Raw genomic sequence first — 57671 nt, 5'->3', positions numbered from 1 at the left:
TTTCTACGTAGTTTCTTTTCATCAACATGCCGGTAGTACGACGGCACACCACGGAGTCATAAAATGACCACCAGAAAGCACAATCGTAAGACCCCTCATCGTTTTCCCGAGCGTTGCCGTAATGTCAGGGCATTCGCTCGGGCGATCCTCTCCCGTCGCAGTTCATACGCCATCAGCACCAATCAAATGCGCCTTGCCTTCTCTAAGGCTATAGGTATGACTGCGTAGGGGTTCCCATGTTCGACATAAACAACTTGCCGGAATTATCGGCGGGCGGGGATACGCTCGTCTCCTATACCCGCGATAAGAATGGTCGCGTCATTGCAGCGCATTGTGAGAACGCACCCGAGTCGCTGTTCGTTCGTCGTCCGGGTAAGTCGCGTCTACACACACAATTAAAGCGACTCGAATCTTTGTTCACTTTCGGCGCAGAGGTACAGGCATGACAGGTTTACTGACCCGCGTAACGATGGGCCTCGCGTCGGAGTGCATCCGCATTCAGGCACATCGCATTCAGGTACTAGAGCAGGAGCTAGAGCAAGCACTTGAGCAGGCTGACGAGTACTTGGAACAACTGAAATACGCAATGGCGGCAAACAAGCGTAAGCGCGCACAGCTACGCCTTCTACAGGACAAACAGGAATGGGAGAAAGTGTATGACGTTCAAGAAGGGTGATCGAGTCCGGGCGAAGAAAAATCGAGCCATGAGTGACGTAAGTATGATCTTCGACGTTGATCCGAACAAGGTGTATGTCGTGACCGATGTTGAACTCACATCAATCGGACTTGAGGGCGAGGGGCGGCGGTTCTGTACTGATCGCTTTGAGCTAGTTGAGCCAGCGGCCAGCGAGAGCGTCATTGGCTACAAGTATCAATACCTGAGTCAGTTGACTGGTGAATGGAGGCTCGATCCCGGCCTATACAGCACCGAGGAGGAAGCTCGAAAAGACATGCTGAACAGTTACGGCGACAACTATAAGTTCCGTATCGTTCGCTTGGTTTTAACTCCACAAGTTTTTGAATCGCAACCCAGGACACTAAAGGCCATCTGATGAACCTGACTTCACTCATTACCCGGATCACCCGTAAGGTTTACAGCGTAGCGGTGAGCCTTCACATTCACGGCCTGCGTGCTGCCGTGGCCGGTGCGAACCTCCGCGTCAAGCGTGCCCACAAGGACATGAACCTGACCCGCGCCCTCGCTGATTCTGCCGTGGCAGAGTTCGAGCGCAGTGTCGATCGGTTCAACCGCGAGAAGATCAACCTGGATACCGTGCGCTTTGCAGCGATCGCGGAGGCCAAGCAGATCGGGGGCGCACTGTGAGTATCAAACTCGGAAGCCATACCGCGGTAGTATTAAAGGCAGTCGCTCCAACCGACCGAAAAAATCCATGTGACGGGTGCGTCGGACGGCACCACGATCCGCTGTGCTATGCACTGCCGGATTGTGGGGAAGTGCTTACGGGCGTGAAAGGCCGCGTAATTTTCGTAGTTGCGGAGGAGGAGTAATGCTGGCTACGCACACTCAAGTCGCATCCTACGACGCCATGCGTGCAAGCATGGCCGACTTGACCCAACAGCAGAAGATCGTCATGTGGCTCGAAGATAATGGTCCGGCCATTAAGGACCGAATCGCAGAGGCACTGGGTATGCGTCATTCATCTGTTACCGCACGTCTAAATGAGCTGGTTAAGACAGGTGAGGTGCGCGAATCGGACATCGTATGGAACCCGGAGACTCGACGACACGTCACGGAGTACGAGGCTGTCTGATGTTGGCCGCATGGGTAATCCTGTTCTTCATCATCATTGCTGCCAGTTAAAGACTGGCTAGAAGCAGCTAAAGCTCTGCCAGAAGGCGGGCGATCCCGGATCAACCACACTTGCGGAGGCGGGCGCACACTACTCGTCTCACACAACAGAGATACATGGAGTGCGTACTGCTTCCGCTGTGGTGAGCCTGGGATCGAGTCCAAACCCGTTGAGTCCTGGCAGGAACGGCTGGCCCGGATCACGCGGGAACGAACCGTAGACGAAACCCTTGAGCGCAGTACCGCGCCTCCAGGCCCACCAAACTTTGACATCAGCACTTGGCCCCAGTCGGCGCAAGTGTGGCTATTCAAAGCGGGACTAAGCAGGTCGGACGTAGCGCACCTAGGTGCCTACTGGCACGAGGCAAGTGGGCGAGTCGTTCTACCCGTCATGGATGGGGAGTCCGTCATCTATTGGCAAGCCCGCGATCCAGAGTGGACCCGTAAAAGTAGTCGGGCTAAGTACATCAACCCACGAGTAGATAAGCAGTACCTCGTCGCTAAGTTCGGGCGAGGTGATCCGCTCGTGCTTACCGAGGATGTACTGAGCGCATTCCGGGTCGGGAAGCTGACCGAAGCATGGTCCCTAATGGGTACAAGTCTGACGGACCACGTTGCGGCAAGCATCCGGCCGGATACCCGCGTATTAGTTTGGCTCGATCCAGACCCGGCAGGGACCAAAGCTGCTAGAGCCATCGTGAATCAATTATCAGGCATCGGCGTCGAAGCCCGGAGGATCAAGTCCAGGGCCGACCCGAAGTGCCTGTCCAATCGGGAGATTGAGCAGTGCTTGAAATCATTTCCAACGTAACGGCATCGTCGGTCCTAGGTGGCTTTATCGGTGCCATGCTTTACATCCTTATCAGGCGCTGGGCGTGAGCTTCTACAACCCGCCCCCTCCTGGGGCAGTGTTTACAGCCTATGTGCTGATGCTCTTGCTTATCGTTCTAAATCTTCTCGTCCCTTAGGAGGATCAGATACTAGACTTGACTGTGCTGCAACTACTTCGGTTCCGTGACAGGTACGAGAAGTACGCAGCAAGTGTTCCCAAGGCTGCGCTTGACACCAAGACGAACGTACTCCTCAAGGACTTCGGGCGGTACTTCGCAGCCAATCCGGACTGCAATGAGATTCGATCCGGCCCATTCATCCTGTGGTTCAACCTCAAGCATAAGAACCTGAACGACGAGCAGCGGACGTTGTATGGGCGGACCCTCAAGCAGATCGACAAAGGGGTAAGTCCCGCTGTCGAGGCCGGTCTGATGGAAAGGCTCATTGAATCCGATACTGCCGCCAAGCTGGTTCAGGCTCTGGAGCAGTACGAGGATGGTGAGTTGGACCTGACGACCGCCATCCGTGAAATTAACGATCAACACCAAGCCGCCTTAGACCGGAAGGTCCGGCTGCCCGAGGTGACTGACGATATTGACGACCTCCTAGATACTGACCACAACAACACCGGCCTGCATTGGAGGTTGAAGGCCATAGGGGATTATGCACGCGCCTTGCAGCCGGGGGACTTTGTTGTGCTGGCTGCACGGCCCGACGCAGGCAAGACCACATGTATTGCGTCGGAGATTACCTACATGGCTCCCCAGGTGGATCAGCTTTATCCCGACGAGGAGCGCAGCATCATCTGGTTGAACAACGAGGGACCGGGTAATCGGATCAAGCGCAGAGTCTATCAGGCGGCGTTGGGCATGACGCTATCGGAAATGTACAAGCTCAAGGAGCAAGGCAGGACCCGAGAAGCGTATACCGAGGCGGTAGGCGGGCGTCCTGACATCATTCGGGTGTTCGACATCCACGACTACTGGTCGCACGATGTTGAGGACATTCTTGCGACGATCCCCTCTGCCTTAGTGGTCATGGACATGGTGGACAACATCAAGTTCGGCGGACAGATAGCCAACGGGGGGCAGCGAACTGATCAGGCTCTGGAAGCCATGTACCAGTGGGCACGCCTAATGGCCGTGAAGCACGACACAGCAGTTATCGCCACGTCTCAAGTATCGGCGGATGGCGACGGGGAACTCTACCCCCAACAGCACATGCTGAAAGACAGTAAGACTGGGAAGCAAGGAGCAGCGGACGCCATCATTATGCTGGGTAAGTCCAACAGCCCCGAGCTACAGAACTCCCGGTTCATCAGCATCCCTAAAAACAAACTGCACCTGGAAGGCACGAACAAGAACCCTCAACGTGAGGTGGTGTTCGACGCGGACCGGGCGCGGGTCATTGATCCGAGGTGATATGAAATTCAACTGTGGCCCTGCGTACGAGGTGCGCTGGGAACGTAGACACAAGCACCTGACGAACTGGCACCGCAAGTTTGCATGGTTTCCGGTCCGCGTGACCGAAGGAGACTGCCGTTGGTTGGAGTACGTGGAGCGGCGGGGAGTCTATTACGCAAGCCCCTACGCAGCCAGTTGGGAATGGGAATACCGAGCTTGGGATTGCGAGGCGACCGGATGAACATCCAGGTCGTTTACCCGGATGGGACCGCCTACGACTACAACGACGTCAATAGTGTTTCCTGGCCCAGCGACAACGACCCCGGCCAGAAGGTAATGATGAACCTAGTTGACGGTAGCTACGTAGTTATCAACTGGGCGCATGTATCCGAAATTCGTGTGGAGGAAAATTGACCACCTACGTAGTGTGGGACATAGAAACTAGCACGCACAGCGAGTACAAACGGAAAGCTAACCCGTTCTCTGCGGAGAACTACATCGTCGCCCAGGGCTACCAATACGGAAACCTCAAAGCGAAACGGGCAACAGGTGTCACGCCAGGGGAATACTACCCCGACGGCAACACACAAGAAGCCCGAATAGCCTCGTGCAAGGCACTTCCCGAGGACTGGTTCACTAAGCATTTGAACGTCCAGCTTCTAGTGGGCCAGAACATTAAGTTCGACCTTCTCTATGCACTAGCCAATCCCAACAGCCACCCGGAACGAAACCTCCAGGCTTGGATGGACTTCATCAACCGAGGCGGCATGATATGGGACATCCAGCTTGCCGAATACATGCTGCAAGGTATGGAGCAGTCCAGTCATATGCTGTCTATGGACGATATGGCCCCGCTCTATGGCGGTAACGTCAAGCTGGACGAGGTGAAGGTACTCTGGGACTCGGGTGTAGAGACTATCGACATTCCCGAGGACTTGCTGATGCAGTACCTCTGTGGTCGAGAAACCCCTGACGGGTTCGAGGAAGGTGACATCGGAAATACCGAAATGATCTTCCGCAAGCAGTGGCAGAAGGCAAAGGAGTCCGGTCAGCTACGTAGCATCTTGCTTGGTATGGGTTCCCTTGTCTTCACCACGGAAGCCGAACGCAACGGGATGTACGTGGACAAGGCGCTCGGTTTGGAATTGGCGGAGAAGCTGGCGGAGAAGTTGGCCGTAGCTACCCTACAGTTACAGGAGTATTTACCGGACGATCTTCCGTTCGAGTTCAACTGGAATAGTCGATTCCATAAATCGGCGCTTATCTTCGGTGGAAAGGTTAAGTACAAGGCTCCCGCTGTCATCATCAACGAAGATACGGGTGAGCCTGAGTACTACCAGAAGAAGGAGGTGCATGTACTACTAGAAGGTGGCGGGACCATGCCGCTGGAACAGTGGGAGTGGGCAGAGGACAACAGGGCTGATGCGGGCAACCCGCCCGAGGTAGTACGGTACGCCGGGGGTAAGAATAAGGGCTTGCCAAAGACCAAGCAGGTGACGGTCCCGGACATTGAACGCGGACCCAAGACACGGATAGAGGACCACTTCTACACATTCGCGGGGTTCACCAAACCCGATCCTGCCTGGGAAGGTTCCGAGCCTGGGGTCTACAGCACGGCTTCCGATGTAATGGAGGTGCTGACCACGAACACCGATGTCCCGTTCCTCAAGACCTTGGGTGAGGTCGTCAGGATGACGAAGGACCTGGGGACGTACTTCATTACGGAGGACGAAGACGGGAACCAGAAGGGAATGCTCACTCTGGTCCAGGTGGACAGCATCATTCACCACATGCTGAACCACACCAGCACGGTAACGGGTCGCTTATCTAGCTCGAACCCGAATCTGCAGAACATCCCCAAGGGTCAGAAGTCTGACGCCAAGATGGTGTTCAAGTCCCGCTTCGGGGACGACGGCGTAATTATCCAGTCCGATTTCTCCAGCCTGGAGGTATACGTACAGGCCATCTTGACACGAGCCGTCCAGCTCATTGAGGACTTACGCGCTGGACTGGATATGCACTGCGTCCGCCTCGCCGCCAAGGAGCATATGGACTACGAGGAGGTCTTGCACCTGTGTAAAGGTGACGGGGTTGACCCGGAAGTTCAAAAGGAGTGGGACTACAAACGTACTGGCTCCAAGGTGTTCAGTTTCCAACGTGCTTATGGGGCAGGCGTTAAGAAGATTGCACAGTCTACCGGCATGCCCGAAGAAGAAGTGCAGGCCCTGGCCGATGGCGAGAACGCACGGTACCCGGAAATCGAACCGTACTTCGAGAACAAAGCAGAGGAGATTCGGAAGTCCCGGATACCCACAGGACTGATTGTGCAGCATCCGGAAATCCGTGGGTTACAGATACAACTCGGTAAGGGATACAGCCGAACGCCCGACGGGAAAATCTACTGCTACCGGGAACACCCAAGCCCGAAGTGGTTGATCGAACGTGGTGGCCCTCGTGCTGGCTTCATGCCCACGGAAATAAAGAACTACGAAGTACAAGGCACAGGCGGGGAGTTCGCTAAAGCAGCGATGTGGCTATCCGTCCGAGCCTTCTATCATTATCGCAACTTCGACGGCAAGGCCCTGCTAGTTAACCAGGTCCACGACGCCGAGTACGCAGATGCCCACAAATCCGTCAAAGCCAAGGCTGCGGCCCTTCTTCATGTTTGCATGGAGGAGGCCAGCACGTTCCTGGAATGGTGGTTCAAGTGGGAACTTCCCCTGGGTGTACCGTCCGAGACGGTGTGGGGTAGCAGCATGGCCGAGGAGTCCAAGATTGATTCCCCGGTGTTTCACAAGGCAGTAGACGCACTGCGGCCCTGGGTGCGTAAACGATTCATTGGCAACCATCAACCATCCTGGGCATAAGGCCCACCCTTCGCAATCGCTATCACGAGGATTCCATGAGTAAATTCAATATCCAGAAGGCCATCAGCAAAGCCGCCAAGACTACCAACCTGAACGAGGCCCGTACAGGTGGTGGTGGCGACTACACCCCACCCGCTACAGGCGTACCCGGTGTACGGTTCGTCGCCTACGTCGAGCTTGGTGCCCAGGTAACTAAATGGCAGAACCAAGAGCGTATTCAGAACCGCGTCGAGCTTGTGTTCGAGCTGCACGGTAAGAAGTGGCCTCTGTCCGAGAGCGGACAACCGCAGCGTATCACCGTAAAAATGTCAGCGCCGAAGCCGGGTCAGCAGCCGCACGTCAAGAGTACCTACTACAAGGTGTTCAAGGCCATGAACTACGAAGGCACTGCGAAGCATTTTGCAGAACTCCTGGGTAAGGACTACGTGGCAACTGTGTATCACCGTCAGGATAAGAGGGACGAAAAGAAGGTATACGCACAATTAAACGACCCCAATATTGAAGGCAGCTTGCCCTCAATCCGCGCCCCGTTTGTTGAAGACGAGGACGGCGAACCGCGCCGTCGCAAGGTTCCCGAGGCTGTTGGTCCACTCCGATTGTTCTTGTGGGAGTACCCCGATGCCGACCAGTGGGCCAGTATCTACCTGGAAGGTACCTACGATGATGGCCGATCCAAAAACAAATGGCAGGAGGCAATCATGGCAAGTCCTGACTTCGATGGAAGCCCGGTCCAGGCGATGCTGATGGGGCTGGATGACGACGAGGATGACGACGTAGAGGAGGCCAAGGCACAGGCCAAGTCGCGCAAGGAGAAAGACAAGCCTGAGCCGGAATCCGAGGATGACGATGACGACTACGACGGCACCAATGACATCCCCACGGATGACGAACCAGCGTTTGAAGCTGACGATGACGAGGATGCGGAACCTGAACGAACAAAGAGTGTGCAGGGCAAGACTCCCCGAACGAAAAACGCACAAGTCAAACGCGAGGGTACGACCAAAAAGGCACCCGCGTCCGAGCCTGCGGACGATGATGACGACGACCCCCTGGGTGACTTGACGGACGACGAGGACGAGTAGTGACCCAGCCCGCGTGGCTGCGCAAAGCAGCCGACCGGGCAGCACACGGTAGTCCATTCCCCGAAAAACCTGAACCACTGGAGGAGGTAGTGCCGGGACGAGTCGCGCTTGTAGACGGTGACTACCTGGCCTACTTCGCCAGTGGCGGGGACAACATGCGTCTGGACGTGGCCCGCAACGTGGCCGTGTCCCGCATGGAGACTGTCAAAGAGCTGTCCGGCGCAGAAGCCGTACACATGCACCTGACTAGTTCAGGCAGCACGAAGGGTGATCGGTACCTTTGCGCAGTGACCCAGCCGTACCAGGGTCAGCGCAAGGGCGCATCCAAACCGAAGAACTGGGAAGCCGTCCGGGAGTTCCTGGACACTGCCCCCGAGTCCAGGCTAGGGGTCAAGCGGATCGTATGGCTAGACCGCGAGGCCGATGACGGGATCGCGCTTGCCGCATACACATCCCTTGATCCTGTAACCCAAGTGGTGATCCACACGGCGGACAAGGACATGCGAATGCTTCCGGGTCTACACATTTCATGGACTGACTACTTCCGCACCGAGGTACCCAAAGGGACCTACGAGGTGATTGGGGATGACGGTCTGGTGTACGGGCATAAGTGGTTTTGGATGCAAATGATCATGGGCGACACGGCGGACCACATTCCAGGGCTGCCCCGGTGGGGCGAAGGAAAAGCCCTCAAAACTCTAGCCGGTACCACTTGCAACGAGGAGGCATACGAAGCCGTAAAGGGTGCTTACGAGAAGGTAAAAGGCGACGCCTGGGCCGACTACTTCTGTGAGCAAGCAAGCCTCCTGTGGCTACGACAGAGCTTTGAGGTCCACGACTTCATCCGTGTTCTTCCGAAGTCAGCCGTCAGGGAACTGAGTGTGTCAATTCAACGACTCGTAGCACGAGTAAGGAGTGAGCGTGCGGCGCTTGACCGCCTCAATGCTGAAAGCGGCACGGCTTAAACAGCTTGCATTGCAAGGGGGCAAGTCCCCCATCACAGGGCTACCTATCACGGACCCTGTATATGACCACTGCCACAAGACCGGGATGTTGCGGGCAGTTCTGAACCGATGGGAGAACTCGATTCTAGGCCGCTTGGAGAACTGGGCGAATCGCCTGGGGGGTGGGGTCGATCCTATCGCGTTCTTGCGGGGAGTCGCGGACTACATTGAGTTCCACCAGAAGTACCCCTCGAACATTTTGCATCCTACCTACAAAACCGAAGCCGAGAAGCGCGACCTTCGGAACAAGAGGGCACGCGAAGCGCGGCGTAAAGCAAGGGAAAGCGTATGACAACCATATCTATCACCATCAATGACGACGGCGATGACATTACCACGCAAGCATCTTTTAGCGAGGCCATTTCCCCCGCTGAACCATCGCATGTACTGGGAGTCACGCTGATGGCCGTAATTAGAGCGTTCGGTACGGACGCTGCTGCCACGATCCAAGCGGTTCATGCACTCGTCTCCGACATTTTCCCGGAACCGCCAAAGGTGGTCCACTGATGCACACCCTAATGACTAAGGCGGTGAAGACTCACGCCGGACCCGTCAAGATAACCTGCCTCCAGTTCAAAGAGCAGTTCGGCGGAATGATCGAGTATCGAGCAGAGTACAGCGCCCAGGATGGGAAGGTTATACGTGCAACCGTAAGGTACTCCCCGCACTCCTTTGTTGGTCGTGATGATGCCTACCAAGAAGCAGAACGGACGTTACTGAACGTCATCGCAGCACGTAGCTTCCGGGAAGTTGCTTGACAGAAAAGAAACAGCCCCGAATCCTTTGCTTGGACATTGAGACAAGCCCCATCCTGGCTTATGTCTGGTCCCTCTGGAAGCAGAACGTTGGCTTAAACCAGATTCGAGAGGACTGGTGCATCCTGTCCTTCTGTGCGAAATGGTTGGGTGATCCGAACATCATCTACCACGACAACAGCCGTCGCAAGAACGTCGAGGACGACTCGCACTTGCTACGCAAGTTGTGGAAGCTCCTGGACGAGGCTGACATTGTGGTCGCTCAGAACGGAGTCAAGTTCGACGCTCGAAAGATCAACGCTCGATTCCTCCTGAACGGTATGTTGCCCCCTTCTCCTTACGTCATCGTGGATACGATGCAAGCGGCGAAGCGACATTTCGGGCTGACCAGCAACAAGCTGGAATACCTGACAGACAGACTCTGCACGACCAAGAAGCGCAAGCACAGCAAGTTCCCTGGATTCGAGTTATGGCGGGAATGCTTGGCACGGAACCCCGAGGCGTGGGAAGAAATGCGCCTCTACAACATTGATGACGTTGTATCCCTTGAGGAGCTGTACCTGATCCTCCGTCCGTGGATCGACGGTCATCCAAACGTTGCCAACTACTCCGAACCAGACAAGCCCTCCTGTCCCAAGTGCGGTAGCGACAAAGTGACGCAGCGCGGGTATCGACATACCCAGGTAGGACGCTACATCCGCTACCACTGCGGGAACTGTGGCGGCTGGAGCAGGGGACGTGTCATGCAGAACTCGAAAGAGCAGCGCAAGAACCTTCTTATCAACTGAGGAAAATGGCGAAGATTATTGGTATCACTGGCCTTGCCGGTGTCGGGAAAGATACGCTTGCACGCTTCATGGCGGCACACATCCGCGACACTCACGGCGAGGTAGTCACACTAGCTGGATTCGCTGACCCGATCCGTGCGGTGTCAAACTCGATGGGTCTGGACCCATTCACCCGAGCCACGAAAGAGGTCAAAGTAACTATCAGTCTGGACGTTTTCTGCGACAGCCTCCAGGCCGCCATAGACTACAACCTTTCCGGCCGCATGAACTGGTCCGAACGGCAGCAACTGTTCGTACTTACCATCGACAACGTGCGTAAGTTCGTCTCGCCTCCTGTGGGCACAAGCCTTACTGAGTACATCAACATCAGCCCCCGAGAGTTCATGCAGATACTCGGGACAGAGGGTGGGCAGGCTATCCGTAAAACACTGTGGGTGGATCTACAGCACGGCTATTGGCGATCGCTGGACGGGATTGTTCTCGTCACAGACTTCCGGTTCGATCATGAAGTCCCAGCCCTGGATCAAATAGTCGTCGTGACACGTCCTGGAATCACTCGGGTCAACAATCATAAGTCAGAAGACCTTCCCGAGGAATTGACGATCCTACCTACAGATAAGTACGAGGGCCGACCCGTCGCCTATGTACACAACCGGGGCAGCATGGAGCATCTGGAGAGCTTGGCCGTCTCGTTGGCATCAAACCTTGTGCGTGGTCCTGTAAAGGGATGATAGCGACCAATTCCCAGGCTCCGGCCTGGGACGCTTATCAGGCTGCAAAAGAGCAGGCCGCATACAACGCATTCAGTGACCTTATCTGGATCGCGTTAGAAACTGGAAACCGGGCACAGGCCCAGTCAAGGTATCAGGAGGCGAAGGAGGTGCTACGGGACGAGTCCCTTGCCGACCTTTGTGATATGGCTAAACAGGAATTTTCCGTAACGCTGGATTGATTCAGTCTCAGGTTGAGCTGGAGAACGCGGCATTACAGATCAACCGCGAGAAAATCCGGCAGAAGTTTGAGCAGAATGAGAGTAAAGGGCGGGCGAATGAAAACGCATACGCGCAGCCACTTTACCGTAGGTACGTCTTAGCTTTGCAGGACATGATTCAGGGGGAGGTAGCAGAGGGGCTATCTCGTGCAGGACGACGTAAGGCCCACATCGCTTTACTCAAGCCGTTGGACCCACTAGCGGCTGCGTTTATAGCCGTCAGGTTGACAATCGTATCCCTGATGACGGACACCGAGCCTACTGCCCGTAACCTCGCGTCTGTCATTGGACGCGGGATGCACCGAGAACTCGTCCTGAACGTCTATGAACACATAGCACCCGACTTGTTCTATGAGGTTACGCACGACTTGGAACGTCGCAAGTCCAAGTCCGACCGCCACAGATACAACGCGCTCATGGGCGCTGCACGTAACCGTGGAATTAGGGACTCGCTACCTACCTGGAAGCAGACGGACAGAGAACAACTCGGCATGTGGTTCATAGAGGCGCTTCGAGTCCTAGGACTGATCGAGGTCCATAGGGTCCGGGAAATAGGCTTATCGAAGGTACGAGAAGTACTCAGGGTCAATTTCACTTGTGAGGCGGAGCGTCTGATTGACCGGGTGAAAGAACTGGTCGAGGTGAACACGCCAATCCTGCAGCCGTGCATCGAGCCTCCAAAGGACTGGGTGGCGTTCAATGACGGCGGTTGGCATACGGCGGGGATGCGGAGACTCATGCCCTACTGTGTCAACATTCGCCGTGTCCGCAACGTGGACCTCCTGGACCAGATCAAGGAGTCCGATCTATCCGAGCGAGTTCTTCCGGCTATCAATCATCTGCAGCGCGTGCGCTGGGCCGTTAACAAGGAAATGCTTGAAACGGTCCGAGACATCGCCCGGTCGTCATTAGACCTGGAGGAAGTACTGTCCGAGAAAGGCCCGGACGCACCCGAGCGCCCTGAGTGGTGGGAGCCTAAGGGTGTTGAGCAGAAGTTGACGGAGGCACAAGAGGCAGAGATTAAGCAGTGGAAGCGAGACATGGCCCGGTGGCACACGGAGCGTAAGCTGCGCGGCCAACGGTGGGGCCGCTTCAAAATGGCGACGGACATTGCACAGAAGTTCAAAGACTACGAGGCAATCTACTTCGTCTATCAGGCTGATTTCCGGTGTCGTTTATACGCGCAGACCATCGGTCTAAACCCTCAGGGATCAGACATCCAACGGGCGCTACTGCACTTCGCCGACGGGAAGCCTCTGGACACGCCGGATGCTGTCCGCTGGTTCAAGATCAATGGTGCCAACAGGTACGGGCACGACAAGGTTCCATTTGATGACCGTATCAAGTGGGTGGACGAGAATGATCGTCACATAATCGAGTTCGCAGACGATCCAGTGGGACACTCGGATTGGGTGAGTGCTGATCAGCCTCTGCAGTTCTTGGCTTGGTGTAAAGAGTACGCAGCTTGGCGTAGACAGCCAAATACTTTTCTTTCACGTATACCTGTGGGGCTTGACGGAAGCTGCAACGGTCTACAACACTTCTCCGCCATGCTCCGGGACCCTGTGGGTGGTCAAGCTACGAACCTTGTCGCTTCACCAAAGCCCAATGACATATATGACCAAGTAGCTAAGGTTACTTCGGAGAAGCTGGCAGCACTGGTTGAGACTGATTTATCCGACCGGGACCGGGAGTTCCGTAGGTTATGGCTTCGACATGGGATCAACAGGTCCCTGGTCAAGCGATCCGTCATGACTCTGCCTTACGGGTCTACAAGGTTCTCGTGCTCGGAGTTCATTGTTCATGACTACCTACGTCATGGATTGGCTATCGAGTTCGATCCGGCACAGTACACAGCGGCAGCTAACTTCTTGTCCCACATCGTATGGGAGTCCATCCAAGAGGTTGTCGTAGCGGCGTCAGCAGCTATGTCCTGGCTCCAGCAGTGTGCCCGGACCATCATCAAGTCGGGTGCCGAACAGATAAGGTGGACTTCTCCAAGTGGGTTTCCGGTTGTTCAGGTCTACAACGAGAAGGAGGAAATTCAGATACGGACCAAGCTGTTCGGGGGTAGTCGGATCAAGGTACATACCGAGAAGGATGCACCTCGACAAGCCGGACATAAGAACGGGCTGGCACCCAACTTCGTTCATAGTATGGATGCAGCTCACCTAGTACTCACGGTGAATGCCTGCGAGTCGGAAGGGATCAACGCTTTAGCCATGATCCACGATGACTACGGCACTCATGCTGCCGATACACAGAGGCTTTATGAACTCATACGTAAAACGTTTGTGGGCATGTACGAAAAGTACGACCCGATCAGCGATTTTTACCGTCGCTACGATGGTTTACCTGCGCCCCCAAAGAAGGGAAGCCTTGACCTCAAACAGGTCCTGGATAGCCCGTATTTCTTCGCTTGACGTAAGTAGTCATGGTGAGTGCCAAATGAACTCGGGTGTATCGGCACCCACCATGACGCAAGATAAGGGATTGGAGCCAATGAACAAGAATGAAGTGGTACTGCATCGCTTGAGTCCGGAAGCGTACCGCGCCATAGAGAAAGCGGTAGGAGGTGCGGCAGAGCCGTTTGTCTCTTCCACCACGACTGACTTACAGGCTGGACAGCAGATCGGGATTCAGAGGGTACTCAAGGTATTACGTGACGGATTCGTTATTACTCCCTGACCAGTGGGACCGATTCCACTGGGCCGCAGTCCACGCAGCGGCGGTGAAAGTCTATGAGCAACATAAAGGCCATCCGTACTACGCAGACGCTAAAAGCCCATCCACCATCTACCGCCAGATAATTACTGGGGAGATTAAAGCAGCCATAGTCGGCAAGTTCTTGATCGTCTATGAGTACGGCCCTTCACCCCTTCTCTCGTCAAACATCCTGTTCGAGGTCATTGTCGTTCGACTGGGATCGCTTCCCGGCGACCTCTCGGTAATCCCCAAAGCACTAGAGGCTTTGGCCCGGCTTCATGACTGTAAGCATGTGGTAGCGGGGAACTCTATCCGCCATCGGGCGCTCGACCGGGTGTATGAGCGAGGTGGGTTTAAGCCCCTCGCAAGGCAACTAATGAAGGAGGTCCTTTAATGGGCAGTGTAGTTAAGAAGGTTGGAAGCGTAGTAGGCAAGGTATTCGGTATTGATCCGGGCGGAGAGGCTGACGCGATCCGCGACGCGGCGGAGAAGCAGGCTGAGGCAACCCGCAAGGCGGCAGAAGAACAGGCCAAGGCAGCCCAGGAAGCGGCGGCGCAGCAGGTGAATCTGGTGCGGCAACAGTCAGCGGCTGCAGCGGCAGCTCAGGCCGCGAATATCAATCAGGCAACGGTTGCGGCGCAGCTTGCAGAGGAGGCGAAATCCCGCCCGGTTGAAGACACAAGCCCGGACATTACGGCACCGGATGCTCAGGATACCGAACAAGCCCGTCGTCGCTACCGAAGTGGTAGTTCGTCACCACTGGGCGGATCGTCCTCGGGTGTCGGAATCAAACTGTAAGGATTCGGGATGTTAGGCGCAATGATTCTCGAAAATAGATTGCGTGCCCGGAGTGAACAACAGGCTGAATTGGAACGTCAGAGATTTGAGGGTCCCCCGACAGGAGTTGTCCCACAGATTCACTTGGCGGTTCCAGGTGATATGCCTGTCGCTAACGTGTCGCCCGGTGCCCCAGCTCCGACGGAGGAACTGGGAATCCCTCTTACAACGGGAGGTCCTACGGCCCAGCAGAGCCAATTTGATGATCGCGATCCCCGCAAACGCAACGGCATAGCCGGGGTGTCCATCGGTGGAACTCAAGGTGGAGTAGGTATCCGCCTGTAATGCGTTCCCACGTCAAGGAAGCATGGGAAGCCGCCGAGGGCAAACGGCGGCCATTGGTGACACGCTGCGAGAAATACGCGGCGTTCACCATCCCAATAATCTGCCCCACGGACGGTTACAACCAACAGAGCACGGAACTCCAAACGGATTACCAGTCTGTTGGTGCATTGGCCGTCAACAGCCTAGCAAACAAACTGATCCTCGCGCTGTTTGCCCCTAGTCGTCCTTTCATGCGCTACGAAATTCCGGCAGGTATTTCGGAGGAACTTGGTGTCGCAGTGGGACAAATCCAGTCCCTACTGGCAACCGCCGAGAAAGACAGTATGCGTCTTCTGGACCAGATGGCGACACGGCCTCGACTATATGAGGTGTGCCGGCACTTGATTGTCACTGGCAACTGTCTTTTGATCCTCGGGAATGACCGGGAAAGCCCTCTCCGCGTACTTGGAATCAAGAAGTACACGGTGAAGCGCAGCATGAGCGGGAAGGTGGTGGACATCATCATCAAGGAGGTGGTGTCGTTTGCAGAGCTAGAGATTGAGGTTCAACAATTACTGAACCAGCTCCCCGCCTATAAACACATGAATCCGGAGGACCCCAGAACATGTCAGGACGTGACATGGTTCACGCGAGTCCAGCTCCAGGGAGACGGCAGGTATCACGTCACGACGTATGTGGATGACGTTGCATTACCGGCCAAATATAACGGGGTGTACTCACCCGAGGAGCTTCCATACCGCCCGCTGACCTGGGAATTACCCGATGGGCAGGACTATGGGATCGGATTAGTAGAACAGTGCGCCGGGGACTTCATGGCCCTATCGGCACTGTCCGAAGCTGAATTGAAGGCAGCGATTCTGGCATCTGAGTTCCGGTGGATCGTGAACCCAGCAGGCAACACACAGCCTGAGGACCTTATGGAAACCGAGAATGGTGCCGCCATTCCTGGGGTTAAAGACGACATCATTGCTTTGTCAGCCTCCGGTGCCGGTGTAGCCCACGGATTGCAGCTCATGGATACCGTGCTGGCTAAGTACGTCAATCGCATAGGCCGAACATTCTTGCTCGGATCAAGTGTGATCCGCGACGCCGAACGGGTTACTGCAGAAGAAATCCGTATGCAGGCTCAAGAGCTTGAGACTTCCCTAGGCGGCGTGTACTCCCGGCTGGCCGTGGACTTCCAGCTCCCACTGGCCTATTGGTTGGCCCGTATGTCCGGTGTCTCCCTAGGGGATACTGGAATCCGTCCAACCATCATCACGGGTCTGGATGCACTCTCTCGAAACGCTGACCTAGAAAATCTCAAGTTATGTATCGTGGATATGGCGCAGCTCCAGGCCGCGATGCAGGGACCGTTGGAGTTCGTACTTAACGCGACTGCCATTGCCGATGCGATTTTCGCTGGTCGCGGGGTTGATCCGAAGCTATACGTGAATCCACCCGAAGTACAGAAACAGCTTATGGCCCAGCGGCAGCAACAACAATTAGAGCAGGCAGTCGCTGGCCCCGTCGCGGGTGCAGCAGCGCAAGCTCAACAGTAAGGAAATGAATGACGACCGAGACTCAAGAAGCGACAATTCCTGCAACGACCCAAAACCCGTCCACCCCAGCGGCTACTGCCCCTACGCAGGGTGGCCCTGTTCAGGCTGCGACTCCTGCTGCGCCTGTCAAAGCAGCCCCTGCCAATGTGGAAGGGGAGGGGCAACAACCGGCCCCGGAGGGTGTTTCTAACGAGTATGAAGGCATCTTTGGTGCATCCACTACCTACGAGTCCACAGGTAATGAGAACCTAGACACTGTTCTCAAGTGGGCCGGACAGCTCGGCTTGGACATTGATACATGTCCGGAAATGCAGGCAGCCGCGAAGGGCAATTTCGGTCCCATTAAAGCGTTGTTAGCCTCGAAACAGATTCCAGGTGCCGACGCTTACATTGCTCTGGCCGAAGCTGGGTACCGAGAGGCAGTGGCAGCAATGCAGGCTAAGACGGAAGCTGTGCAGCGGATTGTGGTCGAAGCGGCTGGCGGCGAGGAACAGTGGGCCGAGGTATTCGAGTGGGCCAGACAGAACGCGGACCCCGAAGAAAAAGAAATGATCAACGCCGCGTTCGAGCGTGGTGGCTTTGTGGCCGAGGCCGTTGCCCGCGCCTTGGTGAGTAACTACTACGAGGCGACGGGCGCGTCAGCTCCTCCTCGTGCGACCCCTGTGAGGGCTACAGCGGCTACACAACCGGCGGGTAATCAGTACGGGCCTCTGTCTCCCAAGGAATACGCGGAGGAGGTTCATAAACTCCGCCTGTCTATGCGCGGTAAGCCCATTGAGGGCACGCCTGAGTACCGGGCACTTCAAGCACGCCGAATGGCATACAGATAAAAACTAAAGCCTCGCTGACTGGGCCTCCTTCGGGAGGCCCTTTTCGTTTGTTCAGCGATTCGGCACCCACCATGACACACAGATCGGTGTGTCGCTTTCATGAGCCTAAAGCGTGGCAGTCAGTGACACGCCGATAAATAATTAGAAAGGAAATCTGAATGGGTGTAAGCGTTACTAATATCACGCGCCCCGGTGCCGTTCTCCAGACCGGCAACAACGCACAAATCGGTACGGCCCCGTCCGCTACCAACCCACTCGCCCTCCACATTGAGGAGTACGGCGGAGTGGTGGAGGGCACCATTGCCCGCAAGTCTATTGTTCGTAACTTTGTTCCCGTCCGCTCTATCCGAGGCACCTCGACAATATCCAACTTCCAAGTTGGTGAATCGACCCTCCAGAAGGTAACTCCGGGTACAGCCCCCGACGGTAATGTCGTTCAGGCGCAAAAGATCAAGCTGACCGTTGATACTCTTATCAATGCTCGTGCGATGGTCCCCCTCCTGGATGACTTCCAGAACTCCTACGACGCTCGTGCCGCTATTGGTATGGAGCATGGTAAGAAGTTCGCCAAGTTCATTGATCAGTCTTTCCTGATCCAGGCAGTCAAGGCCGCTAAGATCAGCAGCATGACAAACTATCCTGCTGGCTGGCAACCCGGCACTGTTAAGACGTTCAGTACTGCGGGCCAAGAGCTTGATCCTGCTGCCCTTGAGGACAAGTGCGCGGACCTGTTCGCGGACATGGAAGAAAAGGATGTTGACCCTCTGACGGATGACATTGTTCTTGTCCTCAAGCCCAAGGCGTATTACACGCTCTTGAAGAATGACCGTCTGGTCGATAAGAACTTCGTCCTGTCGGATGGTACGGAGATTCGCACGAAGTCCCTCGCTGTCTATGGCGTACCTGTCTACGTGTCGAATAACCTCCCCACTACGAACATCACAGGCCACTACCTGTCCAATTCAGGTAATAACAATGCCTATGATGGTAACTTTAGCAAGACGGTGGCCGTCGCGTTCTCGCCGCGTGCATTGCTTGCTGGTGAAACCATCCCCCTGACCCCGGACGTGTTCTACGATCCGATCACCAAAATGTGGTTCATCGACGCCCACACCTCATTCGGTGTGACGCCGAACAACCCCGCATTCGCTGGTCTGATCGAAGCAGCCTAAGTCCTACCAAATAGCCCGGTACCTACATGGTGTCGGGCTATTTTTGCGTTTATCAATATGCCCCGACCCTCTGCACTCGAAGTGTACGGTTGGGCTGTCAACAGGAGTACAGATGGCCGCAATTACACCACTTACCGTGGTCAATGCTTGCCTCAAATCTATGGGGGAAACCCCGCTGAACTCCCTGGATTCCGACCACCCGTATGTCCAAGCCGCACTCAATACTCTTGACGAGTCCAACGTAATCGAACAGGAGTTAGGTTGGTGGTTCAACACAGACTATGTGACTCTCCACGACGATCCGGGTAACGGGTCCGTGTACGTACCGGCAGACGCCCTCAACGTCGAGGCTGACGATAGCATGATCGTTCAACGAGGGAATCGTCTGTGGGACACAGGAAGGGCTACCTACAACATAGGCAGACCCGTATCGGTCAAACTGATCCGGGAGATTCCGTTTGACGACTTGCCAAAGAACGTCAAGCAGATGGTGTCGTTGCGGGCACAGTTAGACTTTCAAGCCGCCTACGATGCTGACGATGCCAAGTACCAGAAGCTCTACGCAGCTTACACGCAGGCATACAGTCGCGTGCGTCGTATGCACATCCGCAACCAGCAACTCAACATGTTCCATGCGCCCCGAATCCAGCGAATCCTTAGCGGTGTCCGTCCCAGTACCAGATTCGCAGCAGGCGTTATGTATCCGTATCGGGTCCGTTAGTGGCAAAGGTAGTATCAAGCTACGCCAGTCTGACCAGAGGCGTATCAGAACAGATTGCGCAGGACCGGCTTCCAGGCCAGAACTGGGAACAGGTAAACATGATTTCGGACCCTCGGCGTGGAGTAGCCCGCCGACACGGTTCCGTTACTTTGGACGAGAAGCCGCTCGGTATTGACCCTCTGACCGAAAGCCAGAAAGAGTACCTAAGGAACTACCGCGAATATAGCTTCTTCTCCGAGAACACAGAGTACAGTCTGGTGTACCAAGCAGCAGAGCGGCCCACAGGCGATTCCTTACCGTTTTGCTTTTGCCTAAACAAGGCGACAGGTAAGTTCTTGAATGTGGTGTACGAGGAGTCGAGTCCGGGAGCACTCGATCCTTGGCGTTATGGTGGACTGTCGGCGGTGACTACCGTTGGGCGCTACCTGATAATGGCGTCAAACAAGCTTGGACCGGGCTACACCACAAACGACCGCTTTGCGACGACTTCACAGCGGGCGGTAGCTTGGGTGCGCGGTGGTACGTACAACCGAACGTACACCATCACAGTGACACGAGCCAGTGACGGTCAGAACTTCACTGCGTCGTATACCACCATGACCTCCAGCTACCCGACTCTACTGGACACTTCGGACATCCCCCAAAGTGATCCGGAGTACCAGAAGAAGGTTAACGACCGGGTGAATGCGTACAACTCGGCCGTGAACAAGTGGATTGGTGACGCCTCCAATAGTATCCAGCCACAGAACATCGCTACTCAATTAGCGAACACTCTGTCTTCTGCAATGGGGAGTGGCGTTTCCCGAGTGGGATCAACCATTGTCCTGACAGGGGTGTCGCATGTATCCGTGTCTGACAATGGTGACGGGAGCATGTTCCGGGCGGTACACAACGAGGTTGATGACCCGGCGAAACTGTCCACAATTCATCTTGACGGAAAAGTTGTACGAGTCCGTCCACAGGGGACCGCCGAGGAGTACTACATGGTCGCAAAGCGTGACCAAGGTAGCGGCTGGGGGACAGTTACGTGGTCAGAGGGACCCGCACAGGTAGTGACCCCAGGGCAGGTGTTCGCCATTGGGACGGTGAGCGATGACGGACAATCTTTAATTATTGCGGATTCGCCTGCCCAACTCGCCAGTGCCACAGGGCTGGACGTGCCGGAATACGCGCCTAGTGTCGCGGGGGGCATAGACTCGAAAGGAGGGGTACCGTACTTCTTCGGTCGGCGGATAACCCTGCTGACGGTGTTCATGGACCGGCTTGTAATCGTGTCGAACGGGGTAGTGTTTATGTCCCGCGTCGGCGACTACTTCAACTGGTTCAGGGCCTCCATGTTGCGTCTTGATGACGACGATCCGTTGGAGGCGTATGCGCTTGGTGCAGAGGACGACGTAATTAGCCGAGCCGTGACGTATAACCGGGACCTGTTCATGTTCGGGGAACGGAACCAGTACACCATAAGTGGCAAGCAGCTTGTGACCCCTTCTACTGTGTCGATTGCGACTACAGCAGGTGAGAAGGGGGCAACTATGGCACAGCCAATTGTGGTTGGGAACTTACTGTTCTACGGGAAGTACGACAGCAGCCCCAATCAGAAAGGCCCAAGTCCATACTCGGCGAGTGTATCTCAGTTCCAGCTAGGTCTGTTTGAGGGAACTCCTGAGACGTACCTTGTCAGCCAGCAGCTCGACAAATACCTCCGGGGACGCCCAATCCAATTCGCTTCGCTACCGTCACCCTATACCTTGTTCTTGCGAACGGACGGAAATGACTACGGCCTCTACGTATATCGCTTCATAGATCAGCCCGGAACACAGAGTCGGGTCCATGATTCCTGGTCGCGTTGGGAATGGCATGAGGCAGTGGGACGCATTATCGGGATTACCTCCTACGAGGCGACCCTATTCGTCTTTACGATCCGCGAGAACGCCCAAGGGCCTTGGGTGGCGCTCGAACAATTCGTAGTGGATGCGGACCTGTCTGTTGACCCGTACCTGGATGCGAAACGTTCACCGGAAAACTATGCGGCAGGAACCGGCTTCTTCCGTGAGGATGATCCAACGGTATTGGATGATGTGTACGTTGTAGCGTCGCAAGGTTCCGAGGTGGCATTCTTGGGGGACCATATTAGCAACTTCGACAACTTCTACACGGACACACTCGACTCGGGGTCGAAGCCGGGACAGGTGGGCGTGGAGTTTGAAGGCTGCTTTATCCCCACTGCACCTTTTGTTCGTGACCAGAACGATAAGGCCCTTGTAAATGGACGCCTTGTTGTCAACAGGTACACCCTCTCAATCACGGATACATCCGGCATGGATGCATACCGACAAGACGCGGCAGGCTCGTTCCGGATGAAGGGTTTTAACGGGCGACGTGTCGGCCTGAGCAACAACTTGGTTGGGCGGCAGCCGGTGTCAACAGCCTATATCGACGTGGCATGTGGACGGGCCAACACCGAACACAAAATTGAAATCAAGACGCGCCGATGGCTGCCCCTCACTGTCTCCGCAATCGAGTGGGTAGGCCAGTTGTTCAACAATGCCCGACGGGTGTAAGGAGAAAGTATGACATGGGCATTAGCGGCACAAATGGTTCTAGGGTTCGGTACCTCGTGGTACCAATCCTATATCCAGAAGGCCCAGTTTGACGCGCAGAACATAATCAACCAAGCGAACGCAGATGCATCGAACCTGGTAAACAGGGCCAACGCGGACGCGGCTAACCAAGTCCGCACGGCCAACAATACGTTCGCTGCGGCTCAAGCAGCTTTACAAAATAGCCAACGTTCCATTGCGAACAGGGAAAAGCTGTCGGCATTTGGTGATCAGTGGACTGCGCTCGAAACGAATCAGAACCGCATCCTGGATGCGATGACCCGAGGGAAGCTGTCAGCACAACTGAAAGCTGCGGCCAACCTCGGGGCGCTTCGCGCTGAGTCCGCCGCTCGTGGTGTGGGTGGCTCCAGCGCAGCAATCATGCGTTCCGTGGCATCCCTTGCAGCGGGACATCAAGAGACTCAGCTTAGAGACAACGAGAAGTACGTAACCTACGACGCTCTCCTACAGAAGGCCGGTATGTTGCGTGCGAGTGTGAACAGTCTCGACCTCGGACAGAACTTAGCATCAATGGATTATGGAACCAACGTAGCCCCGCTGGTTCAAGCTCCGTTGAATCCTGGTGACTTCATAAGTCCGACCCGCACAGCGTTGCTTTCTACCCTTGTTCAGAACAGTGGGGACCTTGTAAGTCTGGCGGGGTCCTGGGGTAGTAAAAATGCCCTTCAAGGCATTAACACGAGCGGGGCGATAGGTGGAAGTTTGGGTAGCTCGTCCAACTTTAGCGCAACCACCCAGTACTTCAATATGGCTTAGGAGAATAAATGGCAGGTGACTACGGCCTGGACTCGAACGGTAAGGTAGTTATTCAAGAACCGGCGAACACAGGCACAGGCCCCGCTACCCGGCTCACTGGGGGCGGGGCTTCTTTTAGTGGGTTCGCGCAGGCGTCGCAGGCCCCCGGCTCCAACTTCGGGGCAATAGCTGATCCTACGCTCAAGACGCTGGATGCGCTCAACAAGCTCACCTCGGGCATGTTGCAGCCGCTTATTGAGGACGCAAAGAAGAAGCAGTATTTCGAGGGGATGGCCCAGGTCGCCCAGGGCAAGACACTGATCGAGATACAGAAGGAGCAGCCCTGGTACACGCGCATCTTTGGTCCGTCGGCCACTGTGCAAGGTGCCCAGGCAATGACCCTCATGGGGGCTATGAATCAGGCCGAGGCACAGTTCTACCAGGAACTTCCCAAACTAGCACAGCAGCCGCCAGACGTAGCCCGCGCATTCCTGGTTCAGCAGGCGGCAGAGCTAAGTAATACCGGCGATGCTGTAATGGACGCCATGCTCCAGGCGAAGCTGGCCGAGCAGTTCGGGCCAATGATGAACGCTCACATGAAACAGCATTACAAGTATATCCAGGAGCAGAATAATCTGGCCTTCGGGAATAACTTGATGACTGCGGGGGATGCTTACCAGCAGAAGCTAGGACAGACTGGGTTCTTCACGCCTGAACAGCTTGAAATGGAGAAGATTCGGGCAGTAGAGGCGTTCACTCCCTTAGAGGGTATGGAGCATGACGCTTGGCAGAAGGCCACGGCCCAGGCGCTAACTGCCAACATGATGAAGGGCAACTTCGGTATTGTCGAGGCATTCAAAGAAACCGACCTGTACCAAAAGCTCCCGCTCAATGTCCGTACTCAACTGGAAACACAGGTAGAACCCTATGCCGCGCAGTGGGTCCAGAGGAACCTCCCGGCGTTCCGGCAAGATGCATATGACTTGGTGAGCCTTGAGCTTGCTCTGTCACAAGGCACAGGTCCTCAAACACTGGAAGCCCTGGATGCATGGATCGAGGTTGCAAATGAGAAGTGGGCCGTCGAGTCCGGCTCCAGTGAACCGCGATTTAACAACAATCAGCGTGCGGCACTGGTGGCTGCATGGCACAAAGGACAGTTGTTCCGGGAGAAGCAAGAGGCTGCTGCTAGGGCACACGCCGGGAAGATGGAGGCTGAGTACCAAGATGCTGCGGCTCAACAGACTGCGGCGTTGTTTGCTGCGAACAACAACGGGGCGCTACCTCCGAACCATAGCAAGATTGCCCCCGAGAACGTCCAATCCATATACCGCAAGGTACGAGAGGACCTGGAGCAAGCGGGCGACCAATCAGGTTTGAATAACTGGTTGGGCAAGCTGGCCGTTGTATCTAACAACGGAAGCAAGTGGCTGGACCAGGACCTGTCCATGCGTATGACTACCTCTGCCAATAATTTCTTGCAGCAGGGTATTGCGGTGTCGGACGAAATGCTCCGGGACTTACAGTACATGCACGCTATGGCCCAGGCACCCAACGGACTTGCTGGCCTCGCCAACTATATTGGAGCCACTAACGCAACCAAGATGACGGCATTGATTAAGTCCGGGGTGGATTTGTCAGACCGTGACGCCTTGGATACGGTGCGTGTGAGCATCGCTCGGGGTTGGGAGGCCGATCCAACAGCGAAGGATCGTAAGGCGGTTCTGCGGTACCTGGAGGGGGAGGACACGTTCCTACAGCGGAACTTACCCATCTTCGGGACCGGGGCATTGACCGGCTACAACCTAAACGAGCCAAGCAAGCAGCGTCTCGGCGAGCTACTTGCTCCTACTGCCGCCCGTCTCGTCAAGGGTAATGGCTTGTCGATGGAGGAGGCTATACCTCTGGCATTCAGCCTCATGTTTGGCAATTCCTCCAAGATTGACTACGTGGACGGTTCCTTCACCGAGCCTAATCCGGCCTCTGAGTTCAGAAGTATGTTCTCGGTAGTGTCAGAGAAGGCCAACGTCCAAAGCCAAGCCTCCGAGGACTATCAGAAGGCGCTGACCAATGTAATCGACAAGGCGATGGCCCAGGCGATTGGCAAGGTCCCGGTCGATATGTCTAAAGACCTGACGAGCGTTGACCGCCTAGGGAACCGTGTCGCGGGTATAGCAAACGATGCATTGTCACTCCTCACTCCCTTTACCGGGAATGTGGACGTGTTCGACGCTCGTGGTCGGATGCAGTCCGATCCAGACAAGTTTGATCCATCCGATTACGTGACTGCGACGGTGACTCCGATTGACAGCGGAGTTCTGCAAGTTCATCGAATCCCGCGCAATCCGGGACCAGATGCGCGTCCGGTGACAGTGGTAATCACAGCGGATCAGGTCATTGCTGAGTTAGAGAGCCTGTACAAGACTCGCGCTGAGTGGCAGAGACAAGTACGTGAGACTCAACACGACCCTTACCCGCACTTGTCGGAACAGTACAGATAACTGAGTGAGCAGCCCAGGCGAGGTTCTTTTGAGCCTCGCCGCCGGTGCTCACTGTCAACCAAAAAGGTGTCATGGATTACAACGCATTTAAGAAACTGCCTTTTGACGTGGCCTTACAGGAGGCCGCTAATTACTCGGGATTTACCGTCGAGGAGTTGGTAGGAGTTTGGGATACCGAATCCGCGAGGGGGCTAAACAAAGGCCCTTCAAAGGCAGGTGCGCTTGGTGACTTTCAGATTATGCCCACGACCCAGGCAAGCCTGGAGCAGCGATTCAATGTCAAGTTCGATCCGATGGACTTTCACGACTCCCTGTTTATGGGTATGGAAGTTCTACGGGAGAACTTAGCGCACTTCAAGAACAAGGTAGATGCTCTACGCGCTTATAACGGCGGGTGGGACCCTGCGAAGTGGGATAACCCGGAGACGGCAGCCTACCCCGCCAAGGTATTGGGTAGCAATCATCCGGAGTTGCTGGAGGTCTATGCCGCAACGGACAAGCTCCCAGCTTTCACGCAATCCAGTCGTCGCCTCGCCGCGCTGAATGAAAGCGGTATTGTGGACACTAGCGAGGCAGCCTTGCCTCCGACATTACCCGAAGTGGAGTTTGAACCACTCTATCCGGAAACAGCACGTCGCCTCGCGTTGGAGCAGCAGCGGGCCGGGTTTGCTGAGACGGCTCTTGACTCGATGATCTACAACACCATCACAGGGAAGATGATCGAGGTCAGTCAGCGCGGGGAGTTTGATCCCGAGTTCAACGCGATGTCCGAGGAGAACAAACAGCGCATCCAGGCTGCGGGTTTATACGGCAACGACATGATGATGGATTACGTCATAGGTGCCCGTAATGCAGACGACTTCGCGGAGCGGTTGACCATCGCCCAGGAGCGTGTTGACCTGTTTCGACGAGCTGCGAATAACCCCGGCTATGGACCCGGACTGGGTATGTTGCTCGGCAGCATGGCGGACCCCGTTGGAATTATGGCCTCGTTGGGAACCGGAGCGGCGGCGGCAACCGCGTTACGCAAGGCGGCTCAGATAGGCCGGGCGGCGACGATTACGCGGGCGGGTGCTGCGGGCGGCATTGAGAACGCCGTATTTGGACAGGTCTTGGAAACGGCTGACAACCAGCGTTTTAGCTGGTCCACACTCTTGCAGGATGCCTCCTTGGGAGCAGCAATGGGAACGATTGGTGGCCTCATGGTTCGCAGTGATGGTCGCCTGTATTCCGACCCCAGTGTCGAGGTCCCTGACGAGTTTCGTCCAATGTTGTCAGCGGCTGCACGAGCCGTGCAGTCGGCGACAGATAACGTTTCCCAACGGATTTGGGATTCGAGCCTGACAGGTTGGGATAAGGTTCCGCGATGGGACGGCAGTGTATCCACCAACATCGCAGACTTTGGGGGACCTGAATTAAGTCTGATTGGACGCAAACCAATCCAGAAGCGAGTGGACGAGTCAGGCGAAGTGACTTTCGAGGGTATACCGGAAGAACCGCGCTTGGCCCCCGCAAACGCTTTCAACTCGCGGTTAGGCTACAAACCAGAGCCCACTCTGAACAGTCGTGCATATCGGGACCTGCATCAACAGGGTGTAATTACCGAGCTTCGCAGTGCAGACGATCTGGCGGCAGTATCCAGCTACCAGAGACAGCACGGTAGCCCGATCCCTGATGACGCGAAGGCTGTGTACATCCCGCACGATGACCGTGTGTATGTGTTCCGCGACCGACTAACCCCCGAGGAAATTAAGAACCCGATGGGCCTCGTCATGCACGAGGTAGGTGTTCACTATGGCCTGGAACGTGCCGTGGGCACAGAAACCTACGGGCGCATCATGAAAATGCTGGAGGACTCCAACGATGTACGCATTCAGTCGGCCCTCCGTGCAGTACCGGGTGACACGCCGGATCACCTTCGCCTGGAGGAGGCGCTAGGTTATCTGGTAGAGAAGCATCCAGACCTACCGTTGGTCAAGCGCATTATCTCGGAAGTCCGCAACTGGTTGCGCGAGAACGTCCGGATATTCCGGGGCCTAGCCGTGAGCGTCGAGGATGCAATCGCTTATGTCAAGGGTTCGGTTGAACACGCCCGCACCTACGGCAGAACACGCGGGGACACGGTGCGCAATAGCAACGATATGCTGTTCTCGAATGATGCCCTGGCAATGGCAGCGCGTTACTCTCGCAGCCCAGGAAGTGTCAGCACGCTCCCACTAAGCGAACGCGAGAAGGCTATTTTAAAGGGCCTCCAAACGGTTAACGCCCGGATCGACCCGAACATGGCCGGGCAGATTGCCCGTAGTCAGAAGTTCTTGGAATCCCGTCCCGACTTCATGAAAGGCTGGGATAACTGGGCGGTGTCTCCTGGCGTTGCTATGTCCGCAAGCCCGAACGAACTAGCCCGCAAGACAGGGGCGATGTTCTTCGAGAACTCACTGGGCAGCGCGGGGCGACCCGAGGACGGTTCCGTAGCGATCCACTACGACCTACTGTACCGCTCCTATCGTGACACGACGCTGGAGCAGATCAAGCGGATTGCTACCCCGTTGATGACTGCCCAGGAAAAAGTGGATCATCTACTTGGTGGTACCAAAGGGATGCGCCGCCTGTCTACGGAAGTGGCAGAGGAGCGCCTGCGTCACCGGATGGCGATCCAGCAGGGCCGTAAGTACGTTTCCAGCGCACCCGAGGGCATACGCAAGTTGGCGAAGGTCCTGGACGACCAGATGTTCAAAATGGTAGATGACGGTCGGGCCTACGGGTCAACGTATGCGGATAAGGTGTTTGGTTCGGGGGTTGTTGGGTTCATGCCTCAAACCTGGGATTGGCGCAAGTTCCATGCAGCACAGACCACTGACCCGGCAACGTGGGAAGCGTTGCGGAAGAACTTCACCCAGCAGTACATCGAGAAGCAGATTGATCCAGTCATGGCCGAACTCGCGGCTAAGGGTGCTGACCCAGCGGAGGTGGATGCTGTTCGGGCACGCCTGATGGAGCAAATCGAGCATCAAGTGAACATGCGTCTGCAGGAGTCAGTCCGTGACCCCAACAGCCGTACAGCGATGGATACTGGCAAGTTCGAGACGATGGCCGCTGACTTGATGTACGAGAACTTCCAAGGGCAGAACGTGACCCGCGATGTCGTACAGCAATTCCGAGAAATCCTCGCGGACCACATCAATGACCGTTCCCGTACCGAGTTCGACTTACTGCGCGAAGTTGACGGGGTGCGCCTCCTGGACTTCGTGGAACACGACCTCGTGACCACTGCATCCCATACCGCACATCGCTTCGCTGGTCAGAACGCTATGGCGAAGCGTGGGTTTAAGGACTATGCGGACTTCGAGGCGCTGATTACCCTGCTGACCAAGACAGGGGCACGTCCCATAGACATCGAACTAACCCGCTTCGCAGGAAGGGCGTTCGGCTTTCAGCCAATGGTGATTGGCGACAGTCCAATGCTGGCAACCCTGAGGAACTTCACCTATGCGTCCATGCTAGGTAAGCTGGGTATTGCACAGCTTGCGGATATGTCAGCGGTTATTTCCGCCACAGGGCTGGGTAGCCTGCCGAAGATTTTCGGACGGGCCATCAGCAAGGAGTCTCCCCTTGTTAAGCAGCTAGGACGCCTGTACGGTCCTGGGATGATTGGGGCTGATTACCGCATCCAATCCTACGTGGCCGACGTACTGCCTAATGGACGGGTACTCGGTGGCATGGGTAATCGGATGCTCAAGCTGTCTCAACGCTCGGCACAGCTCGTGTCCTGGATTAATGGGTCCAACGTAATCACTCGGGCGCTGCATAAGGCGTTCCTTCCAGTGGTTGCCGAGGATGTTGTGCGTGCAGCTCAAGGGTTGGACGGAGGCATGTCACCGGCCCGACTCGCAGACATTGGCCTGAGTCGGGAGGCGCTTGACCGCATCAAGACCCAAATTCAGAAATACGAGCCGGACCGGAAAGAGGGCGAGGCGTTCAAGTGGGAGAAATGGGACGATCAGTACGCAGCCGACAAGCTGGTGGAAGCGATACACCGAGCCACAAGTCAGGTGTTCCAGCGGACTCTAATTGGCGAAGCTGCCATGTGGAGAACCGAGTCAGCACTTGGTTCGCTGGTAGGTCAGTTCCATAACTACGGTATGACTGCAATGGAGAAGCAACTAGGCCGAAACCTTGCGATTAACGACTTCAATGCATACGCGGCTATGTCCATTGGGATCGTATGGTCCAGCCTCCTGTACTACTCACGCATTATGCTGAACGCTTCGGGCATGAACGCTTCCGACGCCGAGGAGTACATCGAGCGCAACACAACACCGGCCCGGATGGTCAACGGCATGCTGACATATTTCAATATGTCCGGTATCGGGGCCGAGCTGTTTGGTGTGGGCGAAGTCCTGTTTGGTGGAAACCAGTACCAAGCGGGGTCCGGCCCTGTGGCTGCAATGGGCTACATCAGCAATGCTGCCCGTTCCCTCAATGGAATCGGCAACATCATCACAGGTTCAACAGAAGATACCGGGGCCGAACTAGCTAAGGTCCTACGGATACTTCCTGGGGGTAATTCAATCCCAGGTACTTGGATGATAAATCGACTCAAAGACGAGTAAGCACTGGGCCTCCTTCGGGAGGCCCTTTGTTTATGCGGCGTCGCTCTATCGGCACCCACCATGACACTTACATAGGAGAACCAATGGCCGAATTGGACCAGTGGATTAACTCTGCGGGTGAGGGCGGGCAGCGCAACTCAATGCAATATCTACTCTCCAGTGGCACTCAACTTTCGTATGAGTTCAATTTCGCTGGCGGGTACATTGATCCTTCGCATGTCAAAGCCTACATTTATCACTCCGCATCAGGTCTGACTACCGACATTAACCCGGTAGTCCTATCAGGACCCAATACAATTCAACTTTCCTCCCCGGTACCGGAGGGGGATTACCTCGTGGTCTACCGAGACACACCCAAAGCCATACCCCTAGTGGACTTCGTGACGGGTGCGGTAATGAACGAGGAGAACTTAGACAAGATCGCCCAGCAAGCGGTGTTTAACGCCGCTGAAATGGTGGACAGGTTCAGTGAGACGAAAGCATCGAGCGACGATGCGATCCAGCGTTCGTATAACGCACTGCTCACAGCCGAGAACGCTGTAGAGATTGCGAATACAGCTACGGCAACAGCGGGTAGTGCAGTCAGCACGGCTAATAGTGCTGTCAGCATCGCTCAAGAGGCTGTGTCTACTGCGGAGGATGCCGTAGACATCGCGGAAGGGGCTGTCAGTACAGCAGGCAGTGCCGTCGAAATTGCGAACACCGCTACCTCCACTGCTAATGGTGCGGTAGAGATTGCGAATGATGCCCTAGACGTAGCTTCGGGGATCGACAGTAAGGCGCAATCGGCTCTGGATAACTCTGAGGACGCTCTTGAAGTCGCCAATGGTGTGGACGCCAAGGCAACACAGGCCATGTCAGATGCAGCCGAGGCCCTATCCTTAGTTCAGGACGGTCAGTCGGCATCCAACGTACTGGTAGAGCCGGAAGGCATAATCACTGCGACGAACGTGCAGGATGCGTTGGGGCAACTGGCTACCGAAGTGGAGGGTAAGCAGCCTGCCGGGGACTACGCCCCGGACGTTCACGATCACGATGACCTGTACTACAAGAAAGACGAGTTCACCACCACCGATGCACCGAATACGCCGGTAGTGCGCGATTCAGCCGGGGACATCCGGGCACGGTTGTTCCGGCCGACCTACACAAGCACCAACTCCAGCATCACTTATATCTACACCCAAACTGGAAACCTTGGGGAAGATTATTTACGACCCTCCACACCGGCCCAGGTCAAAGCTGCGTTGGCTATCGCATGGGGTGACATCGCAAGCAAACCTTCGACCTTTGCCCCGTCGAGTCATACGCACGCCTGGAGCCAGATTACGGGCGCCCCCGCATATTGCACTCGTTGGCCCGCTTGGAGTGAAGTTACCGGCAAGCCCTCTACGTTCCCTGCCTCTGATGTGCCCGCTAAAACGGCGGCACTCGCGTTTGGAGCAGTGGGGAGCTATGCAACCCTTTGTCCCAAGAATGTAAACACAACTTATGTCGCAGGGAACACTGTGGCAGGAAGCAATCTGCTAACGCAAGGATCGACTCCAACATCGACAGTTAGCGGGTCGTGGAGGTGCATGGGGACATGTACCCGCTCCTTTGATGGAGTTACCTTTTCTTCTTGCACTTGGCTGCGCTACGCATAGGGAAAAGCATGAATTACACCACGGTAAGCAACCTCAGATATTCAAATGCCGCCCAAACAGCCATCGACATGGACGTGTTCTTCGTCGAGTTAGGTGAAGCTGTACCGTTCACCGCCGCTGCGGACGACCCGATGCAGTACGGCAGGGATATTTATGATGCCGCTGTTTCTGGTGCATTCGGGCCAATCGCCCCTTACACAGGTCCTTCCGAGAGTGAGCGAATGGCAGAGGAGGTTTATGCGGAGCGCGACCAGTTACTTCACGAGCTGGACCTGATTGTGTCCAATCCTCTACGTTGGGCATCCTTTACGGAACAAGAAAGAGAAGCCATTGCAGCGTATCGACAGCTTTTGCTGGACGTACCACAGCAACCGGGATTCCCTGAAACGGTTGAGTGGCCTACGCTGCCAATTTAAAGGAACAACATGATTGAACGTACCGGCGACTTCGCCGAGGTTGGCACTCGCACGGCCCTTGGGGTCGCCGGTGCTGGATATACCTACCTGGGCCTTCCAATGGGGGACTGGGTAGGGATTGCCACTATCATCTACTTAATAGTATCGACCCTCAAGAATCTGCCAGCAGCCACGAGTAATGTGCGCATGTGGATTGATAAATGGAGGTCCAAATAAGTAAGGCGACGGTTAATGACCTGTCGGAACTCCACGGCGTAGTAGCACGCGAGCTTACCCGACGGATCACATCAAATGAAGCAAGTGCGGCAGACATAGGTGCCGCCATCAAGTTCCTCAAGGACAATTCGATTACCGCCTCGATTGAAGATAACAACGAAATGCAGGCGTTGAAGGAGAAACTGGAGGAACGCGCACGTAAGCGTTCGAGTCTGCGCTTGGTCAAGTCCGAGAGTACTGTCGAGCTGACCGACGAGGAAGCAGACGACGTAATTGAAAGGATTAGCCGGACTGCATGAGTCGCCGGGAATCCCCGGAGTTAGCACTTAAAAGATGGGCAATGCTGGAGCTGGTACAGAAGGCGTACCCGACCTTTGTACCGTTCCTGCACGATGTCATGGAGGAGCTGGGCTTCAAGACCACAGCCATCCAAGACGACATCGCAGAATTTCTGCAATACGGCCCGCATTACCTGATGATCCAGGCCCAGCGCGGGCAGGCCAAGACAACTATTACTGCTGCTTATGCAGTCTGGTTTCTGCTTCACAATCCCTGGGAGCGGGTCATCGTTGCGTCGGCAGGCGGTACGCAAGCGAATGAAGTCTCCACACTTATTGTCCGAATCATCATGGTTATGGACGAGTTGGAGTGCATGCGACCCGACCGCACGGCAGGGGACAGGACCTCGGTAGAGTCCTTTGACATTCACCACAGCCTCAAAGGTGTGGATAAATCCCCGAGCGTGGCCTGTATGGGTATCACTGCAAACCTCCAGGGTAAGCGTGCTGGCCTCCTCATTGCGGATGACGTAGAGTCTGCCAAGAACTCGCAGACTGAACATCAGCGGGAACAGCTCCTGAATCTAACTCGGGACTTCCCCTCAATCTGCGAGACAGGGCGCATTATTTACCTAGGTACGCCCCAGTCTGTTAACTCCATATACAACACCCTCCCTGGCCGGGGGTACACGGTTCGTGTTTGGCCCGGTCGGTACCCGACTAAGGCACAACTAGCGAACTATGGGGACACCCTGGCTCCGCTGATCCTGCGAAGGATCAAGGAGGACCCGTCGCTCATGACTGGCGGTGGGCTTTTGGGCGATCAAGGGCAGCCCGTAGACACGGAGCTACCGGCAGGAACAGAGGAGTTCCTACAACGAAAAGAGGCCGATCAAGGTCCAAGCTACTTCCAGCTCCAGCACATGCTGAACACGACGCTGGCGGACGCCGACAGGTTCCCCTTGAGGCTGCACAAGATTATGTCTGTGCGGATCATTGGGGACCAGTTCCCGCTCACTGTCACACCCGGCATGTTGGAACACGAGACGATCCGCTACGAGGTAAACGGACGGACTTACACCCTGAACGTACCGTCGGCCATGTCCGAGGAGCGTGCGGCGCTTCAAGGCGTCGTCATGCATGTGGACCCGGCCGGTGGGGGCAAGAACGGGGACGAAACGGGCTATGCCGTCGTGGGTTTCTTGAACGGGCTGATATGGGTACTCGAATGCGCTGGTATTCCAGGCGGTTACTCGGTATCCGGATTCGAGTTCCTGGCACGAGTAGCAAAGAAGTGGAAGGTCAACCGTATACGGGTCGAGAAGAACTTCGGTAATGGTGCCTATCTGCACTCCTGGCTTCCCATCCTACGGGCGGAGTATCCGCAATCATTGGGGGCAGGGTGTGCGATTGAGGAGGTTTGGGAAGCGGGTCAAAAGGAGCTGCGCATCATTGATGTGCTGGAACCCGTAATCGCCCGAGGCTCCCTGATATTCAACGACGACATCCCTCGCAACGAGGCGGACAGCCTCGTCAAGTACCCCAACGAAAAGCGGGTGTCGTACAGCCTACTCAATCAAATCAAAAGCATTACACGCGAGAAGCACGCTCTCACCCACGATGACCGTATTGACGCTCTGGCCGGTGCCGTTCGGTACTGGACCCAAGTGCTCGGGGTCAACCAAGAAAGGGCTATCGAGGCGCAGCGTAAGCGTGAATTCGAGGAGTGGAAGAAGAACCCCCTCGGATACAACCGCATGACCCAAGGCCCCCGCGCCGGGAGGCAAGGCGGCTCAATGTTCGATAAATGGCGTAGATGACGCCGAGTTCAATACAAAGGTAGATAACATGAACTATGCAGACCTGATGTCTCCGGGCATCATCAATAATGGCTTCCGCCTTCGCCTGGATTGTGCAAAGGCTATCTCTGCAGTTGAGCTGGTCGCTCAGACTGGTAGCGCAGGGATTGAAACTGCTCAAACTCTCCGCGACTTCTTCATCGAATGTGCGAATGCGGCGGACAAGGCCGCTGGTGGTAGCGGTTCGGATGTCGGTATCGGTGGCGGCGAACTAGACCCCACACAGGCCATTGTGGTGGATGGTCAGTCCATTACCGTTCACGATCTGGAAACCGAAACTGACGTTACGGGTATTGCCGTAGTCGAGGTGAGTGAGCTGGTACGTGTAGAGGTTGGGACGGTCGAGTAATGTCCCTTCGGACCAAGATCGTAGCGGGGGCGCTGGCCGTCTCCGCTGCGGGCCTGGGCTTCATCGGGTTCCATGAAGGGACTTCGTATTCGGCTTACCCGGACCCCGCGCATGGGTGGTCTGTACCCACGATCTGCGTCGGGCACACAGGACCAGACGTACACAAGGGTCTTGTAGCTACTCCCGCCATGTGCGAAGCATGGCTTGCCAAGGACAGTCAGAAGGCTGCAAACGCAGTCCTCGAATGCTCCGGCCAGTATCCCCTCAAGCAACACGAATTTGATGCGCTGGTGTCCTTCACGTTTAACGTGGGAACTGGTGCCTTTTGTTCCTCCACTCTGGCCCGGATGCTTCGGGATGGGGACAGGGTAGGGGCTATCAAGCAATTCGACAGGTGGGTGTATGTGACACGCACCCGGAACGGTAAGTGGGTGAGCATTGACTGCCGTATCCGTTCCAATAACTGCTACGGGTTGTATACCCGGCGGATGGCCGAGAAGCGCCTATTCGCAACTGGAGCCTACCATGAGTAAGGCAATCGCTTACGGTGCCGTGGTGGTCCTACTGATGGCTCTGACGGGCTTTGCCACATGGCACGTTATGTCCGGGAAGGTGGACCGTCTTGAGAACGAACTCCTAGTGGCCCAGTCCACCATCGAGTCCACAAATCGGGCACTTAACGTCAAAGCCGATCAGCTCAAGAAGCTGAACGAGCAATACGCCAAACAATCAAAGGACCTACATGACGCGCTACAGGACAATCCTGACTGGGCTAATGCCCGCGTGCCTGATCCTGTTTTTAACAGCCTGTTCGGTACCCGTTAACCGGGTGCCTCCGGACGACTTACTCCGGGACTGTCCTCATGCTGCGGCCCCTAATGACCGAACGAATGGACGTCTTGCTGACTACGTACTCCGGGAACGGAAGGCCCTGGACGACTGTAACGCGGATAAAGCCGCGCTTCGGGAGTTCTTCAAGCCCTAGCCAATCCTCTTGGCGAGGTGCTTCACATCCAAGTGGGTGTACCTGTCCAGTTGGCTTAGGGTCCTGTGACCGCTGATCCGGGCCACCTCAATCACATTCAGGCCGCGTTCAAACAGACGGCTGATCCCCTCGTGGCGGGTATCGTGGAATACAAGGTGCCCGAGTTCGCACCTGTCCACGGCCCGCTTGAACGCCTGGGAGATTGAGTACTGGGACATACCGAACACAGAGCCGGATCGACCTTCTTGACGCATGAGGATGTCCCTGGCCTTCTTGGATAACGGGATGGTCCGCTTCTTACCGTTCTTGGTAACGGGGATAAGTACCGTCCGGTTTTTCAGGTTCACATGATCCCAGTCCAGTCTGACAATCTCTCCCCGCCGCATGCATGTCTCTATGGCGAACTCTACGATGTCGCCAAGTAAAGGGGACTCCGTATTGTCCCGGATCGCCTGTACGCTCTCGGGCGTGATCCGGTAGTCTCGCTCGACCGGGGACATAGGCCGCTTCGCACGAGGTATGGGTGCCCGGAGATTCACTCCCCACTCCTCGACCGCCACGACGTAGGCCCTGTGCAGAATGTTCAACTCATGCGTCACCGTCTGCGGTGCAAACCCTAAAGCCAGTCTATCGTCCTTGTATTGTTTGAGGCGAGGGGACTTGAGGTTGTGGATGCTGTACGCGCCTAGTTCCTTCACCAAGGGCTTAATCCGGTTCCGATCCGCGTAACCACCGTCCGCCTTCTTGACTGACTCCTTCTTTACGTACTCCTCCAGAAGGTCCTTGACTGTCTCTATCGTCCGCTTCACTTCGGCCACTGATCCGGGCATGAAGGTACCTCGATCCATCTGAACCTCTATGGACCGCCCCCAGGCTTCTGCATCTGCCTTTAATTGGAAGGTCTTGGTCTGTGGCGGGTAGCCCTTCTTACGGACCTGACATTTCCACTTTCCCCTGTAGCTACTGACCGTCGCCATTGTCTCTCCCTCACTGTGCTCAAACTGTGCTCAATGGTACACGAATCCACTGAAAAGCGCATGAACATTAGCTATTCTCGGGCCTTCTAAGCCTGAGGTCGGGGGTTCGAGACCCTCCTGACGCGCCACTTACTCCTATATAGCTACTACGACATGCTAGACAGCGCGCAAGGCGCTGACGGCGGAAAAGGTCGCGGTACTTGTCCCGCAGTTTTCGGCTGCGCTCAAACCGCCTGGCGCGGCTATTTTTAAGCATGTGCAGGCGGCCTTATCAGGCTCTCTGCTGGAATCCCAAGCTGTTGATGCAGTTTCCAGATCATGGGCAGCGTCAGAGCACGCTTACGGTTCAGTATTTCGTAGACGCGGTTGCGCTGCCCAATCATTGGCTCTAGGTCTTTAGCTGTCAGGCCTGCTTGTTCCATCCGAAACTTGATGGCCTCGATTGGATCAGGCAGGTCAATTGGGTAGTGCTTTGCTTCGTAAGCCTGTACCAAGGTAGCAAGCACATCCAGGCGGTCACCTTCTGGCGTACCAAGATCGGGATCACTTTCCATGAGGTGCGAAACCTCTTTTAGAGTGGCTTTGTAGTCAGCGTCGGTGCGGATTGGTCGGATTTGCATGAATTACTCCATTTCTACGGTTTCGGCATTGATTTTGTCGTACTCGGCGTGGGTGCCGATAAATTTCACATAGACGATGCCGAGGCGGTACGCAATAGCGACAATCAAGCGGTAATCGTTACCTTTGATGTTAAACACCACGCGCCGATTCTTTAAGATGCTGGCGCTTCGATAGTGCTTCTTGATATCAGATGGTTGGGCCCAATTTGCCTGGTTGGCCTCATCCACCCACGCCTTAATTGGCTGCTCGGCGGCAGGGTGTTCTTCCCAGAACTGACGTAAGGTGCTGATCGCTATCACTCGCATGGGTTAACTTTAGTCCCAAATTGGGACTGTTGCAAGAGTTTGTTTGTTTCGCTCTGCTTTGCGGGGCTTTTTCAGTTGTGGTCCTGCTTAGGCAGGGCCTTTTTTATTGGTGTCGCATGGATATCGCACAGCTCCAGCTTGAAATCGACAGCCGTAAGGCGCAGCAGGCCAAGAAAGACCTTGAGAATCTGACCGCCGCCGCCGAGAAGACCGAAGCGGCCACCGAGTCGTTGTCGCAGGCCAACAAGGAAGGTGAGGATCGTACAAGGCCTAGGGCACGCACGCCTGCATTTCCAGCGCGTACCACTCGGCATCGATCAGAAAGCGATGCAGCCGCTTGATTTCTTGCAGTAGGTTCATGGCGTCCTTGCTCTTCAAATTGCGCTATTGGATTTCGCGTAGCTGGGGAAGGGTGAGCGGGGCGCCGCTTCATGGTGCTTATTTTTCTGTAAATATATACAGTATTTATGGCACAAAAAAGCCCGCTCGGTGGCGGGCTGATTTAGGTCATTTTAGGCTTAGCAGGTAAGAGGAATGACACGATTTTGCCACACAGGGGCCGGAGACTCGCATAAACTCTAGCTTTCTGGAGGGTTCGAGACCCTCCTGACGCGCCACCTCATTTGAGTACAAAGCAGACATTGTTTACGGTTTGATATCCAACCGTATCTTCCCAAGGTCTATGCGCTCCTCCTTGGTTCGACTGCAAATGCGTGAATTCTGGTGCGTCGCAGTAACCGGTTGACCGCCCTGAGCTCCCCTATCGCTAAGCAGCGAAAAATCAACCTCACGAATCTTCCATAACAGCAGATATGTCCAATTAGTGGATGGTCGTTTACGAGATAGTGATACCTCAATTAGGCACTAGTGTGCTTGAGTCAACAGCAGAGGACATCATGACAAGTGAAACGATCCGCAATCCCCAGACCGACCAACTACTGACGCCCGAGAATTCAGCGTTCATCATTATCGACTACCAGCCTATTCAGGTTTCATCGATTCGCTCGATGCCGCGCGACGAGCTGGTCTTCAACATTGTAAGCACCGCGAAGGCAGCGGTGAATTACAACCTCCCGATCATTCACTCAACCGTCAATGTCGCGACGGGACTCAACAAACCCCCGATCCAAGAATTGCAGGATGTGCTCGGTCACTTGCCGGCCTATGACCGCACGTCAATCAATAGTTGGGAAGACACCGAGTTCAAGAAGGCCGTCAAGGCGACTGGTCGCCGCAAGCTCATCATGACTGCACTTTGGACCGAAGCCTGCCTGACTTTCCCCGCCCTTGACGCGATCCAGGAAGGCTATGAGGTTTATGTACCGGTTGACGCGGTGGGCGGCACTTCACCCGCTGCGCATGAGGCGGCACTGCGTCGCATGGAACAGGCGGGCGTGAGGTTGATTAGCCGAGTACAGATGTACTGCGAGCTTCAGCGCGATTGGTCACGCAAAGATACGGTCCAAGGTTTTATGGGTGTCTTCGAAAATTTCGATGGCTTCAACGTCGAAAAGGCCGCCGAGGAATCCGCCAAGAAGCTAGCCAAGGTCTGACCTGTGAGGGTGGTCGATGTTGCACGTTCGGCCACCTCCTGATTCCGACAAGGAGAATGGGAAATGAGTGAACTATTCATTGCAGTAGGTCTGAAGGCCAAGGCAGGCAAGGAGGACGAGCTACGGCGCGATCTGTCTGCTCTCGTCGAGCCGTCGCGCAACGAGAGTGGCAATATCCGCTACGACCTATTCGAAGACCGGGACGAGCCCGGACGCTTCGTGTTCTTCGAGGAGTGGACCTCCACCGAGACACAGTCCAAGCATCACGAACATGGCCCCCACATCCAGCACTTTCACGAGAATGGCCAACGCAACGTCGAGAAGAAAGAGTTCGCGCATATTTTGAAGCGCGTCGTTTGACTCCAGAACTCATGGCTCCTGACAATCACGCTCGCTAACAATCTCTAGCCGGCACCGCAGGCTGATCCTACCCGAAAGTCTGTCCATACCACGATGTCCCCTTCAGGCGTATCTTGCGCACCAAACTTCAAGAGAGGTTTTCCATGTCCAACAAACTCGAACTGCTGACCCCAAAGAACAGTCAGCTTATTTTCATCGACCAGCAACCGCAGATGGCTTTCGGCGTTCAGTCTATCGATCGCCAGGCTCTTAAGAACAACGTCGTCGCCTTGGCCAAAGCCGCCAAAGTCTTCGACGTGCCCACGACCATCACAACGGTCGAGACGCTGGGCTTCTCTGGTCATACTTATCCGGAACTACTGGCGGTCTACCCAGAGAATAAGTTGTTGGAACGCAGCTCGATGAATTCGTGGGACGACCAAAACGTACGTGATGCACTGGCTGCCAATGCCTCGCAGGGACGAAAGAAGGTGGTCGTCTCGGGGCTTTGGACCGAAGTTTGCAATTTATCTTTCGCACTGTCGTGCCTGAACGATACCGACTATGAAATCTACATGGTGGCCGACGCCTCCGGCGGCACGTCGGTTGAAGCGCATCAATATGCGATGGACCGGATGATGCAGGTCGGCGTGGTGCCGGTGACCTGGCAGCAGGTGCTACTGGAATGGCAGCGCGACTGGGCCCGCAAGAAGACCTATGACGCCACGCTCGCCATCGTGAAAGAGCATTCGGGCGCTTACGGTTTCGGCGTTGATTACGCGTACACCATGGTTCACAAGGCGCCAGAGCGTACCCAGCACGGCGAGACCATCGGCCCGAATCCGGCGGTCTGAGTAGTCCTGCGGTAGCGTGTCCCGACTGTGGCGTCAGCACCCCAATCCATTCATGTCTATGGAGACAGAAAATGACCGAGAAATCTGCAATTCGAATTTCATACGAAGATGAAGCCAACAAGGGCCGCTTTGTCGCCCGTATCGATGGAACTGATGAAGAGGGCGAACTGGCCATATCCAAGGTCTCCGATGCGTTAGTCATTGCAGATCACACTTATGTCCCCGATGCGCTGCGCGGCACGGGCGCGGCGTCGGTGCTGGTCAAGGCATTGATCGCGGATGCTCGGGCTAAAGCGTATCGCATCGTGCCACTTTGCCCCTTTGTGCGGGCGCAGTCGTTAAAGCACCCGGAGTGGTCTGATGTCATTCAGCATTGAGCCCCAAGGCCCTCTCTCGGTTGTAATCCTATTTCTCGCGCACCTCGGGCTCTGCGCCGCGTATATCCAGGGCGGATTAGTCAAGCTGACGGATTTCCCTGGTGCCGTTGCTGAGATGACCCACTTTCGCCTGAATCCGCCAATCCTGTTCGCCGTTCTGGTGATAGCGCTGGAATTGCTTGCCTCTGCGATGGTGGTGACGGGCTTCCTGCGCTGGCTGGGTGCGCTGACCTTGGCCGGGTTCACGCTTATGTCCACCTTGATTGCGCTGCGATTTTGGGAGCAACCAGCCGGCGAGGCCAGGCACGCAAACGCGAATGCTTTTTTCGAACATTTTGGTCTCGTTGGGGGGTTCCTGCTGGTCGCATGGCTGGATCTCGTGCGGAACTCATCACTCAATCTTTGACGCAACTCGTCGCAAGTTCCAAATCTGCCAAACAGGCAAGGAGGACCGGATGTTCCAGAAAGATCTGATTATCATCAACGCCAAGGTCACGACGCTCGACCGAGGCAATCCGTTGGCGACAGCAGTCGCCATACGCGACGGAAAATTCATCGCCGTTGGTACGGACGCCGAAATTCGCGCCGCTGCACCTGAGGCGGACGTGATCGACGCGAACGGTCGGCGCCTGATTCCAGGGCTCATCGATAGTCACACTCATATCATCCGGGGTGGATTGAATTACAACATGGAACTTCGCTGGGATGGCGTGCCCTCTCTGTCCGAGGCTATGACAATGTTGAAGCGCCAGGTGGACCGCACGCCTGCCCCGCAATGGGTGCGCGTGGTGGGCGGCTTCACCGAGCAGCAGTTTGCAGAAAAGCGCTTGCCGACTCTGGACGAATTGAACGCGGTCGCCCCGGATACACCGGTATTTATCCTGCATCTTTATGATCGGGCATTGTTGAACGCCGCCGCGTTGCGTGTGGTCGGCTATGGGAAGGACACGCCCAATCCGCCCGGCGGCGAGATTGTTCGCGATTCAAGCGGCAACCCTACAGGCTTGCTGCTGGCGCAGCCCAATGCGACGATTCTTTACTCGACGCTGGCCAAGGGGCCGAAGCTGGATCCCGACTACCAATTCAACTCCTCACGACACTTCATGCGCGAGCTTAATAGTCTAGGGGTCACCTCGGTCATCGACGCAGGCGGGGGGTTTCAGAATTATCCCGATGACTACGCTGTCATCGAGAAGCTGCATGCTGAGGGTCAGCTGACCGTGCGGGTCAGTTACAACCTGTTTACTCAAAAGCCGAAAGAAGAACTTTCTGACTTCGCCTCTTGGGCAAAGCAGGTCACACCAGGGCAAGGTGACGACTCATATCGCTTGAACGGCGCAGGTGAAATGCTGGTGTATTCGGCCGCCGATTTTGAAGACTTTCGTGTGGAACGGCCCGAAATGTCGCCGGACATGGAAGCTGACCTCGAGCCGGTGATCCGCCTGCTGGCAGAGAACCGTTGGCCCTGGCGGCTGCATGCTTCGTATGACGAGACAATTTCCCGTGCCCTCGACGTGTTCGAGAAAGTGAATCGAGACGTACCGCTGCAAGGCATTAACTGGTTCTTTGACCACGCCGAGACGATCAGCGACCGCTCGATAGATCGAATCGCCGCGCTAGGTGGCGGAATTGCGGTTCAGCATCGCATGATGTATCAAGGCGAATACTTCGTTAAGCGCTATGGTGCGAAGGCCGCCGAGAACTCTCCACCGATCAGGAAGATGCTTGAGGCGGGTCTGCCCGTTGGAGCCGGTACCGATGCAACGCGAGTGGCCAGCTACAACCCTTGGGTGTGTCTTTCGTGGTTGGTCACGTCACAGACCCTGGGCGGTACGCGGCTTTACCCCGTTGCGAACCGGCTCGACCGCGAAACAGCGCTCAGGCTCTGGACCGAAGCAAACACTTGGTTTTCCAATGAGCAAGGCAAGAAGGGTCAGATAAAGGTCGGGCAGTTGGCCGACTTGGCGCTGTTGTCGGACGATTATTACTCAGTGCCCGAGGCCGAAATCGTGCATCTTCGCTCGGTTCTGACAGTGTTGGGCGGCAGGGTCGTCCATGGCGAGGGTGATTACGGCCCGCTTGCTCCGGCACTTCCCGCAGCGATGCCCGACTGGTCACCGGTCGCCACCTTCGGCGGCTATTACCGACCAGAGGCGCGGGCCAACCTAACGCTCCATTGTGGCTGCGCCAGTGCTTGCGCCGTTCATGGACACGACCACGTTGCTGTGCTTGGTGCGAGTGTTCCTGTCGCCGACACCCGAGCATTCTGGGGCGCTTTCGGCTGTGGATGCTGGGCGGTGTAATGCGTTCGCAAATATTTTTAAGCTGCCGACGAGTCGGTTTAGCCCTCGAAAGGAGCCAAGATGTCTACCCTTGATATGACTGCTACGGCAAAGCCGCCGCTGAGCTTCCCAGTATTCCGGGCGCTGTGGATAGCCACGATTATTTCAAATATCGGCACCTGGATGCACGATGTCGGCGCTGGGTGGCTGATGACCGCGCTGTCGCCCAGCCCCTTGCTAGTGGCGCTGGTGCAGGCCGCTACGACACTGCCGATGTTCATGTTGGCGCTGCCAGCCGGTGCGATGGCCGACATTGTCGATAGGCGCAAGATGATGCTGGCCGCACAGTGCCTTGGCCTTGCCGCCGCAGCCGTTCTAGCCTTTCTGACGCTGCAAGGAGTGACCACTCCCTGGGTGTTGCTTGCAGCCACCTTCGTTCTGGGCGTTGCCGCAGCCCTGAGCGCACCGGTGTTTCAGGCGATTGTTCCAGAGTTGGTTGACAAGCCCGCTTTACCCGAGGCAGTGGCGCTTAACAGCCTTGGCGTCAACATCGCGCGCGCCATTGGTCCGGCGCTTGGCGGGATAATTGTGGCGATAGCCGGTATCCCGGCGGTCTTCGCCCTTAACGCCGTGTCAGTTCTGGCAGTACTGATCGTGCTTGCCACATGGAAACGAACCGCGACCGTACATAGCTTGCCGCCCGAACATTTCTTCGGTGCGCTTCGGGCCGGTTACCGCTATGCACGACATTCTCCGGCGATGCGGATAGTGTTGATCCGTACCCTGGGCTTCTTCCTCTTCAGCAGCGCGCTCTGGGCGATGCTGCCGCTGGTGGGTCGTCGCGAGCTGGGCCTGGATGCGGCGGGTTATGGGGCGCTTCTGGGCTGCATGGGTGTGGGGGCCGTGGTTGGTGCTTTGCTGCTAAAGAAACTGCGCAAGATGGCCTCGTCCAACGCTATCTCGATCTGGGCGACGTGCCTGTTCGCGGTTGCGACGCTCGCGCTGGCGTTGGCGCCCAATGTTTGGTTGGCCGGCGCAGTGATGTTCGGTGCAGGTCTGGCCTGGATCGGCATGCTTACCTCGCTGAACGTTGCTGCCCAGATGGCGTCGCCGGGCTGGGTCAAGGCGCGGGCGCTTGCTGTCTATCTTCTGGTCTTTCAAGGCGCCATGACCGGGGGAAGTATCGCGTGGGGCACTTTGGCAAGTAACACGAGCGTCTCTGGCGCGCTCACTATTGCGGCCATCGGCCAAGCGCTAGCGATCTTAATGGCCCTGCGCTGGCGGCTTCCCGAGGATTCCGCCGCCGACCTGGCCCCCTCTAACCATTGGGCTGAGCCTGTCGTCGCGGTCCCGCTTGCCCATGATCGCGGCCCCGTGCTGATCGAGATCGAGTACTGGGTAGCTCCGGAGCGGCAGGCGGCGTTTACCGCTGCCTTGCGCAACTTTCGCGGAACGCGCTATCGCGACGGCGCGATCCGTTGGGATGTCTGGGAGGACGTCGCAGAGCCCGGCCGAGTGATCGAGGAGTTCGTCGTCGAAAGCTGGGTCGAGCATCAGCGCCAACACGCCAGGATCACCCATACCGATGCACTGGATCAAAAATTGTTGAATGCGTTCCATATCGGCGATCAGCCACCAATAGTCCGCCATCTGTTGCGGCCAATCTAATACTGTGTGAATAAAGGCGAACGAGATGAAATCGAATCCTACACAGAGCCCCGAGCGTCCCGCGGCGGGCGAGTTAGAAGTCATTGAACAGAGACGTCGCAGCCTGGGCGGCAGCATGGAAGTCGGCCGCGTTCTGCCTTTTGCCAAGCGGCGCATGGTGGGTCCCTTCATATTCTTCGACCATATAGGGCCACTCGATCTTGTGCCAGGCCTTGATAAAAGCGCTGACATCCGGGCTCATCCGCACATCGGCCTAGCAACAGTGACCTATCTGTTTGCCGGTGAGGTGATGCATCGAGACAGCCTCGGCTACGAGCAGGCTATCCGGCCGCAGGAAGTGAATTGGATGACCGCGGGCAGCGGTATTACGCATAGCGAGCGGTTCGAGCGTGCACGTGCGCAGGGCGATCACCTGCACGGCATTCAGGCCTGGGTCGCGCTTCCAACCGAGCTAGAGGAAACTGCCCCGACGTTCTCACATCATTCCGGAAGCGGCCTTCCGACATGGAGCGAGGGCGGCGTGACGGGGCAGCTTATCGCGGGCAGCGCCTATGGCTTGACGGCCAGCGTCGAAACACACTCGCCGTTGTTCTACGCCCACCTTGACATGAGCCCGGGCGCAACCGCCGAAATACCGGGTGAACACAAAGAGCGTGCCATCTACCTCGCTTCCGGCGCGGTAGAGCTGGCTGGTACGCGCTACGAGAGCGGAAGGATGCTCGTTCTGAACGCCTCTACCTCTCGCGTGACGGCCCTGGAGCCCTCGGCCGTGATGGTGCTCGGCGGCGAACCCGTCGGAGAGCGTTTCATTTATTGGAACTTCGTTTCATCTTCAAAAGAGCGGCTTGTTCAGGCTGCATCCGACTGGAAGGCGGGAAGGATGAAGTTGCCGGATGCCGACGACGCAGAGTTCATTCCGCTGCCAGACGAGTCATTCTCGTCGTTACTTTCCCCGCGAACCAGATAGGCATCTGAATCACTCAAACACACTGGAAGGACGAATAATGATCGATTTAAATGGAAAGCGCGCACTGGTAACTGGCGGATCACGAGGAATCGGAGCCGCGATCGTGAGGGCACTGGCGGAAAATGGTGCCGACGTTGCATTCACTTACCAACGCTCAACTGAGAAAGCCGAAACATTGGCTAAGTCAATTGAGAAAACAGGGCGTCGCGCAGTTGCCATCCAAGCCGATAGCGCCGACCCAGCGGCTATCTCACACTCTGTCAGCGAAGCGGTTTCCATGCTCGGTGGACTCGATATCCTCGTTAATAGTGCTGCGATTGGCCACACCGGAATGATCGCAGACTTAAACGCGGACGATTATCAGGCTGTGATGGACATCAATGTCCGAGCGCCGGTGCTGTTTGCGAAGGCAGTTATGCCACATTTCGCGGATGGGGGCCGCATCATCACTATCGGTTCGGCCCTGGGCGAGCGGGTTCCTTTCCCGGGCATTACGATTTATGCGATGTCCAAGGCGGCACTTACTTCCTTCACCCGCGGCCTTTCGCGCGAGTTGGGCCCGGTCGGCGTCACGGTAAATTTGGTGCAACCCGGTGCGACCAATACGGATTCCAATCCGGCAGATGGCGAGGCTGCCGATCTTCAACGAAGCTTGACCTCTTTGGGACGCTACGCCGAGCCACACGAACTCGCGAGCGCCGTGGTCTTTCTTGCCAGTTCCGCCGCGAGCATGATTACGGGCGCCACCTTGACCGTGGACGGGGGCGCAATCGCCTGAGCGAACGCGATGTTCGCTCGAAAGCCCATTGCCTGCTTCAGGTTGCATTGAGCACGGCGTGGCTTTATCTTGGAGAAACACAATGGAAAAACCCGAATTTTTCGTCACGCCGGGGTTTGGAGAGATGTTCCGCCAAACCCTGCGTTTTTCGACCGCTGTCAGGATCGGGAACCGGGTGGAGACATCCGGTCAGGGCGGCTGGAACGATGACCTGGAAATCCCCGAGGCGGTCGATGAAGAGATTGCTGCCGCCTTCCGTAATATCGAGCTCGTTCTGGCGAAGGCCGGGGCGACCTGGGATCAAGTGATTCACGTCAACACATACCATGTCGGCGGCTTTCCGCCGATCGTCAACGACACGATCGTCAAGTTGTACCGCCAGTACATGCCTAACCACGAACCGATCTGGACGCAGTTGGGGGTTGAAGCATTGGGCCTTCCCACGATGCGCTTCGAGATTCGCGTAACCGCAATCATTCATTGAACACTTATACGACAGAGCTGACTCGGATGCACTCCTCCAGTCACGCTGTCGCGGGAGACTTGACCAATGGCTCAACTAAATTCAGATCCTATTCTACTGATGGGCGGCACGGGCGCTATCGGTCGCCTGACTGCCCGCGCACTGCGCAACATATATCCCGAGGTTCCTTTGCTGATCGGCGGGCGCGATCTGGTCAAGAGCCGTGAAGCGGCTGGCGAGATAGGCCAGGCAGAAGGCGTTGTCATTGACCCGCGCGCCGACGATCTTGGTCTCGGAGATCGCAGGGTAAGCGCTGTCGTGGTCTTTTACGCTGACGACCGCTTGGCCGGCCTGCGCTTTGCCCAAGGCCGTAGGGTGCCGCATCTAAGCATCTCTTCGGGAGTCTATGAGATCGCTCCTGAAGTCGCCACCTATATGCATTCGCCCGGCGCCGCGGCGATCGTCCTGGGCTATGAGTGGCTGGTCGGCGCTACAACTATCGGCACGCTCGCATGCGCAAAAGATTTTGCAAAGATCCAAGAGATCAGAATAGGTGCTCTTGTCGACGAGCAGGATGGAGGCGGGCCGGCCGTTGCCGAGGATTTTGAGCGGCTGAGCCATATGATGCCGGCAGCTCTTACTCATCGTGACGGCAGCTATGTCTGGCGCAGTAAAGAGGGTGCCAAAGCGGAATTCCATGCAATCGATGGCGCCAAGGTGGAAGCAACTGGCTTCTCGTCCATCGATGTAGTTGGCCTGGCCGTAGCGACTGGGGCGCCGAACGTGCAGTTCAATATTGCGACGGGTGTCAGTTCGTCCCGTCGTCGTGGCGGGCCCAAATCGACTGAAATAATCATCGAGCTGGCCGGTGACGACCATGATGGCCGTCCGCTTCGCACTCGTCATGCGGTCTTCCATCCCGGCGGTGCAGCACACTTGACCGCCCTGGGCATCAGCATGATCCTCGAGCGGCTGGTCGGGCTGGATGGCAGTGCGCCGACCCCGGCAGGGTTGTATTTTCCTTTCCAGGTTCTCGATCACGCTACTTATCTATCCCGGTTGCGTGCGGAAGGCGGCAGCATAGTCTCGCTGGACGTCGGGCAACCTATGCGTCAATAAGAAAATTTAAGGCCATCCTTTTCAACACAGCCGACCAAGAGAGTCTATTGATCTATCCACACACTCCTCAGGGAAATGATGCCGACGAACATTTCGGCCAAATCGTCGCCGACCCCTATCGCTGGTTGGAAAACGATATTAGCCGTGACCTCGCTATTTCCGACTGGGTAGGTGCGCAAAATAAACTGTCTACTTCTTATCTGACGGAGCTTCCCGGACGGGCTGTCTTTCAAGAGCGCCTGGCTGCCTTGTTTGATCATGAGCGGCTCACCACGCCGGAAAAGCGGCGTGGGCGGTATTTTTTCACGCGTAACTCTGGGCTGGACAACCAAGCCGTCCTCTTCGTCCGCGAAGGTGTGGATGGTTCGGATCGTGTTGTCATCGACCCTAACGAATGGTCGAGCGACGGCGCCACCGCTCTGGCTGAATGGGCACCGTCGGAAGATGGACGCTATCTAGCCTATGCCATCCAGGAAGGCGGTTCCGACTGGCGCACGGTTCGCGTGCTCGAAGTCGATAGTGGCAAGGTCTTTGCAGACGAGATCAAGTGGGCCCGTTTCACGAGCATTGCCTGGACCACGGATAGCTCGGGCTTTTTCTACTCCCGTAATTCCGAGCCGGAAAAGGGCACTGAACTCCTGGCGCCGGTTAAAGGGCATGCGGTTTATTTCCACCAGCTCGGAACGAAGCAGGCCGACGACCGGCTCCTTTACACCCGGGAGGCCGATTTCCCGCTCATTCACACGGTAGAAGTCACCGCTGACGGGCGATACGCTGTGATTTATTCAACGGCCCTTACGGGTGGCAACGGGTTGGCGTTAGCCGACTTAAGTAGCCCGACTTGGCCAGTCAGGAGCTTTATCGATACTTTCGACCATGCTTGGGTTCTTATCGGAAACATCGGCACGACACTTTTCTTGCATACGCAAGACGGGGCAGAGCGCGGGCGCATCGTGACGACAGACTGTACCGATTCTCAAGCGGTGTTCCGTAAGCTCATCGCAGAGCGCCACGACAAAGTACTTAGGTTCGGTGCGCTCGTAGGTAACCGTCTCATCGTTTCTTATATGCACGACGCTAAAACTGAGATAGAGCGCTATAAGATCGACGGAACGGCAGATGGGGTCGTAGAGTTACCGGGCGTCGGTAGCGCCGGTGCCTTCCACGGTCGATGGGGCGATGACGAGGCCTTCTTTGTCTTCACCAGCCACGACGCGCCGACCACTATCTACCGCTATAACGTCTCTGACAATACCAAAACCACTTGGGCGCAGCCAAAGGTGGCGATCGACCTAAGCAATGTTTTGGTAGAGCAGCACTTCTATGCATCCAAGGACGACACGCAAGTACCGGTTTTTGTCGTACGTCGCGCCGATGTAACTGCTCCCGCAGCAACCATGCTTACAGCCTATGGAGGGTTTGGCATTTCCATGGTTCCCTTCTACTCGCCCGCTGTAATGGCGTGGGTAGAGCAAGGCGGAGTCTATGCGGTCGCGAACATCAGGGGTGGTGGAGAGTATGGCAAAGCCTGGCACGACGCCGGGCGCGGGCAAAACAAACAGAACTCCGTCGATGACTTCATCGCAGCTGGTGAATTCCTTAAGCGAAAAGGGTTAACGTCGCCGGACGGATTGGCCATTCATGGCGAGTCCAACGGCGGCCTGCTGATCGGAGCCGTAGTCAATCAGCGGCCCGACCTTTTTGCGGCAGCCTTGGTAGGTGTCGGTGTCCTTGACATGCTGCGGTTCAACCGCTTCACTGGGGGCCAGTTCTGGGCGCAGGAGTTCGGCCGTCCTGATCGCAAAGCGGATTTCCAGAATCTTTTTGCCTACTCGCCTTTGCATAATATCCGCCCCGGAACGCAGTATCCGGCCATTCTCGTCACGACGGCCGACACCGATGACCGTGTCGTGCCGGCCCATTCATTCAAGTACGTTGCGACCCTACAGTACTCTGATCTTGGTGCTCACCCACACCTGTTGCGCGTCGAAACCCGTGCGGGTCATGGCACGGGTAAGCCGACGGACAAGGCGATAGACGAAGTCGCGGACATGTGGGCGTTTGCCGCGCACTGGTCCGGTTTGGTCGTTGGCCATTCCGAGTGAGATTGCCAATCCTATATTCGTCCAAACAGGACACAACGGTTCTATCGTCGCTTGGGTAGTCGCCTTATCGTTGCTCTGAGATTCACCCACAGGAGCCATAACGATGAGTACGTTTACCACTAGCGACAACGTCACGCTTTTCTATAAAAATTGGGGCGAAGGCCAGCCCATTTTTTTCTCGCACGGTTGGCCGCTTTCGTCTGACGCTTGGGACAACCAGATGTTGTTCTTCGGACAACACGGGTATCGGGTCATTGCCCATGACCGTCGAGGCCATGGACGGTCAGAGCAGACTTGGTTCGGCAACGAAATGGACCGATATGCTGACGATCTTGCCGAGCTATTCGAGTTTCTTGATCTGCGCAACATCATCCTCGTTGGTCATTCCACCGGCGGTGGGGAGGTCGCGCATTATATCGGCCGGCACGGCTCTGAAAGGGTGGCAAAAGTCGTACTAGTTGGCGCGGTGCCCCCGTTGATGCTGAAAACCGATAGCAATCCACATGGCACTCCGATGGAAGCCTTCGATGGTATTCGAACGGGCACTGCTTCGAATCGGTCGCAGTTCTTTTGGGATCTGACCATACCTTTTTACGGCTTCAACCGGGAGGGTGTCACGATTAACGAAGGGCTTCAGCGGGCGTTCTGGTTGCAAGGCATGCAAGGCGGGATCAAGTCCCACTACGACTGCATTCGCGAGTTTTCCGAAGTGGATTACACCGCAGACCTAAAAGCCATCAATAACCCGGTGCTGTTTATCCATGGCGACGATGATCAGATCGTCCCGCTCGCTGCTTCTGCGGAGCTTGCTGTGCGACTCGTGAACGACGGCGCCCTCAAGATCTATCCGGGTGGATCACATGGATTGGCCCAAGTTGATGCTGATCAGTTCAACGCTGACGTGCTGGCGTTTATTCGCGGCTCGAATCGTGTCGTCGTTGGCGCTTAGCCTGCGTGCCGACTGCTGCTAGCAGGGCAAATCGATAGTGCTTACCGGGCTACGAAGTTACGTTGATATCTACGAAAAAAAGACAAGAGGAACTGGCAATGAAAACACGTTACGAGTTTATACAAGTCGATGATGTCGAGGTGTTTTACCGCGACGCAGGGCCTAGAGACGCTCCAGTAATTCTGCTCCTGCACGGTTTCCCGAGCGCGAGTCACATGTTCCGTGACCTGATTCCGTTACTGGCTGATCGCTTCAGGTTGATCGCACCGGACTTGCCCGGATTCGGCCAGACGAGGTCGCCTCCCCGCGGTGCCTTTGAGTACACGTTCAACAACCTCGCTGATGTAATCTCGGGTTTCACCGAAGCTATGTCCCTGGATCGATATGCGTTGTACGTCTTCGATTACGGTGCCCCGGTGGGTCTGCGGGTCGCCATGCGAAATCCTGATAGGGTGTGGGCGATCGTCTCGCAGAACGGAAACTCTTATATCGAAGGGTTTAGCGATCAATGGGGGCCTTGGGAGACATACTGGCGCGAGCCGAACGCGGCGAACCGGGAAGCCTGCCGAGAATCGCTCTCGCCGGAGGTCATTCGCAACTGGCAATACGGCACGGGTGCCGAGCCGGAACTCCTATCCCCTGACGGCTACGAACTGGACATTGCCTACATGGCACGGCCTGGCGCCGAGGAGATCCAGCTTGATCTGATTCTCGACTACAGAAGCAACGTCGCGCTTTATTCGGCGTTTCAGTCTTACTTTCGGGAGCACCTCCCGCCGTTGCTTGCGGTGTGGGGACGTCATGATCCCGCATTCGTGCCTGCCGGCGCTGCTGCTTACAAGCAGGATCTGCCGGAAGCCGAGGTTCGCCTCCTCGATGCAGGACATTTTGCCTTAGAGACGCACGCGCAACAGGTGGCCACCTTAATGCGCGCTTTTCTTGAACCGGTTGCCTACCAATCGCGACAGTTCGAGGCTCAATAGAAATCAAGTCGGCTGGCATGGTCGTCAGCCCCGATTATTTCGACAAATCATCGAGGTAATTATCATGACAAGACGTCATGTCTGGCGCCTGGCGCGCCGTCCTGCCGGTTCAATCGTTGCTGACGATTTTCAATTTGGCTCGGAGCCAATTCCCGAACTCAGTGACGGTCAGTTTCTGTTTCGCGTTCGTTACCTGTCACTCGATCCGGCACAGCGAGTTTTCATAGGCGATCAGGAACAGTTTCTGCCACCTGTCGAGCTTGGCGCTCCGATGTGCGGGCTCGTGGTCGGGATCGTCGAAGAAAGTAAGAAGGAAGGCATGGCGGTAGGCACAGTTCTGAGCGGCGCCGGTGAATGGGCTGACTATACCGTCAGTGACGGCAGCGGACTTACGGAGCTTCCGGCCTTCACGGGACTGAGTCTGGCGGAGACGTTCGGAACATTTAGTCTCGTAGGTCCCACTGCTTACTTCGGCCTACTGGATGTCACCCGCCCCCAGCCTGGAGAAACGCTGGTAGTTTCTGCGGCAGCCGGAGGCGTCGGCCAGATCGTCGGCCAACTCGGTAAGCTGAAAGGCTGTCGGGTGATCGGTATTGCCGGGGGCCCAGAGAAAGGTGCGTTCGTCACCGAGCAGCTGGGTTTTGACGCCTGCATCGACTATAAGTCCGTGAACGTGGGCGAAGCGCTGGATTATCTGGCACCCGAGGGCGTGGATATCTATTTCGAACAGGTAGGCGGCCCGATCAGAAACGCCGTCATGGAGCGCATGAAGATGTTCGGCCGTGTGTCTCTTTGCGGGATCATCTCCGAGTACAACGCCGTGGATGCTGATGCTCAGCCCAGCTTCTGGTGGACCATCATGATGCGACGCCTCACTATTCGTGGATTCATATTCGATGATTACCGAGCCCGTTTCCCGGAAGCCGTGGAAAACCTGGCTACATGGATGCAAGGCGGTTACCTCACGACAAGACAGGATATACGGCAGGGGCTCGAGAACGCTGTCTCGTCGCTGCAAGATCTTTATTCAGGGCGGAATTTCGGCAAGCTACTTCTCGAAGTGACACGCTAGCGTGTAGTTGCGGGCAGCTAAGTTGCTGCCGCACATGTAGGTTTTAACTGCTTAGTTCTTAAAGGTCCTGATATCTATGAAAACCCTCTTCTCAGACTACGATCTGTCGGGGCTGCGGCTCACTAATCGTACGGTCATGGCTCCAATGACTCGGTCGCGAGCGGCAGACACGGTTCCTGATGATGAAACGGCGCTGTACTACGCCCAACGTGCCGGTGCGGGTCTGATCGTCACCGAAGGCTCCCAGGTGTCTCGCCAAGGTGTCGGCTATCTGTTCACTCCAGGCATTCACACGCAGGAACAGTTAGCAGGCTGGCGCAAGGTCACGCACGCAGTTCATGACAAAGGCGGGAGAATATTCAGCCAGCTTTGGCACGTTGGTCGCGTCTCTCATACTTCCTTGTTTGAAAATGGCGAATCGCCCGTGGGTGCGACATCCAAGCGGGCCGAGAACACGACGTCATTCGCGTACGATGAAGCCGGGAACCCCGGCCCTGTACAAGCCAGCGCACCGCGACCGCTATCGGCCAGCGAAATTAAAAGCGTTCTTCAGGACTTTGCCAATGCGGCAGCAAACGCCATCGATGCTGATTTCGATGGGGTGGAGATACACGGTGGCAACGGTTATTTGATCGAACAGTTTATAAATGCCGGCATCAACGATCGGACCGATGAATACGGAGGCACGATCACAGGGCGGCTTCGCTTCGCGTTAGAGCTTGTTGACACAGTGGTTGATCGAATAGGTCGTGAGCGTGTGGGGTTTCGTATCTCACCTTTCAATCGTATTTTTGACATGCCTGCCTTCGATGGTGAGGAAAATACCTGGATCGCACTTGCGCAGGAACTTTCGAAGCGACGCCTCGCATACGTGCATATCAGCAATCGCGATGCATTGATTGAAAATGAGGATGGAAGAGAATTTCTGAGGCGATTCAGGCGAACATATACCGGGACGCTGATTCTGGCTGGTCAGTACACAAAGGAAGACGCTCAACAGGATATCCGGGAGGGCCTGGCTGATCTTGTCGCGTTTGGCCGGGCCTTCATTTCTAATCCCGATCTGGTTGAACGCTTCAAGAATGATTGGCCGTTGACCACGCCCGACCCAAGCACCTTTTACGGAGGAGATCAGGGGGGATATACAGATTACCCAGTGTATGAGGCCGCAACGCTATGAACGACTAGATACAGTTTAGTGACCTCTATTTGTCGAGGGTCACTGGATGAGAGATTCGGCACGTGCGCCGTAGCCCGACTCGGAACGCGGCAGTTTCCAACTTCTCGCGCCTAGGTTCATGATCGGTTAACTCGGCACGCTACACTATTGCATGAGACTTCCCAGAGTGGTACAAGTTGGGCGAGGATTTCGTGTTTAGTGTGGCGGAGCCTGTAGCGTGGAGATTGACCATTTGCATTCCAGGCCTCGCGCACCAGAGGGTGACGAGGTCGTCGAGTTTGGCCCGTTTAGCCTGTACATGGCAGGACGGCTGCTGCAGAGGAATGGGGTGGCTGTCAAACTCGGCAGTCGCTCGCTCGATCTTCTCATTGCTTTGGTCGAGCGGGCCGGCGACGTACTTTCCCGTCGAGAGTTAATCGCGCGGGCATGGTCGGGGCTAGTGGTAGATGAGGCCAACTTGCGCGTGGCCATCTCGAACCTTCGCAAGTGCTTGGATGATGGGAAAGACGGTGCGCGCTACATCGTCAACCTCCCTGGTCGCGGTTACACGTTCGTAGCACCCGTTTCTCAAGTGCGCCTCAAGTCGCCGTCTCCGAAACTCGAGATTGCCCGGTCTTCCGATGGGCGCTCTGCCAACCTGATGCAGGTTTCGGCGTTGGAGCATTCGTTGCCCCAGCGACTCGGGCGTCTCATTGGGCGTGACGGTTCGGTGCAGGAAGTTGGCCAGCTGCTCACAGATCATCGGTTTGTGAGCATCACGGGTCCAGGTGGAATGGGGAAGACGACCGTCGCAATTTCTGTAGCACATACGATGCTCAATGACTTTGGTGGCGCCGTGTTCTACGTCGACCTTGCCGCAGTCACTGACGCTCCGGTTGTTGCGAGCGCGATTGCTTCCGTGCTTGGGTTGAGGGTGCGGGTGCAAGATCCCAAGCCGAGCATCCTCGCTTTTTTTACTGCCCGAAGAGCTTTGCTCGTGCTGGACAATTGCGAGCACCTGATCGGCGAGATTGCGGCTCTTGCGGAGTGGCTTTATAAATCGGCGCCTCAAGCTCATCTACTTGCGACCAGTCGAGAGTTGTTGCGTGTCGAGGGCGAACATGTGCATATTCTTCGACCGCTTGATGTTCCATTGGCTGAAGAAGCGATGACAGCGTCGGGTGCGATGGAGTTTTCCGCAGTCCAGCTTTTCATGGATCGAGTCGCGGCAAGCGGGGCGCGGGAGACGCTGACGGATGAGACCGCCCTACTTGCTGTAGAAATCTGTCGAAAGATGGATGGCATTGCCTTGGCGATCGAATGGGCAGCGGGCCGGGTGCGCTCTTACGGTCTGCGCGGAACTGCGGAACTGATTAACAGCCGGTTCAATCTCCTCTGGCAGGGGAGGCGTAGCGCGCCCCCGAGGCATCAGACGCTCCAGGCGATGCTTGATTGGAGTTGCAACCTGATATCCGCGAGCGAGCGCCGTGTCCTGTACCGGCTGTCGGTGTTCGTAGGCCCGTTCCAACTGAAGGCGGCGCAGTGGATCGCAGCAGACGCGATCCTGACCCAAGCCGAGGTGCTAGTGGCAATTGAAAGCCTTGTCGACAAATCACTGCTGTCTTCATCAATATTGAACGGATCGAGTTATCTGCGTCTTCTGGATACGACGCGCGCGTACGCCTCGGAAAAACTGACGGAGTCGGGAGAGGTCGACTCCGTCTCGCGGACTCTTTCCGAGTATCTCATCGAGCAATTCAACCGAAATAGTGATCATGAGAATGAGCGTCGGGCGGCGGACCATGATGTGATGCAGGTCGGCAACGTGCACACTGCGCTTGCCTGGGCATTTTCCGAGACAGGTGATGGCGCATTGGGAGTTCGTTTGGCAGCGCTCGCCGCACCGCGTCTGTTGGAGTTGGCGCTGCTGGAGGAATGTTATCGCTGGTGTCACGCTGCGCTGTTGCAACTGGGTTCGCATGAGGGTTCGCGGACGCACCTTATCTTGCAAGAGGCATCGGCGATCTCCGCACTACTGACTCGAGGCAGTGGAAAGGAAGTCCGCAATTCGATCGAGCTTGCGCTGCGCCTTGCCCGGGACTTGAACGATCACGAACGCGAACTCGGACTGCTCACGGGACTGCATATCTTTATGATCGAAGTCGGTGACACCAAGGGGGTGGTCGAAGTGAGCAAGCGCAGTATTGAGCTGGCGCGCAGGGTCAACTCTCCGGCAGGCATCGTCATGACTGAGTGGATGCTCGGTTGTGCGTATCACTTGGTCGGCGATCAAGCGGGCGCGCTACGCCACATCCAAGAGGGCTTCAAGCAAGCTGCGGCGTGGGGGGTGACGAAGGTCGGTATATATGGTTACGCACATCGCACACGTGCGCTCATCGTCCTGGCGCGCGCACTCTGGCTGAGCGGCGCCGTAGACCGTGCAGCCCAAGTTGCGCATCAGGCGGTACAGGAAGCCGAGCAGAACGAACAGCCGGTGAACGTATTCGTCGCCGAATTGCTATACGCGTCGACGGTTTTCGTGTGGCGGGGAGACGTAGAGGAAGCCGAAGTGCTCGTGAGCCGTCTCGTGGAGCATGTCGGTCGTTACCCGTTTGGTCCATGGGCGGCCTTCGGTATTGCTATGTCAGGCGAAGTGGCTTTGCTGAGGGGGGAATTCCATGTGGCGGCAAACAGGCTCCGCGAGGCGTTAGGTACATTGCAGGCGGAGAAACGTCTCTTACTCACGACGACGCTCGGCCGATCGATGTCGGAGGCCCTGCTCGAATGCGGTGAAATCCTGGAGGCGGAGGCTTTGATCTCCGCGGCTCTGGAAGGAGCCGTGGCGCGGCATGAATCATTCGACATGCCTGAGCTGTTACGTACGCGCGCGCAAGTCGGGGTTGTTTCCGGTCGGTTGGATTCTGGCGCGGCCAAGACAATGTTGCGAAATTCGATTGAACTTGCAAATAGTCAAGGCGCGCTCAGTTTGGAATTGCGCTCCGCCATGGCTTTAGGCGCACTGCTTGCAAACGAGGACCAGGCTGATGAAGCCTACGCGATCCTAGCGGCGGTTTACGGCCGCTTTAAGGAAGGGCACGAAACACGCGATCTGAGAACAGCCAGACAGTTCATCGAAGCCTGGCGTCCGGTCGCGAGGGAAGAGCGGGTTTCTGATTGACCTCGCGGTTTACACGGCTTTAGTGCTGTCGTGGCTTACGCCGACTGGAATTTCGATAAGCGTTGGTTGCCTGATTCGGTAGAATT

The 57671-nt window shown here is 56.2% G+C and carries 53 protein-coding genes; 50 read left to right on the top strand and 3 right to left on the bottom strand.

Annotation, left to right across the window (positions count from 1 at the left end):
- Positions 1-442 precede the first annotated feature (442 nt).
- The 32 genes from ACIY1O_RS03925 (at position 443) to lysC (ending at position 35836) form a co-directional block, all read left to right on the top strand.
- Complete coding sequence (locus ACIY1O_RS03925) at positions 443-676, top strand: hypothetical protein (RefSeq protein WP_397473774.1); 234 nt, start codon at positions 443-445, stop codon at positions 674-676.
- Positions 657-1052, top strand: coding sequence for a hypothetical protein (locus ACIY1O_RS03920; RefSeq protein WP_397473773.1), 396 nt, complete (start codon positions 657-659; stop codon positions 1050-1052). The genes ACIY1O_RS03925 and ACIY1O_RS03920 overlap by 20 nt, the downstream gene beginning before the upstream one ends.
- Positions 1052-1324 carry a hypothetical protein gene (locus ACIY1O_RS03915; RefSeq protein ID WP_397473772.1) on the top strand — a complete coding sequence of 91 codons (273 nt, stop codon included), beginning with the start codon at positions 1052-1054 and terminating at the stop codon, positions 1322-1324. Before ACIY1O_RS03920 ends, ACIY1O_RS03915 begins: the two co-directional genes overlap by 1 nt.
- Positions 1325-1508: 184 nt before the next feature.
- Positions 1509-1772 carry a MarR family transcriptional regulator gene (locus ACIY1O_RS03910; protein WP_397473771.1) on the top strand — a complete coding sequence of 88 codons (264 nt, stop codon included), beginning with the start codon at positions 1509-1511 and terminating at the stop codon, positions 1770-1772.
- A gap of 429 nt (positions 1773-2201) precedes the next feature.
- Positions 2202-2621: a toprim domain-containing protein gene (locus ACIY1O_RS03905; RefSeq protein ID WP_397473770.1), complete on the top strand. Its 420-nt coding sequence runs from the start codon at positions 2202-2204 to the stop codon at positions 2619-2621.
- Between the two features lie 181 nt (positions 2622-2802).
- Positions 2803-4062, top strand: a complete 1260-nt coding sequence (locus ACIY1O_RS03900; protein WP_397473787.1) for an AAA family ATPase — start codon at positions 2803-2805, stop codon at positions 4060-4062.
- A gap of 120 nt (positions 4063-4182) precedes the next feature.
- Positions 4183-4458 (top strand): hypothetical protein, encoded by a 276-nt coding sequence (locus ACIY1O_RS03895; protein ID WP_397473769.1) that lies wholly within the window; start codon positions 4183-4185, stop codon positions 4456-4458.
- A complete protein-coding gene (locus tag ACIY1O_RS03890; RefSeq protein WP_397473768.1) occupies positions 4455-6911 on the top strand; it encodes a DNA polymerase in 2457 nt (818 codons plus the stop codon). The genes ACIY1O_RS03895 and ACIY1O_RS03890 overlap by 4 nt, the downstream gene beginning before the upstream one ends.
- Before the next feature lie 35 nt (positions 6912-6946).
- Positions 6947-7993 (top strand): hypothetical protein, encoded by a 1047-nt coding sequence (locus ACIY1O_RS03885; RefSeq protein ID WP_397473767.1) that lies wholly within the window; start codon positions 6947-6949, stop codon positions 7991-7993.
- A complete protein-coding gene (locus ACIY1O_RS03880) occupies positions 7993-8958 on the top strand; it encodes a phosphodiesterase (RefSeq protein ID WP_397473766.1) in 966 nt (321 codons plus the stop codon). The genes ACIY1O_RS03885 and ACIY1O_RS03880 overlap by 1 nt, the downstream gene beginning before the upstream one ends.
- Positions 8936-9289 (top strand): endonuclease domain-containing protein, encoded by a 354-nt coding sequence (locus ACIY1O_RS03875; RefSeq protein ID WP_397473765.1) that lies wholly within the window; start codon positions 8936-8938, stop codon positions 9287-9289. Before ACIY1O_RS03880 ends, ACIY1O_RS03875 begins: the two co-directional genes overlap by 23 nt.
- Positions 9286-9504: a hypothetical protein gene (locus ACIY1O_RS03870; protein WP_397473764.1), complete on the top strand. Its 219-nt coding sequence runs from the start codon at positions 9286-9288 to the stop codon at positions 9502-9504. The genes ACIY1O_RS03875 and ACIY1O_RS03870 overlap by 4 nt, the downstream gene beginning before the upstream one ends.
- Positions 9505-9751: 247 nt before the next feature.
- Positions 9752-10540, top strand: coding sequence for a ribonuclease H-like domain-containing protein (locus ACIY1O_RS03865; RefSeq protein ID WP_397473763.1), 789 nt, complete (start codon positions 9752-9754; stop codon positions 10538-10540).
- A gap of 152 nt (positions 10541-10692) precedes the next feature.
- Positions 10693-11271, top strand: a complete 579-nt coding sequence (locus ACIY1O_RS03860; protein ID WP_397473762.1) for a nucleoside/nucleotide kinase family protein — start codon at positions 10693-10695, stop codon at positions 11269-11271.
- A 217-nt stretch (positions 11272-11488) separates the two neighbouring features.
- The gene (locus ACIY1O_RS03855) at positions 11489-13954 is read left to right on the top strand and encodes a DNA-directed RNA polymerase (protein WP_397473761.1); all 2466 of its coding nucleotides are present in this window, start codon (positions 11489-11491) and stop codon (positions 13952-13954) included.
- Positions 13955-14630: 676 nt separating this feature from the next.
- Positions 14631-15035 (top strand): hypothetical protein, encoded by a 405-nt coding sequence (locus tag ACIY1O_RS03850; protein ID WP_397473760.1) that lies wholly within the window; start codon positions 14631-14633, stop codon positions 15033-15035.
- A 323-nt stretch (positions 15036-15358) separates the two neighbouring features.
- Entirely contained in the window at positions 15359-16900 is a 1542-nt protein-coding gene (locus tag ACIY1O_RS03845; protein WP_397473759.1) for a portal protein, read from the top strand.
- Between the two features lie 8 nt (positions 16901-16908).
- Entirely contained in the window at positions 16909-17730 is an 822-nt protein-coding gene (locus ACIY1O_RS03840) for a hypothetical protein (protein WP_397473758.1), read from the top strand.
- 158 nt (positions 17731-17888) lie between these two features.
- Positions 17889-18902: a major capsid protein gene (locus ACIY1O_RS03835; protein ID WP_397473757.1), complete on the top strand. Its 1014-nt coding sequence runs from the start codon at positions 17889-17891 to the stop codon at positions 18900-18902.
- 112 nt (positions 18903-19014) lie between these two features.
- Positions 19015-19623: a phage tail protein gene (locus tag ACIY1O_RS03830; RefSeq protein WP_397473756.1), complete on the top strand. Its 609-nt coding sequence runs from the start codon at positions 19015-19017 to the stop codon at positions 19621-19623.
- Positions 19624-19772: 149 nt separating this feature from the next.
- Positions 19773-22184, top strand: coding sequence for a phage nozzle protein (locus ACIY1O_RS03825; RefSeq protein WP_397473755.1), 2412 nt, complete (start codon positions 19773-19775; stop codon positions 22182-22184).
- 9 nt (positions 22185-22193) lie between these two features.
- Positions 22194-23000, top strand: a complete 807-nt coding sequence (locus ACIY1O_RS03820; protein ID WP_397473754.1) for a hypothetical protein — start codon at positions 22194-22196, stop codon at positions 22998-23000.
- 8 nt (positions 23001-23008) lie between these two features.
- Positions 23009-25477 (top strand): hypothetical protein, encoded by a 2469-nt coding sequence (locus ACIY1O_RS03815; RefSeq protein WP_397473753.1) that lies wholly within the window; start codon positions 23009-23011, stop codon positions 25475-25477.
- Positions 25478-25548: 71 nt separating this feature from the next.
- Entirely contained in the window at positions 25549-30090 is a 4542-nt protein-coding gene (locus tag ACIY1O_RS03810) for a transglycosylase SLT domain-containing protein (protein WP_397473752.1), read from the top strand.
- Positions 30091-30173: 83 nt separating this feature from the next.
- Complete coding sequence (locus tag ACIY1O_RS03805) at positions 30174-31733, top strand: phage tail fiber domain-containing protein (protein ID WP_397473751.1); 1560 nt, start codon at positions 30174-30176, stop codon at positions 31731-31733.
- Between the two features lie 8 nt (positions 31734-31741).
- Positions 31742-32149: a tail fiber assembly protein gene (locus tag ACIY1O_RS03800; RefSeq protein WP_397473750.1), complete on the top strand. Its 408-nt coding sequence runs from the start codon at positions 31742-31744 to the stop codon at positions 32147-32149.
- A gap of 200 nt (positions 32150-32349) precedes the next feature.
- Positions 32350-32664 carry a hypothetical protein gene (locus ACIY1O_RS03795; RefSeq protein ID WP_397473749.1) on the top strand — a complete coding sequence of 105 codons (315 nt, stop codon included), beginning with the start codon at positions 32350-32352 and terminating at the stop codon, positions 32662-32664.
- A 41-nt stretch (positions 32665-32705) separates the two neighbouring features.
- Complete coding sequence (gene terL / locus ACIY1O_RS03790; RefSeq protein ID WP_397473748.1) at positions 32706-34463, top strand: phage terminase large subunit; 1758 nt, start codon at positions 32706-32708, stop codon at positions 34461-34463.
- Positions 34464-34491: 28 nt separating this feature from the next.
- A complete protein-coding gene (locus ACIY1O_RS03785; RefSeq protein WP_397473747.1) occupies positions 34492-34851 on the top strand; it encodes a hypothetical protein in 360 nt (119 codons plus the stop codon).
- On the top strand, positions 34851-35384 hold the full coding sequence (locus ACIY1O_RS03780; protein WP_397473746.1) for a lysozyme: 534 nt from the start codon (positions 34851-34853) through the stop codon (positions 35382-35384). The genes ACIY1O_RS03785 and ACIY1O_RS03780 overlap by 1 nt, the downstream gene beginning before the upstream one ends.
- Complete coding sequence (locus tag ACIY1O_RS03775) at positions 35377-35676, top strand: hypothetical protein (protein WP_397473745.1); 300 nt, start codon at positions 35377-35379, stop codon at positions 35674-35676. The genes ACIY1O_RS03780 and ACIY1O_RS03775 overlap by 8 nt, the downstream gene beginning before the upstream one ends.
- Positions 35594-35836 (top strand): Rz1-like lysis system protein LysC, encoded by a 243-nt coding sequence (gene lysC, locus ACIY1O_RS17505; protein WP_487047366.1) that lies wholly within the window; start codon positions 35594-35596, stop codon positions 35834-35836. The genes ACIY1O_RS03775 and lysC overlap by 83 nt, the downstream gene beginning before the upstream one ends.
- Here lysC and ACIY1O_RS03770 read toward each other — a convergent pair.
- From ACIY1O_RS03770 to ACIY1O_RS03760, 3 genes are all read right to left on the bottom strand, one after another.
- A complete protein-coding gene (locus ACIY1O_RS03770; protein WP_397473744.1) occupies positions 35833-36813 on the bottom strand; it encodes a site-specific integrase in 981 nt (326 codons plus the stop codon). The two genes, lysC and ACIY1O_RS03770, sit on opposite strands and share 4 nt — an antisense overlap.
- 248 nt (positions 36814-37061) lie before the next feature.
- Positions 37062-37433 (bottom strand): helix-turn-helix domain-containing protein, encoded by a 372-nt coding sequence (locus ACIY1O_RS03765; protein WP_397473743.1) that lies wholly within the window; start codon positions 37431-37433, stop codon positions 37062-37064.
- Positions 37434-37436: 3 nt separating this feature from the next.
- Positions 37437-37739 (bottom strand): type II toxin-antitoxin system HigB family toxin, encoded by a 303-nt coding sequence (locus ACIY1O_RS03760; RefSeq protein ID WP_397473742.1) that lies wholly within the window; start codon positions 37737-37739, stop codon positions 37437-37439.
- A gap of 116 nt (positions 37740-37855) precedes the next feature.
- Here ACIY1O_RS03760 and ACIY1O_RS03755 point away from each other — a divergent pair, with 116 nt between their 5' ends.
- The 18 genes from ACIY1O_RS03755 to ACIY1O_RS03670 all read left to right on the top strand — a co-directional run bounded on the left by ACIY1O_RS03755 (position 37856) and on the right by ACIY1O_RS03670 (position 57585).
- Positions 37856-38080, top strand: coding sequence for a hypothetical protein (locus ACIY1O_RS03755; RefSeq protein WP_397473741.1), 225 nt, complete (start codon positions 37856-37858; stop codon positions 38078-38080).
- 555 nt (positions 38081-38635) lie between these two features.
- The gene (locus tag ACIY1O_RS03750; RefSeq protein WP_397473740.1) at positions 38636-39292 is read left to right on the top strand and encodes a hydrolase; all 657 of its coding nucleotides are present in this window, start codon (positions 38636-38638) and stop codon (positions 39290-39292) included.
- Between the two features lie 63 nt (positions 39293-39355).
- Positions 39356-39652, top strand: a complete 297-nt coding sequence (locus tag ACIY1O_RS03745; RefSeq protein WP_397473739.1) for a putative quinol monooxygenase — start codon at positions 39356-39358, stop codon at positions 39650-39652.
- Between the two features lie 143 nt (positions 39653-39795).
- Positions 39796-40485 carry a hydrolase gene (locus ACIY1O_RS03740; protein ID WP_397473738.1) on the top strand — a complete coding sequence of 230 codons (690 nt, stop codon included), beginning with the start codon at positions 39796-39798 and terminating at the stop codon, positions 40483-40485.
- Between the two features lie 71 nt (positions 40486-40556).
- On the top strand, positions 40557-40862 hold the full coding sequence (locus ACIY1O_RS03735) for a GNAT family N-acetyltransferase (RefSeq protein WP_397473737.1): 306 nt from the start codon (positions 40557-40559) through the stop codon (positions 40860-40862).
- A complete protein-coding gene (locus ACIY1O_RS03730) occupies positions 40846-41268 on the top strand; it encodes a DoxX family protein (protein WP_397473736.1) in 423 nt (140 codons plus the stop codon). The genes ACIY1O_RS03735 and ACIY1O_RS03730 overlap by 17 nt, the downstream gene beginning before the upstream one ends.
- Positions 41269-41317: 49 nt before the next feature.
- Positions 41318-43165 (top strand): amidohydrolase, encoded by a 1848-nt coding sequence (locus ACIY1O_RS03725; RefSeq protein WP_397473735.1) that lies wholly within the window; start codon positions 41318-41320, stop codon positions 43163-43165.
- A 60-nt stretch (positions 43166-43225) separates the two neighbouring features.
- A complete protein-coding gene (locus ACIY1O_RS03720; RefSeq protein WP_397473734.1) occupies positions 43226-44812 on the top strand; it encodes an MFS transporter in 1587 nt (528 codons plus the stop codon).
- A 25-nt stretch (positions 44813-44837) separates the two neighbouring features.
- Entirely contained in the window at positions 44838-45779 is a 942-nt protein-coding gene (locus ACIY1O_RS03715; protein ID WP_397473733.1) for a pirin family protein, read from the top strand.
- 37 nt (positions 45780-45816) lie between these two features.
- A complete protein-coding gene (locus ACIY1O_RS03710; RefSeq protein ID WP_397473732.1) occupies positions 45817-46557 on the top strand; it encodes an SDR family NAD(P)-dependent oxidoreductase in 741 nt (246 codons plus the stop codon).
- 82 nt (positions 46558-46639) lie between these two features.
- A complete protein-coding gene (locus tag ACIY1O_RS03705) occupies positions 46640-47041 on the top strand; it encodes a RidA family protein (protein WP_397473731.1) in 402 nt (133 codons plus the stop codon).
- A gap of 66 nt (positions 47042-47107) precedes the next feature.
- Positions 47108-48139 carry an NAD(P)-dependent oxidoreductase gene (locus tag ACIY1O_RS03700; RefSeq protein ID WP_397473730.1) on the top strand — a complete coding sequence of 344 codons (1032 nt, stop codon included), beginning with the start codon at positions 47108-47110 and terminating at the stop codon, positions 48137-48139.
- Positions 48140-48186: 47 nt separating this feature from the next.
- Positions 48187-50244 (top strand): prolyl oligopeptidase family serine peptidase, encoded by a 2058-nt coding sequence (locus tag ACIY1O_RS03695; RefSeq protein WP_397473729.1) that lies wholly within the window; start codon positions 48187-48189, stop codon positions 50242-50244.
- 103 nt (positions 50245-50347) lie between these two features.
- Positions 50348-51193, top strand: a complete 846-nt coding sequence (locus tag ACIY1O_RS03690; RefSeq protein ID WP_397473728.1) for an alpha/beta fold hydrolase — start codon at positions 50348-50350, stop codon at positions 51191-51193.
- Positions 51194-51291: 98 nt separating this feature from the next.
- Entirely contained in the window at positions 51292-52176 is an 885-nt protein-coding gene (locus ACIY1O_RS03685; protein ID WP_397473727.1) for an alpha/beta fold hydrolase, read from the top strand.
- Between the two features lie 64 nt (positions 52177-52240).
- Entirely contained in the window at positions 52241-53248 is a 1008-nt protein-coding gene (locus ACIY1O_RS03680; protein WP_397473726.1) for an NADP-dependent oxidoreductase, read from the top strand.
- A gap of 76 nt (positions 53249-53324) precedes the next feature.
- Positions 53325-54428 (top strand): alkene reductase, encoded by a 1104-nt coding sequence (locus tag ACIY1O_RS03675; RefSeq protein ID WP_397473725.1) that lies wholly within the window; start codon positions 53325-53327, stop codon positions 54426-54428.
- Positions 54429-54645: 217 nt separating this feature from the next.
- On the top strand, positions 54646-57585 hold the full coding sequence (locus ACIY1O_RS03670; RefSeq protein WP_397473724.1) for an ATP-binding protein: 2940 nt from the start codon (positions 54646-54648) through the stop codon (positions 57583-57585).
- The last annotated feature ends 86 nt before the right edge of the window (positions 57586-57671 follow it).

The sequence above is a fragment of the Pusillimonas sp. genome (assembly GCF_044464525.1).
In the GTDB taxonomy this organism is placed as follows: domain Bacteria; phylum Pseudomonadota; class Gammaproteobacteria; order Burkholderiales; family Burkholderiaceae_B; genus Pusillimonas.
The sequence above is the reverse complement of the archived record's forward strand: the minus strand, read 5'-3'. Positions and strand labels throughout refer to the sequence as shown.

Bases quoted from the DNA above. Each gene is read 5' to 3' on its own strand.
- ACIY1O_RS03925 (WP_397473774.1), top strand. From the start codon at position 443: ATGACAGGTTTACTGACCCGCGTAACGATGGGCCTCGCGTCGGAGTGC.
- ACIY1O_RS03740 (WP_397473738.1), top strand. From the start codon at position 39,796: ATGTCCAACAAACTCGAACTGCTGACCCCAAAGAACAGTCAGCTTATT.
- ACIY1O_RS03875 (WP_397473765.1), top strand. From the start codon at position 8,936: ATGCTGAAAGCGGCACGGCTTAAACAGCTTGCATTGCAAGGGGGCAAG.
- ACIY1O_RS03775 (WP_397473745.1), top strand. From the start codon at position 35,377: ATGAGTAAGGCAATCGCTTACGGTGCCGTGGTGGTCCTACTGATGGCT.
- ACIY1O_RS03885 (WP_397473767.1), top strand. From the start codon at position 6,947: ATGAGTAAATTCAATATCCAGAAGGCCATCAGCAAAGCCGCCAAGACT.
- ACIY1O_RS03725 (WP_397473735.1), top strand. From the start codon at position 41,318: ATGTTCCAGAAAGATCTGATTATCATCAACGCCAAGGTCACGACGCTC.
- ACIY1O_RS03765 (WP_397473743.1), bottom strand. From the start codon at position 37,433: ATGCAAATCCGACCAATCCGCACCGACGCTGACTACAAAGCCACTCTA.
- ACIY1O_RS03910 (WP_397473771.1), top strand. From the start codon at position 1,509: ATGCTGGCTACGCACACTCAAGTCGCATCCTACGACGCCATGCGTGCA.
- ACIY1O_RS03745 (WP_397473739.1), top strand. From the start codon at position 39,356: ATGAGTGAACTATTCATTGCAGTAGGTCTGAAGGCCAAGGCAGGCAAG.
- ACIY1O_RS03905 (WP_397473770.1), top strand. From the start codon at position 2,202: ATGGATGGGGAGTCCGTCATCTATTGGCAAGCCCGCGATCCAGAGTGG.
- ACIY1O_RS03760 (WP_397473742.1), bottom strand. From the start codon at position 37,739: ATGCGAGTGATAGCGATCAGCACCTTACGTCAGTTCTGGGAAGAACAC.
- ACIY1O_RS03845 (WP_397473759.1), top strand. From the start codon at position 15,359: ATGCGTTCCCACGTCAAGGAAGCATGGGAAGCCGCCGAGGGCAAACGG.
- terL (WP_397473748.1), top strand. From the start codon at position 32,706: ATGCTGGAGCTGGTACAGAAGGCGTACCCGACCTTTGTACCGTTCCTG.
- ACIY1O_RS03755 (WP_397473741.1), top strand. From the start codon at position 37,856: ATGGATATCGCACAGCTCCAGCTTGAAATCGACAGCCGTAAGGCGCAG.
- ACIY1O_RS03840 (WP_397473758.1), top strand. From the start codon at position 16,909: ATGACGACCGAGACTCAAGAAGCGACAATTCCTGCAACGACCCAAAAC.
- ACIY1O_RS03860 (WP_397473762.1), top strand. From the start codon at position 10,693: ATGGGTCTGGACCCATTCACCCGAGCCACGAAAGAGGTCAAAGTAACT.
- ACIY1O_RS03800 (WP_397473750.1), top strand. From the start codon at position 31,742: ATGAATTACACCACGGTAAGCAACCTCAGATATTCAAATGCCGCCCAA.
- ACIY1O_RS03815 (WP_397473753.1), top strand. From the start codon at position 23,009: ATGGCAGGTGACTACGGCCTGGACTCGAACGGTAAGGTAGTTATTCAA.
- ACIY1O_RS03675 (WP_397473725.1), top strand. From the start codon at position 53,325: ATGAAAACCCTCTTCTCAGACTACGATCTGTCGGGGCTGCGGCTCACT.
- ACIY1O_RS03780 (WP_397473746.1), top strand. From the start codon at position 34,851: ATGTCCCTTCGGACCAAGATCGTAGCGGGGGCGCTGGCCGTCTCCGCT.
- ACIY1O_RS03850 (WP_397473760.1), top strand. From the start codon at position 14,631: ATGGGCAGTGTAGTTAAGAAGGTTGGAAGCGTAGTAGGCAAGGTATTC.
- ACIY1O_RS03700 (WP_397473730.1), top strand. From the start codon at position 47,108: ATGGCTCAACTAAATTCAGATCCTATTCTACTGATGGGCGGCACGGGC.
- ACIY1O_RS03810 (WP_397473752.1), top strand. From the start codon at position 25,549: ATGGATTACAACGCATTTAAGAAACTGCCTTTTGACGTGGCCTTACAG.
- lysC (WP_487047366.1), top strand. From the start codon at position 35,594: ATGACGCGCTACAGGACAATCCTGACTGGGCTAATGCCCGCGTGCCTG.
- ACIY1O_RS03680 (WP_397473726.1), top strand. From the start codon at position 52,241: ATGACAAGACGTCATGTCTGGCGCCTGGCGCGCCGTCCTGCCGGTTCA.
- ACIY1O_RS03720 (WP_397473734.1), top strand. From the start codon at position 43,226: ATGTCTACCCTTGATATGACTGCTACGGCAAAGCCGCCGCTGAGCTTC.
- ACIY1O_RS03795 (WP_397473749.1), top strand. From the start codon at position 32,350: ATGGAGGTCCAAATAAGTAAGGCGACGGTTAATGACCTGTCGGAACTC.
- ACIY1O_RS03835 (WP_397473757.1), top strand. From the start codon at position 17,889: ATGGGTGTAAGCGTTACTAATATCACGCGCCCCGGTGCCGTTCTCCAG.
- ACIY1O_RS03915 (WP_397473772.1), top strand. From the start codon at position 1,052: ATGAACCTGACTTCACTCATTACCCGGATCACCCGTAAGGTTTACAGC.
- ACIY1O_RS03870 (WP_397473764.1), top strand. From the start codon at position 9,286: ATGACAACCATATCTATCACCATCAATGACGACGGCGATGACATTACC.
- ACIY1O_RS03735 (WP_397473737.1), top strand. From the start codon at position 40,557: ATGACCGAGAAATCTGCAATTCGAATTTCATACGAAGATGAAGCCAAC.
- ACIY1O_RS03830 (WP_397473756.1), top strand. From the start codon at position 19,015: ATGGCCGCAATTACACCACTTACCGTGGTCAATGCTTGCCTCAAATCT.
- ACIY1O_RS03685 (WP_397473727.1), top strand. From the start codon at position 51,292: ATGAAAACACGTTACGAGTTTATACAAGTCGATGATGTCGAGGTGTTT.
- ACIY1O_RS03785 (WP_397473747.1), top strand. From the start codon at position 34,492: ATGAACTATGCAGACCTGATGTCTCCGGGCATCATCAATAATGGCTTC.
- ACIY1O_RS03750 (WP_397473740.1), top strand. From the start codon at position 38,636: ATGACAAGTGAAACGATCCGCAATCCCCAGACCGACCAACTACTGACG.
- ACIY1O_RS03820 (WP_397473754.1), top strand. From the start codon at position 22,194: ATGACATGGGCATTAGCGGCACAAATGGTTCTAGGGTTCGGTACCTCG.
- ACIY1O_RS03730 (WP_397473736.1), top strand. From the start codon at position 40,846: ATGTCATTCAGCATTGAGCCCCAAGGCCCTCTCTCGGTTGTAATCCTA.
- ACIY1O_RS03805 (WP_397473751.1), top strand. From the start codon at position 30,174: ATGGCCGAATTGGACCAGTGGATTAACTCTGCGGGTGAGGGCGGGCAG.
- ACIY1O_RS03690 (WP_397473728.1), top strand. From the start codon at position 50,348: ATGAGTACGTTTACCACTAGCGACAACGTCACGCTTTTCTATAAAAAT.
- ACIY1O_RS03715 (WP_397473733.1), top strand. From the start codon at position 44,838: ATGAAATCGAATCCTACACAGAGCCCCGAGCGTCCCGCGGCGGGCGAG.
- ACIY1O_RS03770 (WP_397473744.1), bottom strand. From the start codon at position 36,813: ATGGCGACGGTCAGTAGCTACAGGGGAAAGTGGAAATGTCAGGTCCGT.
- ACIY1O_RS03920 (WP_397473773.1), top strand. From the start codon at position 657: ATGACGTTCAAGAAGGGTGATCGAGTCCGGGCGAAGAAAAATCGAGCC.
- ACIY1O_RS03710 (WP_397473732.1), top strand. From the start codon at position 45,817: ATGATCGATTTAAATGGAAAGCGCGCACTGGTAACTGGCGGATCACGA.
- ACIY1O_RS03705 (WP_397473731.1), top strand. From the start codon at position 46,640: ATGGAAAAACCCGAATTTTTCGTCACGCCGGGGTTTGGAGAGATGTTC.